This is a genomic window from Pseudomonas sp. GM80 (genome assembly GCF_000282515.1).
In the GTDB taxonomy this organism is placed as follows: Bacteria; Pseudomonadota; Gammaproteobacteria; order Pseudomonadales; family Pseudomonadaceae; genus Aquipseudomonas.
Window position 1 is genome coordinate 1 of record NZ_AKJD01000064.1, and the last position, 56,602, is coordinate 56,602.

Consider the following 56,602-nt stretch of genomic DNA (forward strand, 5'->3'; position numbering starts at 1 on the left):
CTGCCGAAGGCTGCGATCTCTTGATGTTGTTTTTAAGATCAACAGATCGCAGCCTTCGGCAGCTCCTACAGGGGTATTTGATACTGAGGGTATTTGGGTGATTTTCATTGGTTGTGCGGGCTGGAGCCTGGGGCGTGAATATTGGCCGGAATTTCCGGCTGACGGCACGCACCTGCAACGCTACGCCGCGCGGTTCAACAGCGTGGAAATCAACAGCTCGTTCTATCGTCCGCATCGCCGCTCCACTTATGAGCGCTGGGCAGACTCGGTGCCGGAAGGGTTTCGCTTTTCGGTAAAAATCCCCAAACAGATCAGCCATGAGCGTCGTTTGCTGGACTGCGAAGATGCGCTCGATGAGTTTCTGTCGCAGTGCAGTGGTTTGGGTGATCGGTTGGGTTGTCTATTGCTGCAACTGCCGCCGTCACTGGCGTTTGATGCGGCCAGTACCGAGGCATTCTTCAAGACGTTGCGTCAGCGCTTCGACGGCGCCGTTGTCCTGGAACCGCGTCACGAGTCGTGGGTGAGTGCCAAACCATTGCTGATGGCTTATCGGATCGCTCAGGCAGCGGTCGATCCTTCGCGCCTCAGCAGTGATGCTTCACCGTCCGGCTGTCAGGGCATCCGCTATTGGCGGCTGCACGGTTCACCGCGCCTTTATCACAGTGCCTACGAGGTCGCTTATCTGCAAAGGCTCGCCCAAGCCTTGCAGGCCGCCGATACGCATGGCGCCGCGACCTGGTGCATATTTGACAACACCGCCAGTGGTGCAGCGACAGGCAACGCGTTAGCACTGGCGGCGTTGCTGCACGGTTAGTCTCAGACCGACAGGTGCTCATACAAAATCGTCGCACCGACGATCATCAACACGACGCCGCCGACGATTTCGGCACGCTTGCCGACAACCGCGCCCAACACCCGGCCGAGCATCACGCCGAGGGTCACCATGGTCATGGTCGCCAGGCCAATGGCTGCTGCCGCCACCCAGATATTCACGTCGACAAACGCCAGGCCTACGCCCACGGCGAGGGCGTCGATGCTGGTGGCAAATGCGGTGACCGCGAGGATCAGGAAGGAGTGCGAGCCGGGTTTCTCTTCTTGCTCTTCTTCGTGCTTCAGGCCGTTGTAGATCATGTGCAGGCCGAGGATGACCAGCAGGGTGAAGGCGATCCAGTGATCCCATTCGGCTACCCAACGGGTCGCGGCTTGACCGATCAGCCAGCCGATGATGGGTGTGATGGCTTCGATCACGCCGAAGATCAAGCCGGTGCGCAGGGCTTCGCTCAAGCGCGGTTTGTGCAGGCTTGAGCCTTTGCCGATGGCGGCGGCGAACGCATCCGTGGACATGGCCAGGGCGAGGAATATGAGGGAAACAGGATTCACGGGGGTTACTTCCAGTCGGGCTATGAGTCAACGACACAACCACACGCCCGACTTCAGGCATGGATGTGTCGTCGGTCTCACCAACCAAAAGGTGTTCGCACCACGGCATGTTGCCGAGAATGTTGATACGAACGCATCCGCATGGCGCGGAAACAGGCTACTCCCCAACGAGGTGCGCGATTTTAGGCGGGCACACATGAAAATTTCGTCAAAAACCCTCAATCCCTCCTGAACACGCAAACCCCTGTGGTGAGGCATCCACCAGTATTTGGTGGGGAGCAGGTGGGTGGTCTAGAGCATTTGCAATGCTGACTGCTGCCGCCCCGTCATCATCAAGGCGACACCACAGACAAGTGAACACAAACCCTGTGGTGAGGGGATTCATCCCCGACGGGGTGCGAAGCGCCCCCAAAAACAGCGCTTCTGCGCAGTTCATCGGGGATAAATCCCCTCACCACAGGTTAGGCATCCACCAGAAATTGGCGGTGAGCAGGTGGGTGGTCTAGAGCATTTGCAATGCTGACTGCTGCCGCCCCGTCATCATCAAGGCGACACCATAGACAAGTGAACACAAACCCTGTGGTGAGGGGATTCATCCCCGACGGGGGTGCGAAGCGCCCCCAAAAACAGAGCTGCTGCGCAGCTCATCGGGGATAAATCCTTCACCACAGACAACAGGGTTAATTACCGTCCGCCACTTTGCGTTCAATCTCATCGATCTTGCGCTGCAACGTTTCGGCGTCCTGCTCTTTGACGCGGGTTGAGGTCGGCGTGATGACTTCGTCCACAGCCTTGGTGTCGTCATCGCGGTCCTCAAGATCACGCTCGACCACATTCACCGGTTTGCCGGAAGTATCGGTAGGCGGGGCATTCGGGGTTTTATCGTCATTGCTGTTCATGTCGTTGGCCTCCAGGGTGTAACCATTGGAGGAGCGAATTCACCGGACGTTCGATATTTCTGTCACCCCACAACCCCCCTGTAGGAGCTGCCGCAGGCTGCGATCTTTTGATCTTGTTTTTAAAGATCCAGATCAAAAGATCACAGCCTGCGGCAGCTCCTACAGGGGATGGGTCAGTCTTTGAGGATGTCGCGGTCTTTGGTTTCCGGCAGGAAGAACGTGCCGAGTATCGCGGTCATCACGGCGATCACGATCGGGTACCACAAGCCGTAATAGATGTCCCCGGTGGCCGCGACCATGGCGAACGCCACCGTCGGCAGGAAGCCGCCAAACCAGCCGTTGCCGATGTGATACGGCAGCGACATCGAGGTGTAGCGGATGCGGGTCGGGAACAGTTCGACCAGCCATGCGGCAATCGGGCCGTACACCATGGTCACGTAGATCACCAGCACCGTCAGCAGGAGCAGCACCATCGGATAGTTGGTTTTCGCCGGATCGGCTTTCTCGGGATAACCGGCGTCCTTGAGCGCGCTGCCGAGGGTCGCGGTGAAGGCGTCGTTGCGGGTTTTGAAGTCCGCTGCCGGCAAAGCGCTGCCCTCGAAACTTTCGACGACTTTGTCACCAATGCGCACCTGGGCAACGGTGCCCGGCTCGGCGATCACGTTCTCATAAGGTATCGCCCGTTTCGCCAGCAGGGTCTTCGCCAGGTCACAGGAGCTGGTGAATTTGGCCTTGCCCACCGGGTCGAACTGGAATGAGCACTGATCCGGGTTGGCGATGACTTTGACCGGATTTTTTTCCTGAGCGATGAACACATCGGGGTTGCCATACTGAGTCAGCGCATGAAAGATCGGGAAGTACGTCAGCGCCGCCAGTATGCAGCCGACCATGATGATCGGCTTGCGCCCGATGCGGTCGGAGAGGCTGCCGAAAATCACGAAAAACGGCGTACCGATCAGCAACGAACCGGCGATCAGCAAATTGGCGGTTTGCGGGTCGATTTTCAGCGTCTGCAACAGAAAGAACAACGCATAGAACTGCCCGGTGTACCAGACCACCGCTTGCCCGGCAGTGCCGCCAAGCAACGACATGATCACCACTTTGAGGTTGTCCCAACGGGCAAAGGACTCAGTCAGCGGCGCCTTGGATGCCTTGCCTTCGGCCTTCATTTTCTGGAACACCGGCGACTCGCTCAGTTGCAGGCGGATGTACACCGAGACGATCAGCAGCAGGATCGACAGCAGGAACGGAATGCGCCAGCCCCACGCTTCAAACGCTTCCGTGCCGAGCGCCGTGCGGCAGGCAAGAATCACCAGCAGCGAGAGGAACAGGCCCAGGGTCGCAGTGGTTTGAATCCATGAGGTGAAAAAGCCGCGTCGATTGCGTGGCGCGTGTTCGGCGACGTAGGTTGCCGCGCCGCCGTACTCACCGCCTAACGCCAGGCCTTGCAGCAGGCGCAGGGTGATCAGGATGACTGGCGCGGCGACGCCAATGGTCGCGTAGCCCGGCAACAGGCCGACTATCGCGGTCGAGACACCCATGATGACGATGGTGATCAGGAAGGTGTGCTTGCGCCCGATCATGTCGCCCAGCCGGCCGAACACAATCGCGCCGAACGGCCGCACCGCAAACCCGGCGGCGAAGGCGAGCAGGGCAAAGATAAACGCCGTGGTTTCGTTGACGCCGGCAAAGAAGTGCTTGGCGATGATCGCCGCCAGTGAGCCATACAGGTAAAAGTCGTACCACTCGAAAACCGTACCGAGGGACGAGGCGAAGATGACCTTGCGCTCCTCCTTGGTGATGCCGCCGCTGCGCGGTGGACTGCCGGTGGACGCTGTGTCGATTGTAGCCATGGGTGTTCTCCGTCATGCTTATTGTTGAAGGCCGGAGTCCCCCGATACTGCTTATCGCACTCTGGCCTTGGGGCTAATGCCGCAATTGCTCTCGCGTGAAACTTGCACAGTCTGGCGGCCTCGCATTGCTGCAAGGTTTCCTGAAGCATAATCAGCTTCTGGCAGATATCCACTCGTGTACTTGCCCGTAGTGGCAATTAAAGATCACCGGCTTGCGGTCGATAACTGCCGACCCGCCTAAATCAGAATTCACCTTTCAGGGAAGATGCCCATGAATGCTTCATTGCAGAGCGCTGCCGCGCAAATCCGTCAGGCCGTCCGAGTCGCCACCGAAGGTCTGGTGGGGCGCGAACAGTTGGCCGAACTGATTGTTCTGGCCGCTGTGGCGCAGGAGCATATTCTGGTCATCGGCCCGCCAGGCACGGCCAAAAGTGCGGTCGTGCGGCGCGTTGCGCAGTCCATGGGCGGGCGCTATTTCGAATACCTGCTGGGGCGTTTTACCGAACCGTCGGAACTGTTCGGTGCGGTCGACCTGAAAAAGCTTCGCGAAGGCACGGTGGAAACCGACGTCAGCGGCATGCTGCCAGAAGCCGACATCGTCTTCCTCGATGAAGTGTTCCTCGGCTCGACGGCGATTCTCAATACCTTGCTCGGCGTGCTCAACGAACGGCGCTTCCGTCGTGGGCACACGCAGATTCAGTGTCCGCTGCGCGTGTGCGTCGGCGCCTCCAATGGCTTGCCGGACGACGAAGCGCTGGCGGCGTTTGGTGATCGCTTCCTGCTGCACCTGTTTGTTGAATCGGTGCCGGACAATCAGCTCGAAGCGATGCTCGCCGGCGGCTGGCAATCGGAGCAGCGTCCGGTTCAGCAGTTGCTTGGCCTGAGCCAACTGGACACCCTGGGCCAGGCCCTGAAAAGCGTCGATCTGAGCGTGGTTCGCCCAGCGCTGGCCCAGGCCATCCGCCGGTTGCGCGAAGCTGGCATTCAGTTGTCCGACCGACGCATCGTCAAGTCCCAGCGCCTGATCGCCGCCGCCGCGTTGCTCGGTGGCCGTCTCGCCGCCAGCGCCGCCGATCTGTGGCCGCTGCTGTATGTGCTGCCGACCAAGGAAGCCCAGCAGCATGGCCGCGAAGTGCTGCGCGAGATGTTCACGCAGTCGAGCAACCGGCATTTGTTCAGTGCGGTGGAGGAGGCGACCCTGCAACCGATGTCGCGGGTCAGCCGCCTGGTGGAAACCGCCGAGGATTATCTGGCGCGCAGCGAACCACCGGCCAGCGCCTTGCTCGAAGGCCTGCTGCGTGAGATTGACGCCAACTTCGACGACCTGACCATTCCGGCAACGTTGCAGGACGTGCGCGGCCAGCTCGCACGTTTGCTGACGACGGCTGCATGAGCGTCAACGCCAATCAATGGCGCCCGCGCCCGGTGCCGGTCGAACCGCAGGCTGCCGTGGCCTGGGGTGAAGTCGCGCGGCGCCTGCATGCGCGATTGCTGTCGATGCCCGCTGAACAGGCGTCGCGCCTGAACGCCACGGCCAACCGCGATGTGTTGCTGGTGAGCGGTGCGGCGGCGGATCTGCCGTGGGTCGATGGCGTCGCCTATGCGGCGATGGACGAACGTGCGCCGGGGCTATGGTTGCCGACCCATTGGCAACCCGAAGTGCCGACAGACCTGCTGGCGCTGGCGTTGTCGAAGAAATTCTCGCGGGCGCCGCTGTTGCTGTGGCGTGACCCTCCCGCCGTGGTGCCCCTCGACCGGCAATTGCCGGTGACGGCCGAGCACTTGCAACGCATTGACGATTTTTGGGCGGGACGCTGATGCAGTTACCTGAATCCCTGCAACCGTGGCGCGAATGGCTGCAATGGTTTGCCCCGGAGCAACTGCCGCTGTTCGCCGATCTGCTCGGGCGGCTCAATCCGGTGCTGGGGCCGTTGCGCGGTCTGCAACAGGGCGGCGTACCTGAGCCGGATGGCCTGGGCGATTTGCAGCGGCGCGGGCCGTATGAGCGGCTGCTGGGCAGTGAATGGCTGTTGGCCGATGAAGTCCCCGAAGAATTTCTGCGCCGCGCAGTGGTCGGCGAACATCTGTTTCTTGCGCCGCAATACCGCGCGCAGCAAGCCAGTCGCCAGATGGTCGTGCTGTTCGACGCCGGGCCGCTGCAACTGGGCGCGCCACGCCTGGTGCATCTGGCGCTGCTGATCCTGCTGGCCCGTCGCGCCAAAGAGGCGGGCGCCGAACTGCGCTGGGGCATTTTGCAGCAGGCGCCGCAGTTGCATGGCGTCGATTCGGCGGCGCAGCTCAAACACCTGCTCAACGCACGCACGTTTCACACGGCCGGCGACGAGCACTGGCAAGCCTGGCGCGACTGGCTGCGCAGTGCGGCCATGCCGGTCGGCGAGTGCTGGCTGGTCGGGCAACGCTTGCCGGCCACCGATCGCCAGACGTGCAGCCATCGCGTGCAGATCGCGCGCAGCCTGGATGGTCAGAGTCTGTCGGTGCATTTGACGTCGACGCACACCCGTCGAGTCGTGCTGCCGATGCCCGATGAACGCCCGGCAGTGCAACTGCTTAAAGGCCAGTTCGCAGGCGAAGTCGTCAACGCCGCGCCGGCCGCCAAGGGCAGTGTGCCGCGGGTTTCGCTGACGTTGCAGCCGGTGATTTCGAGTGCCGGCAGCCATGTCGCGTTGAAGATGCTTGATGAGCCTGGTCTGGTCGTCATCAAGTTGCCGGCGAAGCACCAGAAAAAAACCTTGGAAGTGCGCTGCAAACTCTGGCGTGTCGGGACTACACCGCTGACGGCGCTGTTCTTCGGGCGCGCAATCGGCGCGGTGTTGAGCGATCAGTTTCAGCTGACGTTCTGGAGTATGCCCGGTCTGAAACCGGTCGATAAACCGAGCCTGGAACAGTTGAAGCTGCCGCCGGGCACGGCCAACTTTCTCCCGGCCATTGGTCTGCAAGGACATGGCTGCAGCCGTTTGTATCTGCTCGATACCCAAGGGCATCTGGCGTTTTGGGTGGTGAAAAACGCGAAAGACACGGCCACGCCGGGCACCGGGCAGACGCATCGTCTGGCGGAGGGGGTGATCGGCATGGCCAGGGTGGGTCGCGATGCGATGGGTTACGTGCGCCGTGAAGATAATCGGCTGTATGCCCATTCGGTCAATTCGCAGGGGCAGGTTTCGTCTGCTCATCTGGCGGGAATTGCCGATGGCATCAGCCAAGTGTTGTTTGCCGCCAGTTACCACTGGCACCACGGTTGCGGCGGCTGTGCGTTGCTCACGCTGAAAAACCAATGTGAGAGCTGGCGCGTGATGTTTTTCAACGAATCACCGCGAGAGGTACAACGTATTGAACTGGCCCCGGGCTGGAAAGGCATCGGTTTGTTGTATGAGGGCGACGAGCGCTTTGCGCTGCTGATGCTCAGCCCCAATCAACAGGCCATCGTCCTGCACCGCGGTGGCGATCAGGAAACCCTGTTCACCACCAGCGATGTGATTGCCAAGGTCAGCTTCTGCCCGTTGAGCGGTGTGGTCGCGGCGCTGACCAGCAGCCGCGAGTTACTGGTGTACGCAGTGCCCCAGCGCCTGCTGCGGTTGCAGGTATTTTGTAATGAACAAGCGGGAAACAGGGACGGCAGCGATGCTTGAACAAGCAGCAGGATTGATCCGTCGCCCGGCCTTGACCGGTCACCAGCACATTGAAGGGCTGTGGTTTTCTGCTGAACGCTTTGCGCCGGACGAGCGCGCACAGTTGATCCTCGAACACTGGCAGACCGGCGCCAGTGCCTATCGTTTTGCAGACGGAGACCTATTGCGTCTACGTCAGCCCATGGCGGTGCACTGCGAAGCCTTGCGCGGCTGGCCGTTGATTCGTCAGGGGCACACGCTGAGTTCAGCGTTGTTCGACCCGCGGGAAATACGCGACCTGCCGAGCGCCGATCTGTGGCTGGTACGCGGCAGCCAGGTCAGTGCCTTGCATCTGCGCGATGCCGTGGCGTTGGCGCCAGAGGAGTGGCTGGATGTCAGTCACCTCACGTTGCTCGACACCTATGACTGTCGCCAGGCGCTGCCGCCACCGGTGCTCGAACCGATGGAGGTCACCACCGATGTGCGCGAGATACTCGGCAAAAACCTGAAACCGGTCAGCCCCGAGCAGCAAAAGACGTTGCAGGCACTGCTGGCGCGTCAGCAGCAGGCGTCGACGGCCTCGCCCGATGCTGGGATGTCACCCGCGAGCGCTGGCTGGACGCCGCCGGATACCAGGCCCTTGCCGTGGTTGAAGCTCAGTGTGATGTTGGTGTTGCTGGTGGCCGTGTTCTGGATGGTTACGCAGGGCCAGCACAGCGCTGTGAATGCTTTGACACCTGCGCGAGAGACGCCGCTGTCCGTGCAAATCAGTGGCGTGGTGCTTGGCACGCTGATCGGCGGGGTGGCGTTGACCCTGTTGCTGATGGGCCTGCGGCATCTGTTGCGGCGCGTGGCGTCACTCCCGCTGCAAAGCGTGCCGAGCCGATCGCCCGCAGGCGTCGAGACGCGTGCTCGAGCGCCCGCAGGCATCGCAGCGCGTGCTCAACCGGGGAAACACACACCAGCGTTGTGGCGGCGCTGGGTGACGCGCATGACTCAACATTCACGTCTGTCTGCGCTTTACGGCAGACGCCAGGCCGCGTACATGCAGCGCATGTTCGAGATGTTCGAGAACGGTGATCTGGAAGAAGCGCTGCGCCATGCGATTCCGTTGCGTGGTGGGCCGCACAGCGGTGAGCAGTCGTTCGGCACGCCACAGCGACGCCAGGATCTGTCGATCAGCCAACACCAGGGCCTGGCGCGCTCAATGGTCTTCGAACAGGACATCGAGGCGCACCTGCGGCAGATCTACCGGCAGACCTTCGAACGGCTGGAACGTGCAGGCCGCATCGAAGAGGCGGTGTTTGTCCTCGCCGAATTGCTCAAGGCGCAGCAGGAAGCGCTCGACTGCCTGGAAAAACACGGGCGCCAGCAACAGGCCGCTGACCTCGCTCTGGCCTGGGACATGCCCGCCGCGACCATCGTGCGGTTGCTGTGCCTGGCCGGGAACTGGCAGCGCGCCTTGCTGGTAGCGCGGCGCGACGACGCGTTTGCCGACACCGTGACGATGCTCCAGGATAAATGGCCGCAGCACGCCGCGCGTCTGCGCCTGGAGTGGGCCGAATCATTGGCGCGCAAGGGCCTCTGGCTGCAAGCCGTCGAGGCCGTCTGGCCGCTGACGGCCGAGCGCGGGCAGGCGACACAATGGCTGTTGAATGCTGAAAAAGCCGGCGGCAGCCTCGCCGTTGGAGCGCTGGTCAAGCGCGCGATTCTGCTACCCGACACCTTGCTGGCGTATGCCGATCAGATCGAACAATTGCGCGATGACCCGCAACGCTTCGCCGAGCGTGCGACGCTGGCCGACAGTCTGTTGCAGCACAAGGCGCACGCCAGCGAGCTGGCCTGGTTGGCGAGCGCTACTGTCCACGCGATCATCGCCGATCAGGTGGGCGGTCAGGGGCGTTTGTCTCTGCAGCAGTTGCAGGCACTGGTCAGTATGAGCAAGGACAAACTCTTGCAGGCCGACCTGCCGCAGCAACTGCCCGCGCGACCTGCGCCCTACACACAGGTCACCGGCAGCGAACCCCTGCAATGGACTGCGCCGGCCATGGGCAGCCGGATGATCCGGGATGCTGTGCCGCTCGATGATCAGCGCTACTTGCTGGCATTGGGCGAGGCCGGCGCAGTGGTGGTCGACGCGCATGGCAACACGCTCTACCAATTCGCGATGCCTGCGCAATACATCGTTCTGGCCCATGGGCGGCAGGTGGCATTGCTGGTCGCCCGGCGCAATGAAGTGTGGCGTATCAGCAAAGTGGACCTGGTCACGCGCATCGCAACGGATCTCGGCGTGCAGATGTTCAATGTGTTCAGCCGCACATTCAACGGTTCGAACTGGACCATCGGCCGTGGGCGACAACTGCGTGTGGTGGATGTCGATCGTGGATTCGAAACCCTGTGGCACGTGAGCGATTTGCCCGGCGAGGTCATTGGCATGAAGGATGACACGTACAACGAATCTTTATGGCTGAGTGATGCGCAAGCGGGCCTGGAGTTATGGCATTACCGCTTGCCTGAGCGGCGACTGATGAAGCGAATGCCGGTGCCTGCGGTGGGGTTTGACCAGCAGTACCTGCTCAGCGCTGATGGGCGATTGGAGTTCATGCGTGTGGATCGTGAAAACGACGAGGTTTCGATTCTGCTGTTCGGTGGTGGGACTGATTGCAACAACTACAGCCTGCCCGATTGTGACTTCGAGCAAGACCATGAGGAGTTGGTGGAAGTGCATTTGCAGGAGCACTGCCGGCTGATCGGTTATCTGGTCAACGACCACGACATGCGCTGGCACTTTATCGCCAGGACCAGCAACCGCCTCGTTGCGACACTGCAATGGCCTCGACACGGTGTGCGGGTACGTTGTGTCGGTAGCGATTTTCTGCTGTTTGATGATCAGGGGCGCTTGAGCCATTTCAATATGGACAATGTCACGCAACACAACCTTTCGCTGAACTGAGTGGGTGAGCCGGCCTAAGCCTTGACCCAGCGCTGGCGGCTCCACGCACTCAACCAGTCCACCACGAACACCAGCACCAGCATGGCCAGAATCACCGTGCTGGCTTGCGCCTCCTGAAACAGGCTCAGGCTCACGTAGAGCATTTGTCCCAGTCCACCGGCGCCGACAAAACCGAGCACGCTGGCCATGCGGATGTTGTTTTCCCAGCGGTACAAAATGTAGGCGAGCAATTGCGGCGCGAGATTCGGCAGGGTGCCGTAGCAGAAAGCCAGAATCGGATTGCCGCCCTGCAAGCGAATGGCTTCAGCCGGTTGCGGCGGGGTGTTTTCCAGTGCTTCGGCGAACAACCGGCCAAGTACCCCGGTGGTGTGCAGGGCGAGGGCGAGGGTGCCAGCGTTGGGGCCGAGGCCGGCCGCGAGCACCATCAGCGCCGCCCAGACCAGTTCCGGAATCGCCCGCAGGCCATTGAGCAACAGACGCGAAGCGCTTTGCAGCGGCCAGCCAAAACGCCCGGCGGCCGGAAGCGCAAGGACGATGCCGAACACCGCCGCGAGCAGTGTGCCGAGGGCGGACATGGCCAGGGTTTCCATCGAACCGTGCAGGATCGCTTTGAGGTAATCCGCGCTCAAGTCCGGGCTGAGAAAGCGCTGCACATACGCGCCCATCTGCTTGAGGCTGGTGGCGCTGCCGAGCTCACCGAGGTCCAGCCCCAGATAGGTGAACGAAGCGATGACCGCCGCACCGATCGCGGCGATCAGCAGCAAGTTGATCAGACGATTCATGTCAGCCTCCAGCGCAACAAACGGCTGAGCTGATCAGCGCCTAATACCAGAATCAGGAACGACAGCAGGATACTGGCGACTTCACCGCCGGCGAACATGCGGATCGACAGGTCGATCTGCTGCCCCAATCCCCCTGCGCCGACAAAGCCCATCACCACCGAAGCGCGGATCGCACATTCCCAGCGATAAACCGTGTACGACAGCAATTCCGCCGCGACATTGGGCAACGTGCCGTAAGCAAACGCCGCCAGCCGACCGCTGCCAGCCTGCAACAACGCGTGGGCCGGACGTTGGTCGGTGGATTCGAAAATCTCCGCGTAGACCTTGCCGAGCATGCCGCTGTAAGTGATGGCAATGGCCAGCACACCGGCCGCCGGTCCCAGCCCTACGGCGCGCACAAACAACAGCGCCCAGACGATTTCCGGCACGCTGCGCAAAAAGATCAGCAAGCCGCGAACCGGCCAGCGCAACAAGCGCCCCAACCGACTGGGCACGCCACCTCTTGACGCGGCGGACAGCGACAGCGCGCGACTGGCAAGCAGACCCGCCGGTATCGCCAGCAACAGCGCCAATGCCATGCCAGCGGTGGCGATGGCCAGGGTTTGCAAAGTGGCTTTGAGCAGTATCTGCAGAAACGCTTCGTCGTGCGCCGGTGGCCAGAATTGCGCAACAAAACGGCCCATTTCATTTTGGCTGTCCGGCAGCAGGACGCCGAGGTTCAACTCGCTGAGCTGAATGCCCGGCCACAGCAAGGCAATCGCCAGCAACGTGAGGATCAGTCTTGGCCACGCGGCCGGGTCCCGTGAATCGGCTTTCAGCATCGGGGAATCTGCACAGTCAAAGGCGTAGGTGCTGCGGTCGGCGATTGCAGTTTTTCGTTGGCGTACAGCGCATCGAGCATCTCATGGCTGACTTGCGCGGAATGGCTGTCGAAGAGGATCTGCCCATCGCGCAGGCCGATGATGCGCGGGAAGTGCGACAACGCCAGGTCCACCGCGTGCAAGCTCGCCACCAGTGTGACGTTGTGCTCACGGGCGTGGCGCGAAAGGATCGACAGCGTGTGCCCGGCCATCACCGGGTCCATCGCCGACACCGGCTCGTCCGCCAGCAGAACTTCCGGCGCCTGATACAACACCCGCGCAATGCCCACGCGTTGCAGCTGGCCGCCCGACAGTTGCTGGCAATGGGCGAACAATTTGTCGCCCAGATCCAGTCGCGCCAACGCCGCGCGCGCACCTGCCACATCCAATGGATGCAACAGGTTCAACAGGCTTTTACCCAGACTCCACTGACCGAGCTTGCCGGCCAGCACCGCCGTGACCACGCGCTGACGTGGCGGCAGCGGCGGCGCCTGATGCACCAGACCGATGCGCGCACGCAGGCGTTGGCGTAGGCGGGCGGACAAGTACCAGGCGCGTTCGCCGAGCACTTCGATTTCGCCGCTGCTGGGCCGCAATGCGGTGGCCAGCAGGTTGAGCAGACTCGATTTGCCAGCCCCGGACGGGCCGATGATGGCGACCTGTTCGCCGGCGCCAATCTGTACGTCGACACCGCGCAGGGCATCGACGCCATTGGCGTGGCGCAGGCTGCCCTGTTTGAGGCTCAGGGTCATTTCAGCAGTTCGGCGGCGCGGGCGGCTTCCTCGATGCCCTTGTAGTTTTCAGGCTTGGTGTCGATGAAACGGCTGGCGGCCTGCAAGTCCAGAATCTTCTTCTGCTCAGGGTTGGCCGGGTCCAGGTCAAGGAAGGCTTTTTTGATCTTCGCTGCGAGCGCCGGATCAAGGGTGCCACGCACGGTCCAGTTGTAATCGAAGTAGGTCGGCGTGGTGGCGAAGACTTTCACCTTGTTGGTGTCGACCTTGCCGGCATCCACCAGTTTCTGCCAGACGCTGGCGTTGAGTACGCCGGCGTCGACCTTGCCGGCCTGCACCCAGGCCACGGTCGCATCGTGCGCGCCGGAGTAGGCGACGCGGCTGAAATACGCTTCCGGCTTGATGCCGTCGTTTTTCAGCATGAAATAACGCGGCATCAGGCTGCCCGAGGTCGACGACACCGAACCGAAGGCGAAGGTCTTGCCTTTCAGGTCAGCGAGGCTTTTCACGTTCGGGTCGGCGGTGATGAATTTACTGGTGAACTGCGCATCCTGTTCACGCTGCACCAGTGGGATCACCGGGGTGGTGGCATCAGTCTTCAGACGCGCCTGAACAAAGGTGAAACCGCCCAGCCAGGCCATGTCCAGACGGTCGGTGGCCAGCGCTTCAACCACGGCCGGGTAATCGGCCACGGGCACGAACTGCACCTTCATGCCCAATTGCTGTTCCAGGTAGGCACCCAGCGGCTCGAACTTGCGCAGCAATTCGGTCGGGGCTTCATCGGGAATCGCGCTGACGCGCAGAACGTCGGCGGCGTGAGTCACCAGCGCAGAAAAGGACAGGGCCAGGCCGGCGGTCAGTGCCAGGGTTCGTTTGAACATGGAAATCTCCGTTTCATAGGCATCAAAAGGGGTGAACAGCTGAAAAAGGGCGCTACGTGAGGGTAGACGAATCGGCGAGGTTATACGTACTCACACGCGCAAAGGCCAGCGCCATGGGGCTGGCGCCGTCAAAAACGTTCATCGAGGATCGCCGGCAGGGTGAGTTCTTTGACGTAACTGGCCGACGACAAGCTGAGGATCATGCGCACTGCCTCGACGACATCGTGCACGGGAACCAGATGTCCCTCGCCACGCTGCTGTGCCAGGTCTCGCGGGGTGCTGAGCGCGTCTTCGGTGTTCAGATACCCAAGATTGAGGCAAGTCACCGCCAGACGCTGTTGCCGGTAGCCTTCGCGCAATGAATCAGCGATGCCGCGCAGGGCGAATTTCGAGGCGCCGAAGGCGACTTCCGGGCGACCGCTTTGCGGCAACCCAGAGGTTGAGCCTGTGAGGATGATTCTAGGTTGAGGGCTTTTCAGCAGAAGCGGGAGCAGGCGTTTGATCAACAGGAGCGTTGAAGTGATGTTGCAACCGATGATGGCTTGCAGTTCGTCGTCTGCGGTTTCGAGAAACTCATACGCCGGACCGAAGGCAAACTCCTCCCAGATCCCCAGGTTGTAAATCAGCGTATCCAGCCCGTCGTCGGCAACAGACTGCGCGATATCGTGCGCGGCTTTGACCGGGTCCATCAGGTTGGCTTCCACCCAGCGCAGCTGACGCCCGGCATCGCTGAGCAAACCCTCGGGGCGGGTGCGGGAAACACCGATCAACGTGTCTCCCGCGTTGCCCAAGCCTTCAATCAAAGCCCTGCCCAATCCTTTACTGGCACCCACCACCAAAATGTTCATCGATCCTCTCCCTGATCTGCTGACTGATGTGGGTGAGCATGCAAACAGACGACCTCTGAAATGGCAAACGAATGGGTGTGTCCGAATATTTACGGCAGCCTGGCAATCACCTTGATCTCGAAATCAAAACCATACAGCCAGGTCACGCCAACCGCGGTCACGGTCGGATGCGGCGCATCGCCCCAGAACTCCGTCAGCACGACATTCCAGATCGTCTCGAACTTTGACTGCGGATCAACGATGAACACGGTGACATCGACCACGTCGTCGAAGCTGCAACCGGCCTCATCAAGGATTGCATTGAGGTTGTGGAAAGCCTGCCGCACCTGATCCTGCAGGTCGGGCTCTGGTGTGCCGTCCTCGGTGCTGCCGACCTGGCCCGAGACAAACAGAAAACCGTTGGAGCGAATCGCTGGCGAGTAGCGATTGCGCTCATAAAGCGTGCGCCGGGCGGGCGGGAAAACCACATCGCGCTGAGTCATGGGGAGTGTCTCCATCAGTGAGTTGATGAAGCCACTTTAGGTATTTGCAGGCGGGCGATAAACGCGCAAGCTTGGCGTTCACTGTTTGTAAATCCCGAACAATCGAGGCGCGCACCTTGGATCGATTTGACGCAATGCAGGCGTTTGCCCGGGTAGTCGAGGCGGGGAGTTTCACCAAGGCTGCCGAAACCCTGCACATGAGCAAGACCACCGTCACTCAACTGGTGCAGCAACTGGAGGCGCGGTTGCGGGTGAAGTTGCTCAACCGCACCACGCGCAAGGTCAATGTCACCGCCGATGGCGCCGCTTATTACGAGCGGGTGATCAAGCTGCTGGCCGACCTTGATGATGCCGAAACCAGCCTGCCCGGCGCGGCGGCATTGCCCAGAGGCCGATTGCGCGTGGACGTGCCGAGCCCGTTGGCGCGTTTGATCCTGATCCCCGCGCTGCCCGAGTTTCACGCGCGCTACCCGGATATCCAGATCGACATGGGCGTCAGTGACCGCATCGTCGACATCATCGATGAAAACGTCGATTGCGTGGTGCGTGGCGGCGAATTACTCGATCAGTCGTTGAGGGCGCGCAAGGTCGCCGATCTGCCGTTGGGCGTGTTCGCCGCACCGGCTTATCTGGCTCGATCAGGCACGCCAGAGCATCCGCGCGAACTGGAAGATTCCCATCATCGCGTGGTCGGTTTCCTCTGGGCGCGCACCGGCAAACCGCTACCGTACGCCTTGCACAAGGCCAGCGAAAACCTGCACATCAAGGGCCGCCACGTGTTGGCGGTCGACGACGGCAATGCCTATCTCGCGGCGGGGCTGGCCGGCATGGGCGTGCTGTGGTTGCCCAAGTACATGTCCGGCGAGCACGAGGCGCGGGGCGAATTGCTGCCGCTGTTCGCCGACTGGCAGCTGGAGCCGATGCCGCTGTACGTCGCGTATCCGCCGAACCGCCATGTCAGCCTCAAGCTGCGCGTGTTCATCGACTGGGTGGTCGAGGTGATGGCGCTGCATGCGCCGGTTATTGATCGCTGAGGTTATTGATCAGCCACTCGCTGAAGCTGCGCGCCATCGGCTCCTGTTCACTGTCGCGATGGGTCAGCAACGCCCAGTTCGGCCCGCGAATGGTGCCTTCGACCAAGGGCTGCAACAGACCATCAGCGCGTGCCTGACGGCTGAGCAGCTGGCTCACCAAGGCAATGCCGAGCCCCGAACACGCGGCGTCGAGCAGCAACCCCGGATCGGAGAAATTCAGCCCCTGATCCTGCTGGCCGACATCGATTCCGGCCTCGACCGCCCAGTGACTCCAGTCCATTTCCCGCTCGCCATGCAACGTTGTGCGCTGTGCCGCCGGTAGCGCGATAACACGCGGATGACAGGCCGGGTAGAGGCGATCGGCGAGCAACACTTTGAAGCTGCATTCGGCCTGTGAACTGATGTCGTCGCGCACCGCCAGATCGATGGTCTGCGTGGCCATGTCCGGCACTTCATCGGTGCTGTAGATCCACAGATCAACCTTGGGGTGTTGCTGGCGAAAGTCCGCCAGTCGCGGCAGCAACCAATGCCGGGCAAACGCTGGTGTGGTGTTGAGCACCAGTTGATTGGGCTTCTGATACTGGCCCAAACGACGAATGCCCACGGCCAGTTGCTGCAGCATCGCTTGCGTGGTGCTGAGCAAATCGTGGCCGGCATCGGTCAGCGCCACGCTGCGTCCGCTGCGAAAAAACAGCGGCTGCTCCAGGTACGCCTCAAGGCTGCGGATCTGCTGACTGATCGCCGATTGCGTGAGGCTCAACTCTTCAGCGGCCTTGTGAAAACTGCCCAGTCGAGCGGCCGCTTCAAAGCCGCGCAGGGAGCTGAGCGGCGGCCAGTGTTTAAGCATATCGATAAGCTCCGCTAATCAGTTGTCTGCTAAATCCATCGTTTGTTTGCCGATTTTACGGCCCGTAGCATAAGCGCATTGAACACAGTGGCTTAACTAGCGAGGCTTATCATGCAGCACAACGACAATAAAAACAGCGCCTGGATGATGCCGGCAGAGTGGGTGACCCATGCCGCGACGTGGATGGTCTGGCCGCACAACCAGACGTTGTGGGAATCGGGTTGGCGCGTGACATTGGCGCAAGTGCAGGACGATTTCGCTCGCGTCGCCAATGCCATTGCCCTGTTTGAGCCGGTGAAACTGGTGGTCGATCCATCGGCCATTGCCAGCGCCAAAGCGTTGTGCGGGCCGAACATCGAGCTGATCCCGTTGGCAGTAAATGACAGTTGGTGCCGTGACTCCGGCCCGACGTTTGTCTGCCATCCGCAGCAAGGACTGGCCGGCGTGAGTTGGCGCTTCAACGCCTGGGGTGGCAAGTCGGCGCACGATCTGGACGAAAGCCTGGCGCGCCGCGCGCTCAATCACCTCGGCCTGGAATGCTTCGGTACGCCGCTAAGCAACGAGGGCGGGGCGATTCATGTCGATGGCCAAGGCACGTTGATCACCACGGAATCCGTGCTGCTCAATCCCAACCGCAACCCGGGCATGAGCAAAGCCGAGATGGAAGAGACCTTCAGCCGCCTGCTCGGCGTGAAGAAAACCATCTGGCTGCCGGGCGATCCGGATTACGTCACCGGCGACATGACCGATGGCCACGTTGATGGCGTCTGCGCCTTTGCCCGCCCCGGCGTGTTGCTGGTGGATGCAACGCACGATCAATCGTCGGTATACGCCGAGGTGGCGCGGGAAAATCGTCGTGCGCTGGAGCTGGCCACCGATGCGCAAGGACGCCGCTTCGAGCTGATCGAACTGTTCGAAGCCACCGACGCGGTCGACAGCGAAGCCGAAGTGTTCTGCGCCTCGTACACCAATTTCTACATCGCCAACGGCGCGATCATCATGCCGGCTTACGGTATCGAAGCGGATCACGTTGCGGCGAACGTGCTGGAAAAAGCCTTCCCCGGCCGCGAAGTGGTGCCGGTGCAAATCAATCATCTGGCCCATGGCGGCGGCGGAGTGCATTGCATCACCCAACAGCAGCCGGCCTGGCCGGTGAAGGGTTGAAATCATGACAATCCTGACCATTGCCACCACCCAGATGCCGTGCACCTGGGATTTACCCGGCAACCTTGATCGCGCCGAGCAACTTGTCCGCGATGCGGCGCAGCAGGGCGCGCAAGTGATCCTGTTGCAAGAGCTTTTCGCCACGCCATATTTCTGCATCGAGCAAAGCCACAAACACATGGCGTTGGCCGAGGAGTATCGCGACAGCCGCGTGCTCGCGCGCTTCGCCGCACTGGCCCGTGAGTTGGGCGTGGTGTTGCCGCTGAGCTGGTTCGAGAAGGCCGGCAACGCCTACTTCAATTCATTGAGCGTGGCCGATGCCGACGGGCGTTTGTTGGGCGTGTATCGCAAGACGCACATTCCCAACGCCATCGGCTATCAGGAGAAGGAGTATTTCAGCCCCGGTGATACCGGTTTCAAAGTCTGGGACACCGCGTTTGGTCGTCTCGGCGTGGGCATCTGCTGGGATCAATGGTTTCCGGAAACCGCGCGTTGTCTGGCGTTGATGGGGGCTGAGGTGCTGCTGTATCCGACTGCCATTGGTTCGGAACCGGGCTGCGCGGCGCTGGATTCGCGCGACCATTGGCAGATGACCATGCGCGGCCACGCCGCTGCCAATCTGCTGCCGGTGGTGGCGTCGAACCGCGTTGGTCGCGAAACGGCGACCACTGATTCGGGCCTGCAAATGAGCTTCTACGGCTCATCGTTCATCAGCGATCACAAAGGCCAGTTACTCGCCGCTGCCGACCGCGACAGCACTGGCTTTTTACTGCAAAGCGTCGATCTGACGGCCATGCGCGAAGAGCGTTTGAGCTGGGGCATCTACCGCGACCGTCGTCCGGAAATGTATGGGCCGCTGCTGAGTCAGGACGGTCGCCACCTTCATGCACGCTGGAACACTCAAGGGGTTTGATATGGCTACCAATCACAAGTGTTTGCTCGGCGCGATGGGCCTGGCATTGATCTGCGTGATGCCGTCGCTGCACGCCGAAGACAAAACCCTGCGGCTGTACAACTGGGCCGATTATTTTGCCGAAGACACGTTGAGCCGCTTTACCGCCGAAACCGGGATCAAGGTGATTTACGACGTCATGGACGGTAGCGAAACGCTGGAAGCGAAGATGCTTTCCGGCGGCAGCGGGTATGACCTGATCTTCCCCGGCGACACCGTGGCCGAACGCTTGATGCGCGCCGGCAGCCTGATGCCGCTGGATCAATCGAAGCTGACGGAACTGGCCGACATCGAACCCGGTTTGCAGAAACTGCGCGGCCATTACGCGCACTCCAGCAAAGCCACGGTGCCTTACACTTGGGGCACCATTGGCCTGACCTACAACGAAGAACAGATCAAAAAGCGCATGCCTGATGCGCCGGTGAACAGCCTCGACATGTTGTTCAAGCCTGATCTGGCGGCGAAGTTTGCCGACTGCGGGATCTCAATGATCGACTCGCCGGACGAAGCACTGGCGGTGGTGCTCAATTACCTCGGTCGCGATCCGCGCAGCGGCAAAGCCGAGGATCTGGCAGCGGCCAGTGAGTTGCTGATGAAATTGCGTCCGTACATCCGCAAATTCCAGTCGCAACCGGTGACCGATCTGGTCAATGGCAACCTGTGTCTGTCACTGGGTTACAGCGGCGACATGACCCAGGCCCAGCGCACCTCGGACAGCGCCGGGAAACACACGAAGTTTCAGTACCGTGTACCTCGCGAAGGCACCACGGTGTGGATGGACACCATGGCCATTCCGGTCGACGCCAGACATCCGGAATACGCCTACGCGTTCATCAACTTCGTCATGCGTCCGCAGAACATGGCCGCGATCAGTAACTTCACCGGCTATCCGACTTCCAATGCCAAGGCGCGGGCGAGTGTCGATGGAAGCATGCGCGACAACCCGGACATCTACCTCGACGAAGCGACCTATGCTCGTTTGATTCCGGGCAAGGACATCCCCCAGGCCGACATGCGCGCACGCATGCGCACCTGGACCAAATTCAAGACTGCCACTGGCCAATGATCCACGGCCGGCGCGTTCGCCGGCCCTGGTTTTTACAGGAATACACTGCATGTCGACTCGTCGTGAGTTCATCAAACAAGTAACGGTTGCCGCCGGTGTGAGCGCCGCTTTTATGGGCCTCGGCCTGTCGCCGGGCAAGGTGCTCGCGGCCGCACAGGGTCGCTGGTTCATGCCTGACGAAGGCGACAAACACGAACGCGCTTATATCGCCTTCGGTGCGCAGGACGCGATCTGGGAAGACTTCACCGAAGACGTTCAGCAAGCCCTCGGCCGTGTTGCTCGCGCCATCGCCCGATATGAACCGGTCACGGTGTTCTGCCGCAAGAACGAGCGCAGCATTGCTGAAGAATTTTGTGGGACGAGCAATATCACCTATGTCACCGCTGCACTCGACGACATCTGGATGCGCGACATCGGCGCCAATTTCGTCATCGATGACAAGGGCGGTTTGGGCGCGGTTGATTTCAACTTCAACGGTTGGGGCAACAAGCAGCAGCACAGCAAGGACGCGAAGATTGCGCGATTGGTCGCCAACGACGCGCAAGCCACTTACATCCGCACTGATCTGGTGGGCGAGGGCGGGGGCATCGAAGTCGACGGCCACGGCACCGCAATCATGACCGAGAGCAGCTGGATCAACCGCAACCGCAATCCCGACTGGAGCAAGGCCGATGTTGAAGCGGAACTGAAAGAACGCCTGGGCCTGCGCAAAATCATCTGGCTGCCGGGGATCAAGGGCAAGGACATCACCGACGCCCACGTCGACTTCTACGCACGCTTCATCAAGCCTGGCGTGGTGATCGCCAACCTCGACACCGACCCTCAATCCTATGATCACAAGGTCACGCTGGCGCACCTGGACATCCTCAAGAACGCCACCGATGCCGACGGGCGCAAATTGCAGATCCACACGATTTCGCCGCCACTCAATCCGCGCAAAAGCAAGTTCAACAAAAACAACCCGGACTTCGCCGCCGGTTACATCAACTACTTCGTGATCAACGGCGCGGTCATCGCCCCGGAATTCGGCGATAAAGCCGCGGACAAGAAGGCGTTCGACCTGTTGTCCGAACTGTACCCGGACCGCGACATCGTCCAATTGAACATCGATGCCATCGCGGCCGGTGGCGGCGGGATTCACTGCGTCACCAGCCATCAACCACAGGCGTGATTGACTCTTGAACGGATCAAGCCAACTATCGGCGCATAACAACATGACCGATGGACCCGAACTTGATCGAACGACGCCAATTCAGCGGAGGCATGAAGGGGAAAAACCTCCGCTATCTGAATGAGCAAAGCCCGGATAGCCCACGCCTGACCCGCACCGGTTTTCTGCTGCTTGAACACTTTTCGCTGCCGGCCTTCACTCAGGCGCTGGACACTGTAGTCACCACCAATCTGCTGCGGCCGGGGTTGTTTGCCTCGCGCACGTTCGGGCTCGGCGACGGCGAAGTCGTCAGTGACCTGGGGCTGGTGATTCGGCCCGATGCGCGGCTTGATTTATCGGCGCTTGAGGAACTGGATCTGCTGGTGGTGTGCGGTGGTTATCGCACCGAGTTGCGCGCGAATGATGAGTTTATCGGCTTGCTGAAAGCGGCGGCGGAGCGGGGCGTGAGTCTCGCTGGGTTGTGGAACGGTTCGTGGTTCCTCGGGCGCGCCGGATTGCTCGACGGCTATCGCTGCGCCATTCACCCGGAACATCGCCCGGCACTGACTGAAATCGCCAAGAGCACCCACGTCAGCAGCGAACCCTACGTGATTGATCGTGACCGCCTCACGGCATCAAGTCCGTCCGGGGCGTTTCACATGGCGCTGGACTGGATCAAAAGCCTGCACGGCAAGGCGTTGGTCGAGGGCATCGAAGACATTCTGGCGTTTGAAGAATCGCGTTACCGACGGATCAAACCCGATGAAAACATCTGCGTCAGCGCGCCGCTGCGGGAAGTGGTGAAGCTGATGGATGCCAATCTGGAAGAGCCGTTGGAGCTGGAGCAACTGGCGGTGTACGCCGGGCGCTCGCGTCGGCAACTGGAGCGATTGTTCAAGGAACAACTGGGCACCACGCCGCAGCGTTATTACCTCGAACTGCGGATTACCGAGGCGCGGCGTTTATTGCAGCACACCGAGCTGTCGCAGGTTGAGGTGCTGGTGGCTTGCGGTTTTGTCTCGCCCAGCCATTTCAGCAAGTGCTACAGCGCGTTCTTTGGTTATCGCCCTTCAAAGGAAAAGCGTCTGGTCAAATAACACCGGTCGTTGCCTGCGCGTACGCCAGAATCCGCCGGCTTACGCGCCTTGAGGGGAGCTGTAGTGTTTCCCTGTCACTGCAAAACGGTGATTGGGTTTGGTCGCCCGTTTCTTGACTGGAGTACGCTATCGCCTCTAGCAGTCGGCGGGCTTAAGGGTGTCTGAACTGGCGCCATCGCGAGCAGGCTCACTCCTACAAGGGTACGTATTTCAAATGTAGGAGTGAGCCTGCTCGCGATGACGCCAGTCCGGGCAAAAAATCTGCAAGACTCTTACACCGCCTCTGACCATCACGCGAGCCCCAATCTCACCCTCAAATAGTCAAGCAGTCAGCCTTTTGCGGTGTTTCTACAGGTGGTGAGTGTTGATCACAGCCTTGGCGAACGCCTGCGGCAGGTTGTGTTGAAGTGTGGATTGATGAATCGCTTGGCGCCCGTATCCAAGGTGAAACATGGTGGTGAAACGCACTGATCATCGTCTGATTCAGTGAAAAATAATAAGTCGCTGTTTTAAAACAAAAAATATTTCACTTCGTGCTTCCCAAACTGAATAAACCTTGGTAAATTGCGCCCCGTTCTCACAGCGAACCTAACGAAGTAGCTGGAAAGAGCAGTAGGGGCGTCGCCAAGCGGTAAGGCAGCAGGTTTTGATCCTGCCATGCGTTGGTTCGAATCCAGCCGCCCCTGCCATATTCGAAAAAACGCCAACTTCGCAAGAAGTTGGCGTTTTTTTTATGCCTGCGATTTGGCCAGGCTTGGAAAAGTGGACATACGCGGTGCCGAAGCACCGCGCACGCCAACCACTCAGTGCGGTGCGCGCGGAATGGTTTTCATCAGGTCTTCAGGGCTGATGTGGCCGACCACGCTGCCCGGTTGCGGCAGGTTGAGGATGTGGCCTTTCATCTTGCCGATGATGTGCATTTCGCACGGCTTGCAATCGAACTTCAGCGTCAGCACTTCATCGCCGTGGATCAACTGCATCGGCGCGACTTTGGTGCGCACGCCGGTCACGCCTTTGGCCTGTTTCGGGCACAGGTTGAAGGAGAAGCGCAGGCAGTGCTTGGTGATCATCACTGGCACTTCGCCCGCTTCTTCGTGCGCTTCGTACGCCGCGTCGATCAGCTTCACGCCGTGACGGTGGTAGAAGTCGCGCGCCTTCTGGTTGTAGACGTTGGCGAGGAAGGTCAGGTGCGAGTCCGGGTACACCGGCGGCGGGCTGGTTTCGGCTTTACGGCCGCCACGCGGATGAGCGGCGACACGCGCTGCAGTCAGGTTCTCGATCACTTCACGGCGCAGGGCTTTAAGCTGCGAGTTGGGGATGAAGAACGCTTGTGGCGCATCCAGCTTGATGTCGGTGGCGTGATACTGCGTGGTGCCGAGTTGGCCGAGCAGATCGCGCAACTGTTCCAGCGCTTGCTCAGGCTTGTTGGCGACGCCGAACGGGCCGTTGAGGGTGACGCTGGCGCTGATGCCTTCTTCGCTGGTGGCGGTGACTTCCAGCTGTTCTTCACGCAGGCGCGCAACCCAGCTCAGGGCTACGCGACGCTCGGACGAGGTCTTCTGCAGCGCCTGTTGCCAGTTGTGGTCGAGGTTGCGATTGAGCGGGTGATTCGGGCGCAGCTTGAACAGGCCTTCGGGCATTTCGTTCGGCTCGACGCGATAGCGGTAGCGCTTCTCGCCGTCTTCTTCGAACTCGCCTTTGGCTTCAGCGATGTTGGCGCGGAAACCGACCACTTCGCGCTTGACCAGCACGTTCAAGCCGTCGCCGTTGGACAGCGGTTCGTGGGTCACGACCTGCATGTCACGCTTGCCGACTTTCTCGACCGTGCCCACCGGCAGGCCGGTGAAGGTCGGCGAGTCGAACGCGCCGATGTCGATCTTGCGATCGGTAACAAAGTAATCGGTGCTGCCGCGGTGGAAGGTTTTTTCCGGGTCGGGCAGAAAGAAGTGTGCGGTGCGGCCGCTGGAAGCGCGGGCCAGGTCCGGGCGATCTTCGAGGACGTCGTCGAGGCGCTGGCGGTAGTAGGCGGTGATGTTCTTCACATAGCCCATGTCCTTGTAGCGACCTTCGATCTTGAACGAACGCACGCCGGCTTCGACCAGCGCGCGGATGTTGGCGCTCTGGTTGTTGTCCTTCATCGACAGCAGGTGTTTTTCGTAGGCGATCACGCCACCCTTTTCATCTTTGAGGGTGTACGGCAAGCGGCAGGCTTGCGAGCAGTCGCCACGGTTGGCACTGCGGCCGGTCTGCGCATGGGAGATGTTGCACTGGCCGGAGAAGGCCACGCACAAGGCGCCATGGATGAAGAATTCGATGGCAGCGTCGGTTTCGTCGGCGATTGCGCGGATTTCTTGCAGGTTCAGCTCACGGGCCAATACCAGTTGCGAGAAGCCGGCCTGATCGAGGAACTTCGCCCGCTCAAGGGTGCGGATATCGGTCTGGGTCGAGGCGTGCAGCTCGATCGGCGGAATGTCCAGCTCCATCACGCCCAGATCCTGAACGATCAGCGCGTCGACACCGGCATCGTACAACTGATGGATCAGCTTGCGCGCCGGCTCCAGTTCGTTGTCGTGCAGGATGGTGTTGATGGTGGTGAAAATGCGTGCGTGGTAACGGCGGGCGAATTCGACCAGCTCGGCGATTTCACCGACTTCGTTGCAGGCGTTGTGGCGCGCGCCGAAGCTCGGGCCGCCGATGTACACGGCGTCGGCGCCGTGCAGGATCGCCTCACGGGCGATGGCGACATCGCGGGCAGGGCTGAGCAATTCCAGATGATGCTTGGGCAAGGACATAGTTTTTTTAGTCAGGCTGTCACGGTTAGGCGCGCATTCTAGCGCCGAATCGCGTGCTCGGCACGCCCGTGCTGCCCGATGGCACCGAGCATCTGTAGGAGCTGCGGCACGCTGCGATCTTTTGACCTTTTCAGATCAAGATCAAAAGATCGCAGCCTCGTTTCACTCGGCAGCTCCTACAGGGGCTGGAGTGGTGGGTCAGGCCTTGGCGGCCATGGCGGTGACTTCTACGCGCATGCCTTCAACGGCCAGGGAGGCTACGCCAACGGCGGCGCGTACCGGCCATGGTTTGGCGAAGAAGCGCTTGTACACTTCGTTGAACGCAGCGCGGTCGGCCATGTTGGTCAGGTAGATGGTCAGGTGCATCACGCGGTCCATCGAGCTGCCGGCGCGCTCCAGGGCAACCTTCAGCGCTTGCAGCGTGCATTCGCTTTGCAGGGTGATATCGCCCAGTTCCAGGCTGCCATCGGCATGGGTCGGAATCTGTGTGGACATCATGATCCCGTTGAACGTGGTGACGTCCGAAGAGATGGAGTCCGCGTCCGGATCGGGAGTGAACGTGATGTCTTGGTTGGCCATGGGTGATCCCTTGTGTGAGCGACTAAGAATCGCGCCAGTTTACAGATTCATCACCGACATGGCCCGTTTCGGCAATCGGCACCATACTTTTGCGCGGTATTGGCAAACGATCTTCTCTTTCCAGACAGGAGCAGGGCCATGAGCAACAAACCGACGATTGTGCTGGTTCACGGATTCTGGGGCGGCGCCGCGCATTGGGGCAAAGTCATCCTCGAGTTGGCGGGCAAGGGTTACACCGACCTTCACGCTGTGGAAATGCCGCTGACGTCCCTCGCCGACGACGCCGAACGCACGCGCAAAATGATCGCGCAACAAAGCGGCCCGGTGCTGCTGGTCGGGCACTCCTACGGTGGCGCCGTGATCACCGAGGCTGGTAACCAGCCGAATGTGATTGGGCTGGTGTACATCGCCGCGTTTGCCCCGGACGCAGGCGAAAGCCCTGGCGGTCTCACCCAGCAGCATCTGCCGGCCGCAGCGCCCAATCTTGAACCGGACAGCGACGGCTTTCTGTGGCTGAAGGCCGATAAATTCCACGAAAGTTTTTGCCAGGATCTGACGGCGGAAGAGGCGCTGGTCATGGCCGTCACCCAGAAGGCGCCGGTGGCCAGCACCTTTGGCGATCCAATCAGCAATCCCGCCTGGAAGAGCAAGCCGTCGTGGTATCAGATCTCCACGCAAGACCAAATGATCCACCCGGACAACCAGCGGCAGATGTCGGCGCGTCTGGGCGCGAAAAAAATCATCACGCTGGACGCCAGTCACGCTTCGCTGGCGTCCCGTGCCGCTGAAGTGGCCGCGTTCATCGATGAGGCCGCCACGGCTGCACAGAAGGTCTAGCGCTTGATCAGACTGGCTGCGTCGCCGCTTCTGCCGACATGGCCGCAAGGACGCTGGGCCGGGCGGCGATGCGCTGCATGTAGGCAGCAAGCGCAGGCCAGTGTTCGATGTCGATGTTGAACGTCGGCAGCCACGTCAGCACGGTAAACAGATAGGCGTCAGCCACCCCGAAGGTGCCCATCAGGTAATCCTGATCAGCGAGCGTGCGGTTGAGGTAGTCCAGGCGCTTGAACAGCTTGTCCTGGAAAATCGTTTTGACCGTGGGTGGAATCTGCGCATTGAACAGCGGTGCGCTGGCGCCATGAATTTCCGTGCTGATGAAATTCAGATGTTCCTGCAAGCGTGCGCGCTCCCAGGTGCCGTTTGCCGGAGCCAGCGTGTTGCCGGGGACTTGATCGACGAGGAACTGCACAATCGCCGGGCCCTCCGTCAATACTTCGCCATTGTCCAACTGCAAGGCTGCGACGTAACCCTTGGGGTTGATCTCGCGGAAGTCGCGACCATCGGCGGTGCGTTTGCTTTGGTTATTGACGCGAACCAGCTCGAAGGGCAGACCCAGTTCCCGCAGCACAATGTGCGGCGACAACGAGCAGGTCATCGGGGCGAAATACAGTTTCATGGCGCTTCCTTGTTGAGGGCAGGCCGTCAGAATCTATTGCCGCCGCAGGATTCGCAAAGGTCATTTATGCTGCTAGCGTATGACAAAATCTCATGAGTGCGGATTTCTCCATGGTCGCCGGACTGCCTTCTTTGAATGGTTTGCGAGCTTTTGAATGCGCCGCCCGCCATATGAGTTTTACCAAAGCCGCTGAAGAGTTGAACGTCACGCAAACCGCCATCAGTCATCAGATTAGTCGACTCGAAGACGAGTTGGGCGTGCAACTGTTTCTGCGGCTCAAGGAGGGGCTGACGCTCAGTGAGCACGGGCAGGCTTATTTGCCCGGCGTTCGCGCCGCGTTTCATGAACTGCGCTATTCGACGGAGCAATTGTTGGCGTCGTCTAACAACAGCGTGCTGACCATCAATACGTTGGTGTCGGTGGCATCGAAGTGGTTGCTGCCGCGACTGCCGTCGTTCCAGCAGGCGTTTGCCGATATCGATGTGCGTGTCAGCGCCTCCACTGACCTGGTGGATTTTCGCAAGGGCGGCATTGATGCGGCAATTCGTTATGGGCGGGGCGACTGGAAGGGCTTGCGCGCCGATTTTCTGATGTCTGACGAGATTTTTCCGGTGTGCAGCCCGGCATTGCTCAACGGCGCAAAAGCCTTGAGCGTGCCGGCGGATCTGGCCCATCACACCCTGCTGCAAGTCAGTGGCGTGACCGCTGATGACTGGGGCACTTGGCTCAGTGCAGCTGGTCAGCCCGCACAATTGGCCGCTGGACCTCGGTTGACTTTCGACCTGGCGATGATGGCGGTGCAGGCTGCGATTGACGGGCAGGGCGTGTGTATCGGGCGTTCGACCTATGTGGATGATGACCTGCGCGCAGGTCGTCTGGTGGCGCCGTTTGATCTGCGCTTGCAAGACGATCTGGGCTTCTATCTGGTAACACCCCGTGAAACCGCAGAGACGAAAAAGATCGTGGCTTTCAGGACTTGGCTGTTGGCGCAGCGGTAAAACAGCGGGGCTTCTGTATAAGCGGGTGAACAAGCAGTTCCAAACCTTCAGTGCGGTAGGTTGATTGCACGGGTGACTCGCAGATGGCACCAGCGTCTATGCAACTCTGTGGTTCAGAAGTAATAAGGACATTACGTGTTTCGAACAGCCATTCTGCTGGCCCTGATCAATTTGAGCGGTTGCGCCGCGACCGCCACGCGCATGGATTACATCCATCGATGCCCCTACATCGGCGTTCGCTTTGATTGGTGGCTAGTTGAAATTTCCAACGGCACAGTGATTCCCTTTGTTCTAATCGACGCGCCGTTTTCCTTGGTAGTCGATACGCTGTTTTATCCGTTCGAGTATCAGTACAGTTGCAATCTCTGAACGCATCGCACGGGCTTAATGCAGCGTGACAACCCTGCGACTCTCGCCAATGCGGATTCTGTCGAGCGCCCGGTTCAATGCATCAAGGGCGTCGAGCAGTGATTTGGCTTCGGCTTCACGACCGTCGCCCCAAAGACGTTCGGCCATTTTGTTCAAGGCCTGGATGGAGCGCTCTATGTCAGCCGCCGTGGCGGCCTCTTTACTGACGGGCTGTTTCTTCGTCATTCGTGAATCCTTCTTACATCAACACTAGTCGCCGAGGAGGCATCATTGCACGACTCTAAATATCTGGACGATCTTTGCAGCCGGTTCAATGCGGGAGAACCCCTGGAGTTTGTTTTTTTCTGGGGCCACCAACGCAGTAAAAAAGGCGTCAGCGCTTCGTGTTTCAGCCAATGGTACGAAGCCGAATTCACCGTCGACGGGCAACGCTACCTGACCGCCGAGCATTTCATGATGGCTGAGAAAGCCGCGCTGTTTGGTGACGAGGACATTCGCGCGCAAGTACTGCAGGCGCCGACGCCCAATGCCGCCAAAGCTCTGGGTCGCAAAGTGCGCGGGTTCAACGAGCAAGATTGGCTGCAACAGCGTTATGCGATTGTCGTGCGGGCCAACCGTGCGAAGTTTGCGCAAAACCCTGAGTTGAATGCGTTTCTCAAGGACACGGGTTCACGGATTATTGTCGAGGCCAGCCCGGTTGACAGCATTTGGGGCATCGGCCTGACCAAGGACGATGAACAGGCCAATGATCCTAATCGGTGGAAGGGGCTGAACTTGCTCGGGTTTGCACTTATGCAAGTGCGTGACGAGAACTGATCGGTCAGGTGACTTGCCGCTTGCAGTAGCGTCTACAGCCAACACACTGGAAGTAATAAGGAAGTTACGTGCTAAGGAAGTTCTTGTTGATTGTGGCCATCTCGCAATTGAGTGGCTGCGCATGGATAGCTGCCAATGCCCTCAGTCCCATTACCTGCTTCAACGGCACGAAAGCCGAGTTCGAAGACATGATGCCCTTGGTAGGGCCGCTGATTATTATCGACTTGCCCTTTACCCTGGTGGCCGACACGCTTTCGGTGCCGGCGTGTTTGATGTAGGCCTGCTCTGGCGGGTTACGCGTCCGGTGGCACATCGTCCACGGTGATCGGGTCACCTTTATGTAACGCAGAACATTGGGCGGAATTGTAGATGCCAACGAGCACCACGTCCTGATCGTGTCTGGACATTGATTTCAGATTCCACTTGGCCTTGATTTCGTCGTGCATCTGCTTTGTTTCGGCCACTGATGGCTTGTAACCGCTCTTGGCCGATGCCCAATTGGCGTGGTCAGCGATCACGTCAATCATCTGCGGCTTTCCCACCAACTTGGCGGTCATTGAGCACTCGAGGATATTTTTTATTTCCTGTTTGCCGGCATCATCCGAACACGCAGTGAGTAAACCTGCCGAGGCCAGGACGATAAGTAGTCTTTTCATGCGGGTCTTCCTTGAGAGGTGGACAGGATGGCGTTACCGTCCTGCTGGCTTAGTCGCGTTGGGTATCGGCGTGTTGTCGTCGAACTTGATTTTGCGGGTTGAAAAATCATCCCCATTGCCTTCAGCTCATTGCCGAACGACGCGAAGATTCATTTCTTTGTAGGAGCTGTCGAGTAAAACGAGGCTGCGATCTTTTGATCTGGTCTTTAAAGATCAACGTCAAAAGATCGCAGCGTGCCGCAGCTCCTACAGGTGGGCGAGTACGTCATTCCAGGCCTTGACGACGGAAACCGTCCGGTGCGGTGAAAAGGCGTTTTACGTTAAGCTGCGGACTTTATCAGCAAAGGGAGTTGAGTCATGTTCGCGCGAATCATTGTCGGTGTTTTGATCGGCCTGGCAGCCGGTCTGTTTCTGAGTGGAAAGTTTACCTTCGAGGAAAAGACGCATCAGATCATCAAGGTTTTTATCGCCATTGTTGCCATCGCCTTTATCGCTTCTTCTTTCATGTTCGGCGCAATGTTCGGGGTGCTGGCGGTAATCGAGATTGCCGGTGGTTACTTTGCGTACACCAAGTTGGCGCAAGGGCGCATAGAGAAGTCGTGAAGTCTCTTGGGCCGCAAGCTGGCGAACATCAGCGATGCTACAGTTCTACCTCCAATAGCGAAGGAATCGCACAATGGCAGTGAAAACGTTTGTCTTCCGCCTGAAAACCAAGAGCGGCAACGGCATGAGTAATGTGCTGCAGAACGGCACCGATCAGAGAGACGCTGAGCGCAAAATCCTCGAGAAATATCCCGGCGCAACCATTCGCGAAGTCCGCCAGCAGTGATGATAAAGCCCAGCCACTGGCTGGGCTTTATCGTTTGTACTAGGTCGATGCGACATTCCCCGCTGTCTGTTGCGTAGCGGTACACATCAATAAAAAACAAAGCAGCACCGCACTGCGTCTCGCCTCATCGTGACGTATCCACTCAGTGCAAAGGGTCACGGCGCTACAATCGTTTCCTTTTTTCCATGGATTGGCAGATGAAAAGCCTGGAAGACTTGATAGACAACCACGACAGCGCCTTACCGCTCGTGAAAGACATGTTGGCCGAAGCCACCCGCGATCATCAGTTGCTGCCGCCGTCCGCCGATAACGCAAGAGTATTGTTCGCGCTGCAGGTCACGACGAGATCAACGTTGGGCGCCATTGCTTACGAGACGGGCGGTTTATTGATCGACCATGGATGGTTGCGCGTACTGGGTTCCGGGCATCGGCAATTATCGCGCAATCTCGCAGACTGGAACGATGGCCGTGGGCAAGGGTATTTGCTGGTCGCCGATGATGCCGTTGGCGGGTTCTTTGCCATCAATGGTGGCGGGCTGGGTGATGACGTGGGCGCGATGTATTACTGGGCTCCCGACACCTTGCAGTGGGAACCGTTGGAGATCGGTTACAGCGACTTTCTTGGCTGGGCCTTGAGCGAGCGCATTGCCGACTTCTACGACGGTTTGCGTTGGACGGGCTGGCAGGATGACTTGCAGGCACTGAGCGCCGATCAATGTTTTTCCTTTTTCCCGTTTCTTTGGACGCAGGAAGGCTCTATCGAAAAGAGCCGTCGTACGAGGGTCGATGTCATTGAGCAGTTTGAAATGAATGTCGCAGCGAAAGAGGGTTGAAATCAGCCTGGTGCAAAGACCTTTCCTGAAACGGCATGGTTGGTGTTCTTTCCGACTATCAGCCTGATCGTATCGACAGTTTCGTCGAGTTCCGAACGCCTGATTCTCTATCGGCCCATGAAGCTTTTTGTCATGGGCCGTTTTTGTTGGGCGGCTCGCAAGCCCACTGTCTACTCCCGCCCCTGTCTGCCAATCCCCCCTTCAAAAAACACCTCATAAAAAAAACCGATACCTGCTTAAGGATTTCCCAGAGGCGGGGCAGGCACGTGCGGCCTTAGAGTCACGCCAACGCTCGACAGGCGTTGCCTGTCTACTGACTGCCTCAATGCCTCAGTCTGTCGGGCACTTCACAACAATAAGAAGGTGCAAGCATGCGTAACGAAACGGTCGACATCAAGGCGTGGATCGACAACCGGCCGGTTGGCCGCTATCAGTGGCTGATCATGGGGCTGTGTTTTTTCATTGTGCTTTTCGATGGCTTCGACGTGGCAGTGATGGGCTTTATCGCACCTTCGCTGATCCAGGAATGGGGCCTGTCGAAAGCGGCGTTCGGCCCGGTGATGAGCGCCGGTATGGTTGGACTGGCGATCGGCGCCCTGACCGCCGGCCCTTACGCCGATCGGCTCGGCCGTAAAAAGGTACTGCTGACGGCAGTGACTGGCTTCAGCGTGTTGAGCCTGCTCTGCGCTTTCGCTCGCAATCCTTACGAACTGGCAGCCCTGCGCTTGCTTACCGGCGTGGCATTGGGGGCGGCATTGCCCAACACCACCACGTTGCTTGCCGAATATTTGCCGCAGCGTAATCGGTCGTTGTTCATCACGATCATGTTCACCGGTTTCAACATGGGCTCGGGATTAGGCGGGTTTCTCGCGGCGTGGCTGATTCCCCATCACGGCTGGCAGTCGGTGTTGCTCGCTGGCGGGATGCTGCCGATGTTGCTGCTGCCGCTGATGTGGTTGCTGTTGCCGGAGTCGGCGCGTTTTCTGGCTGCGCGCAATGCCCCCGCCAGCCAGATCGCCAAGGTATTGAACAAGCTGGGCGGTACGTTCAGCGCGGCGACGACATTCGTTATCGCCGAACCGCAGGCACAACAGAAAGCCCCGCTGCGGTTGTTGTTCACCGAGCAATATCGCTTTGGCACGCTCGCGCTGTGGGCGACGTACTTCATGGGTTTGCTGGTGATCTACCTGACCATGGGCTGGATGCCGACCCTGCTGCGCGAAGGCGGTCTGTCCATTGAACGCGCCGCGACCATCACCGGCCTGTTCCAGATTGGCGGCACCGTCGGTGCCATTGTGGTTGGCTGGGCGATGGATCGACGCAATCCGAATGCGGTGATTGCTACGTCTTATGCGTTGGGCGGCGCTTTCATCCTGCTGCTGGGTGCGTTCAGCCTCGAATCCAGCCTGCTGGCGTTCGGTGTGGTAGCCGCAGGTTTCTGCATGAGCGGAGCGCAAACCGGCCTCAATGCATTCGCGCCGGGCTACTACCCGACGGACTGTCGTGCCACCGGCGTCAGCTGGATGCTGGGTATCGGTCGCTTCGGGGCTATCTTTGGTTCACTCATCGGTGGTGCGGTGCTCAGCCTCGGGCTGGGTTTGCCGCTGCTGTTCGCGCTGTTGAGTGTGCCGGCCTTTATCGCCGCACTGGCGATCCTGGCCAACGGTCATGCACGGCGCCGAGTCAATCGGGCCTTGCTGGCGCATTAATCTTTTTCGACAAAGGAACTCGTTATGGCACGCATCATTGGTGGCCTCGCTGTATCCCATACCCCGACCATCGGCTTCGCGGTCGATCACGACAAACAGCATGAGGCCGCCTGGGCACCGATTTTTCGCGGCTTCGAGCCGATCAAAGTGTGGCTGAAGGAGCAGCAGCCGGATGTACTGTTTTACATCTTCAATGACCACGTCACGTCGTTTTTCTTTGATCACTACGGTGCGTTTTCTCTCGGGGTCGATGAGCGTTACGAAGTGGCAGACGAGGGCGGCAATCCGCGTGAACTGCCGGGCATTGGCGGCCACGCAGCGCTGTCACGACACATCGGCGAAAGCCTGGTGGCGGATGAATTCGACATGAGTTTCTTCCGTGACAAACCGCTCGACCATGGCTTTTTCTCGCCGATGTCGGCGCTGTTGCCGTGCGAGCCGGACTGGCCGGTGGAAATCGTGCCGCTGCAGGTCGGCGTTTTGCAATTCCCGGTGCCGAGTGCGCGGCGTTGCTACAAGTTGGGCCAGGCATTGCGTCGGGCGATCGAAAGCTATCCCGAGGATCTGAAGGTGGCTATCGTCGCGACTGGCGGCGTGTCCCATCAAGTCCACGGCGAGCGCTGCGGTTTCAATAATCCGGAGTGGGACGAGCAGTTCATTGATCTGCTGGTCAATGATCCGCAACGCCTCACTGAGATGACCCACGCTGAATACGCCACGTTGGGAGGCATGGAAGGCTCGGAGGTGATCACCTGGCTGATCATGCGTGGCGCGCTGTCGGCCACGGTGAAAAACCTGCATCAGGATTACTACCTGCCGTCGATGACCGGCATTGCCACGCTGTTGCTGGAAAACCAGGATCGCCCGGTACCCGCCGACGTGACCGCGCGGCACCTGCAGCACATGCATCACCAGTTGGCCGGGATCGAAAAGCTTGAAGGCACGTACCCGTTCACGCTGGAACGCAGCGCCAAAGGCTATCGGTTGAACAAGTTCCTCCACCGCATGATCGAGCCAGACTGGCGTCAGCGTTTCCTTGATCAGCCGCAAGCCTTGTTCGATGAGGCCGGACTCAGCGATGAAGAGCAGGAGTTGCTGCGCCGTCGTGACTGGCGCGGCTTGATCCACTACGGGGCGATTTTCTTTGTGCTGGAAAAACTCGCCGCCGTGCTCGGCGTGCCCAATCTGCAGATCTACGCGGCGATGCGTGGACAAAGCCTGGAGGAGTTCATGAAAACCCGTAACCAACAGGTGCTTTATTCGGTCGCCGGTAAAACGCCGCGCTAACACTTCAGCTTCACCAGCGGCTCGTTCCGGGCCGCTTTCGCAACACCCCTGAATGACTTCACTGCGCCTGTTTCCTGCGGGCGCAGCGGACTGTTTCAGCCAAAAAAAACGGATAACAATAACAATGAAAATCACCGCCAATACCCGCGTAGTCTTCACGCTGTCCGCTGTTTGTGCGCTGCCTGTCGAGGCAAGTGCCGCAGGCTTTATGGATGACGCCAGTGCCAATCTCAATCTGCGTAACTTCTACATCAATCGCAATTTCACCAACCCCGCCTATGCACAGGGCAAAGCCGAAGAGTGGACGCAAAACTTCATTCTCGACGCCCGATCCGGCTTTACCCAGGGTACGGTGGGATTTGGAGTGGATGTGCTGGGTCTGTATTCGCTCAAACTCGATGGCGGCCAAGGCACTGGGGGCACCCAGTTGCTGCCACTGGACAGCGATGGACGACCAGCCAATGAGTTCGGCCGCCTGGCCGTTGCGGGAAAAATGAAAGTCGGCAAAACCGAAATCAAGGTTGGCGAATGGATGCCGGTGCTGCCGATCCTGCGTTCTGACGACGGACGCTCATTGCCTCAATCCTTTCGTGGCGGCCAGCTGACGTCGCAAGACATCGATGGTCTGACGCTGTATGGCGGGCAGTTCCGGCAGAACAGCCCGCGCAACGATTCGAGCATGGAAGACATGTTCATGCAGGGCAAAACCGCGTTCACCTCTGATCGCTTCAATTTTGTCGGTGGCGAATACGCGTTCAACGACAAACGCACGATGATTGGTGCGTGGAATGCTCAGCTCAAGGACATCTACCAGCAGCAATATTTGCAATTGGTGCACAGTCAGCCACTTGGCGACTGGACGCTGGGCGCCAACCTCGGCTACTTCTGGGGGCGTGAAGATGGCAGTGCTCGTGCCGGGGATCTGGACAACCGTACCTTTTCGGCGCTGCTGTCGGCGCGCTACGGTGGCAACATCTTTTACCTCGGTCTGCAGAAACTCAGCGGGGACGATGCGTGGATGAGGGTCAATGGCACCAGTGGCGGCACACTGGCCAACGACAGTTACAACAACAGCTACGACAACGCCCGGGAGAAATCCTGGCAACTGCGTCACGACTATAATTTCGTCGTCCTCGGCGTGCCCGGGTTGACGATGATGAACCGCTACATCAGCGGCGACAACGTGCACAGCGGTGCGATCACAGATGGCAAGGAGTGGGGACGAGAATCCGAGTTGGGCTATACGCTGCAAAGCGGCACATTCAAGAATCTCAACGTGCGCTGGCGCAACTCAAGCATTCGCCGCGATTACAGCAGCAACGAGTTCGACGAGAATCGCTTGATCATCAGCTACCCATTGAGCCTGCTGTAATCGCGTCATCGGCTTGCGCCCGGATCACCCGGCGGATCATGTCCATCAGTGCCTGAGCCACCGGTGAGTGCAGGCAGCCGTTGCGATAGGTCAGGCCGATGGCCCGGGCGGTCTGCTTCAATTCCAGCGGCAGGATGCACAGCTCGCCCGAAGCGATTTCCTGCTCCAATTGATGCGCCGAGACGGCCGCGAGCATGTCCGAGCGCAACAGCAGCCCGCGAATGATCGCCATGTCGGCGCTTTCCACCACCGGTCGAGGCGCCGCCATCCCGAATCCGCCAAAGCAATCCTCGAGCATCTGTCGCGCCGGCGAGCCCGCGCGTGGCAAAACCCAGCGCGCTTGGCCGAGATGCGCCTGCAAGTCACTTGTGGCGCAGAGCGGATGATCACGTCGCGCGAGCACCACCATTTCTTCGCTCAGCAGTGCCTCACCCACCAGGTCACTGGCGTAGGCCGATGAGCGCAACGCACCAAAAATGAAATCGACATCACCGGCGCGCAAGTCGCTCGCCAACAGGTCGAACGGACTCTCGTTGGTGATCACTTGAATGCCCGGATGTGCTTCGACCAGTTGCACGATGGCTTCCGGCAGGATTCGCGTGCGGCCAAGGGGCAGGGCGCCGACGTGGACCACGCCGTGCAGGGCGCCGCGAATGGCGGTGATGTCGGTTTCGATATGGCGTAATTCGTTCAGCGCACGGCGGATCGCAAAAAGAATCTCATGACTCGCACGCGTCGGTTGCAAGCCGCGCGGGGTGCGCTCGAACAGTGAATGACCGCAGCCGTTTTCCAGCACTTTCAGGGTTGAACTGACGGCCGGCTGACTCAACCCCAGCAGGCTGGCCACGGTCTGCATGTGTTGGGTTTCGCAGAGTTTGACGAACACTTGCAGGCGTCGCGCCTGGAACAGATAAAGCGGCTCGACCGCTGCCTTGTCGCCATGGCCGAGCAACTTCGGCACCGCCTCAAGCTCGGCCAGAACCCGTCGCGCGCGGGGCAACAGGCGCACGCCGAAATCGGTCAAACGCATACCATTGGCATGACGTTCGAACAGCGTCACCGCAAGGTGTTGTTCGAGTTCGGAGATGGACCGGGTGACTACCGATTGCGCCCGGTACAACGCCACCGAAGCCTTGGAAACGCTGCCGTGATCCGCCACCCGGACGAAGGCGCGTACGTGCATCAGACTGGGCAGTTCAGGGGTTTCCATGGGGCAAGGACTCTGCAGGCTGGCGGATCAGGCGACTATGCAACTGCGCTGTTCGAGTGGCAATAAAAAAAACGCATACCTCAAACACTCGAACGCATTACTCCACCGGCAGGCCGCGATGCGATGCTTTTGGCAACCGCAGGAGGAGAATCCGCAATGACCCCATCATCCAAAAACGCGCTGGTTGTCAGCGCCCACTCTGCCGATTTCGTCTGGCGTGCCGGTGGTGCCATCGCCTTGCACGCGCAGCAAGGTTACAACGTCCACATCGTCTGCCTGTCGTTCGGCGAACGCGGTGAGTCCGCCAAGCTGTGGCGCAAAGGTGAGATGAGCGAAGACACAGTCAAAACCGCGCGCCGCGAAGAGGCTCAGGCTGCCGCCGATATTCTCGGCGCCAGTGTCGAGTTCTTCGATATCGGCGATTACCCGATGCGCGCCGACAAGGAAACCCTGTTCCGCCTGGCCGATGTGTTTCGCCGGGTGCAACCGGAATTCGTCCTCAGTCATTCCCTCAAGGATCCCTACAACTACGACCATCCGCTGGCGATGAACCTGACGCAGGAGGCGCGCATCATCGCTCAGGCTGAAGGCTATAAACCCGGTGAAAAAATCATTGGTGCGCCGCCGGTGTACAGCTTCGAACCGCATCAGCCCGAACAGTGCGAATGGCGTCCCGATGTGCTGCTCGACATCACCGAGGTCTGGGACAAGAAGTACGCGGCCATCCAGTGCATGGCCGGTCAGGAACACTTGTGGGAGTACTACACCCGCGTCGCCCTGCAGCGCGGTGTGCAGGCCAAACGAAATGTCGGAATCACCTCGACCCGCAACATTGTTTATGGCGAGGGCTACCAGAGCATCTTCCCGCGCGTCACGGAGAATCTGGCATGAGCGAACATATCGGCAAGACCGGCATCGTCGTGCGCCATATCCCGCGAGCCGAAGCGGCGCTGGTCGATGAACTGAGAAGTTTTGGGGTGGCGACCATTCATGAAGCGCAGGGGCGCAAGGGGCTGTTCGCTGCTTCGATCAGGCCGATTCAGCAGGGCACGGCGATCAGTGGTTCAGTGGTGACCGTGCTGGTCGCGCCGGGCGACAACTGGATGTTTCATGTGGCCGTGGAGCAATGCCGCCCCGGCGACATTCTGGTGGTCGCACCGAGTTCACCGTGCACCGACGGCTACTTCGGCGACCTGCTGGCGACCTCGTTGAAGGCACACGGTGTGCGTGCGTTGGTGATCGACGCCGGGGTTCGCGATACCCACACCTTGCGTGAAATGGGCTTCCCGGTCTGGTCCCGCGCGATCAGTGCCCAAGGCACGATCAAAGAAACCCTTGGCTCGGTCAACTTGCCACTGGTGTGCGGCGGTCAACTGGTGCATCCGGGCGATGTGGTCGTCGCCGATGATGACGGTGTGGTCGTGGTGCGTCGCAGCGAAGTGCCGCATGTCGTCGAAGCCAGTCGTGCGCGGGCCGATCTGGAAGAGCAGAAGGCTGTGCGTCTGGCCAATGGTGAGTTGGGGCTCGACATCTACAACATGCGCGCACGTCTGGCTGAAAAGGGTTTGCGGTATGTCGACAGCCTTGAAGAATTGGGGGACTGAGCATGGCGCAGACTCGCATTCCCTGCCTGCTGATGCGCGGCGGCACGTCGAAAGGCGCCTATTTTCTTGCCAGTGATCTACCGCAAGAGCCAGCGCTACGCGACCGCGTGTTGCTGGCGGTGATGGGCTCGCCGGATGCGCGGCAGATCGACGGCATCGGTGGCGGCGATTCGCTGACCAGCAAGGTGGCGATTATCGGAGCGTCGAGCCGTGAGGGCGCGGATGTCGACTACCTGTTTGCTCAAGTGCTGGTGGAGGAGGCGCGCGTCGATTATGGACAGAACTGCGGGAATATCCTCGCGGGTGTCGGCCCGTTTGCCATTGAACGCGGATTGGTAGCAGTCACGACGGACGTCACGCCGGTGCGAATCTACATGGCAAACACCGGACAGATCGCCATCGCCCATGTGCCGACGCCCGATGGCGAGGTTCGCTATCACGGTGACGCCAGAATCGACGGGGTTCCGGGCCAGGCGGCAGCGTTGATCGTCGAATTCGAAGAGGTCGCCGGCTCCAGTTGCGGCGCCTTACTGCCGACCGGCAACGCGCGAGACGTCATCGACGGCGTTGAAGTGACCTGCATCGATAACGGCATGCCGGTGGTGCTGATCCGCGCGCAAGACGTAGGCCGAAGCGGTGATGAACGCCCCGCGCAACTCGACGCCGATGCCCCCTTGAAGCAGCGTCTGGAGTCGATCCGCCTGCAAGCGGGGGCGCGCATGAACCTGGGGGATGTGCGCCTGCGCAACGTACCGAAAATGTGCCTGATTGCACCGCCGCAGGCCGGTGGCGCCATCAACACACGCAGCTTCATTCCTCATCGCTGCCACACCAGTATTGGTGTGTTCGGCGCCGTCAGCGTGGCAGCAGCTTGCCTGCTCGAAGACAGTGTGGCGGCGGCCATGGCGGTTACCGGGGAGGGCGATGCGAGACGGCTGTCGATCGAACACCCGACGGGTGAGTTCACAGTGGCGTTGCACTTGAAGGAGGGGAACCTTGCCGGTTGCGGACTGATGCGCACGGCGCGGTTATTGTTCGACGGCGTGGTCTGCATTCCTTCGGCTGTCTGGTGTGCTGCAAGCGTTCGTTGAACTGGGCTTCGAATGCGGCGTAGCAGGCAACCCTCAGAAATGACAAAGCCCCGAATCAAGCGGGGCTTTGTTGTACATCCTGTTGAGCAATTCTCACGCCACAGCTTTGGCCTGCGCCTTGATAGCTGTTTTGCGATACGTCAGCAACACGATGCCGGTGACCACAATCACCCCGCCCAGAATCTGCCCCGCACTGAGCATTTGATCCAGCACCATCCAGCCCATCAACAACGTCGCCAGTGGCTCGATGTTCATCACCGGTGCATTGCGTGGCATGTCCAACCGCGGCACGGAAATGAACAGTACGATAAATCCCGTGCCGTACAGCACCACCAAAGTGGCGAGGGCCAGCCATCCGGTTGCGGTCGCGGGCAGGTTCAGTCCGCCTGGCAAGGCGCCGGTCAATCCCGCCAGATTGACGCTGCTGAAGACGATGAAAATGGTCAAGAGACTGCGCGCCGAGCCCCGTACCTGAGACAACTTGTGATCGGTGATCCACAGCGCGCACGCGAACACGCTGGCGGCGCAAAACGCGAGCGCAATGCCCAACCACCAGTGCGCCCCGACCTGGGTTGCGTTCGACAGACGCCCCGGGACATCCAGCACAAACACCAGGCCCAGCAGAATCAAAGCCATCAGTGCAGCGGTGCGTGCGGTGGGTCTTGGGCCGCCCGTGGCCCAGGTCAGCAACGCCAGCAGGATCGGGAACACGTTGGCCACCAGCAACGCCACCGCCACCGGGACGCGCGCGACGGCAGAGTACAGGCACAGGCTCTGTGCGGTGATCAGCAGACCCAAGAGCAATTGCCAGCGCCAGGCACCTGCCGGCAACCGCAGGCTTTGTCTCTGCCACAGCACCAGGATGGCGAGCACCAGCAAGGTCCCGCCAGAACGCAGCAAAATCGCCAGCAACACGCCCGCGCCATCATCAAAAGCGACCCGCGCCGCCACATGATTACCGGCGAACGCACAGCCCATGCACAACAGAATGATCACGGCGAGATGGCGGGGGAAGGGCGGCGGTAGGGTTGGCGCAGAGACAGGGCGGGACATGGCAGCTCTCAAACGGTGCCAAGCCACTGGGTTTGGCGGGTGGGTTTTTATTATGTTGTCGTACAACCTCGTCGATTTTTACCGCATTTGTTTAGGAGCGGCAAGCGGGTTTCTGAAGTGGTTCGCGTAATTTAGGGGTTTAGGTTGTTTTGCGGGTGCAGATGAAAGTGGTAGAGATCGTATGACTTGAGGTTTTCAGGACTTCGTCTGTCAAAGACAGATCTGCGATCAGGAGACCGCAGACTCAGCGGAGTGTTTGGCCTGGGCAACGCTAAGCTCACTCGGCAAGCTCGCCCCATTCTTCGCTGCCAGAATTTCGGCCATCACACTGACGGCGATTTCCGCCGGTGTCTTGCTGCCAATGTAAATGCCGATCGGTCCGTGCAGTCGTGCGAGTGAGGCCTGGGTCTGGCCAAAGTGCTCGATCAGGCGTTCGCGGCGCAGTTGGCTGTTGCGCCGCGAGCCGATGGCGCCGATGTAAAACGCCGGCCCATGGAGGGCTTCGAGCAGTGCCAGATCGTCGAGTTTGGGGTCATGACTCAAGGCGACGATGCAGGTTCTGAGATCGACCGCGAAGTCGCGGACCACGTCATCGGGCATGCCGACGATGCGCTCGACGCCGTCCACCGCCCACGTCTCGATGTATTCCGGACGGGGATCGCACACCGCGACCTTGAAACCGTTGAACAACGCCATGGTGGCCAGGTACTCGGCCAGCGCGCCGGCACCGATCATCAGCATCCTGTAACCCGGTCCCAGCGTGTTGAGCATCCGCTGACCGTCGAAACTGAACTGCTCCGGCGTCACCGTGGGTTGCAGGGTGATTTGACCGGACGCCACGGCGAGGCTGCGCCGCACCAGTTGTCCGGCATCCAGATGGGCCAACAATTGATCCAGCGATTGCCAGCAGGGGTTGAACTCGAGGACCAGTTCAAGCGTACCGCCACAGGGCAAGCCGAAGCGATGCGCCTCATCAGCACTGACGCCGTAACGCACCACATCCGGTGCGCTGTCGCTCAAGCCGTTGCCCCCATGAGCGGTGGTGTAGCGATGGATCAGATCGTCCTCGATGCAGCCGCCGGATACGCTGCCGACCACGCGACCGTCGTTACGCAAGGCCATCATCGACCCTGTCGGACGCGGTGAAGAACCCCAAGTGCGCGCCACGGTGGCGAGCAGTACACGCTCGCCAGCGGCGAGCCAGTCCCGCGTCGTGCGCAGGACCAGCAAGTCGATGCTTTCCATCACACTCTCCTCTAACGCATGTGCAGGATGATCGGGCTGCTGCTGGCCGGATCGGTGTGTTCACGCAGCTTGGCAACCGTCTGCGCATCCACATCACCGCCCTGATTGCCCCAGGTGCTGCGCATGAAGGTCAGCACTTCGGCAATCTGCTGATCCGACAACTGCTCACGGAAGGCCGGCATGCGATAGGCGTCCGGCACCCCGGCAGCGACAACACGCTGCGAACCATTGAGGGTGATGTTGATCGCCGAGGCGCTTTCCTTGGCCAGTGCAGAAGTCGCGCCGGCCAGCGGCGGCATCCATTGCGCTTGACCCTTGCCGTCCAGACCATGACAGGAGGCACAGCGCGTCACGTAGGTATGAGCACCGGACGCGTCCAGACGTTCCGCTGCCGAAACCGCCTGATACTGCCAAGGTGCGCCATCCCGCTCGCGATCCCCGGGCAGCGACTTCAGATAACGGGCAATGGCCGTCAGATCGTCATCGCTCATGAACTGCGTGGAGTTGTTGAACGCTTCGGTCATCGAACCGTAGACCACCGCATGTTTATTGCGACCGGTCTTGAGGAACTGCACGATCTGCGCCTCGCTCCAGCGGCCCAGGCCGGTGTTGTGATCATCACGCAGGCTCGGCGCGTACCAGCCATCGAGCAAGGCGCCGGCGAGGAACGGCGCAGCGGATTCATCCAGTGCCTTCTCGTTGAACGCCAGGCCGCGCGGGGTATGGCAACTGCCGCAATGCCCGGCGCCCTGAACGAGGTAAGCGCCGCGGTTCCACGTTTCATCCTGCGACGGTTTGGCGGCATACGGTTGGGCATCGACAAACACGCCGTTCCACAGTGCGATCGGCCAGCGCAGGTTCAGCGGAAAGGGAATGGCACTCGGGATGTTCGCCTGTTTCACCGGCGCCACGCCTTTCATGAAGAACGCATACAGCGCCCGCACATCGTCATCGCTCAGCTTGGCATAGGACGGGTAGGGCATCGCCGGGTACAGACGGCGACTGTCGGGTGCCACGCCATGGCGCACGGCGCGGTCGAAGTCCGCGAGGCTGTAGTGACCGATACCGGTTTGCGTGTCCGGGGTGATATTGGTCGCATGGATCGCGCCCAGCGGCGTGGCCATTTCCAGGCCACCGGCAAATGGCGCACCGCCCGGCACACTGTGGCAGGCCACACAGTCACTCAGCCTGGCGACGTATTCGCCCCGTGCGACCAGTGCCGGGTCGATGTCGGCCACGGCCGTCTGATGGTTTTCGAGAGGCGAGGCGGGCTCGCGAGTGACATACCAGGCCAGCAGGCCTGCCGCGACCAGGCACGGCACTGCCAGCCAGCCAGCGGTTCTTGCGAATCGGCTGTTATTCATGAACGCTCCGGCGCTGATCAGGTGAAAGTGTGTCGGCTCATGGGCAGGCTGCGCACCCGCTGACCGGTTAGCCTTGCCACCGCGTTAGCGACGGCGGGCGCGACCGCAGGCAACGGTGGTTCGCCGATGCCGCCCATTTTTTCTCCACTCTCGACCACACGCACGTGTACCCGCGCCATCCGCGCAGGCGGCAGGATCGGATACAGGTCGTAGTTGCGCGCCCGGGGTTTGCCATCAATCCACACGGCTTCTTCCACCAGCGTCTGCGACAGTCCCAGCGCCACGGCGCCGTTCACCTGAGCCTCGACAATCGCCGGGTTAACGATGCTGCCGGGATCAATTGACTGCCAGATGTCGTGTACCTTGACCTGGCCGTTCTCGATGGACACCTCGGCGATCACCGCCGTCTCTGTACCAAACGGCGAAGCCATGGCCACGCCGCGCGCCCGTCGGCTGCCATCCTCAGCGGTAAACGGTCCGCGCTTCCAGCCGCCCGACAGTTCATCCACCGCTTGCAGCAGCGTGGTCAGGCGTTTGTTGTCGCGCAGCAAATGCAGACGCAAGTCGAACGGGTCTTTGCCGCCCTTGTCAGCGAGTTCATCAAGGAACGATTCATAGAAGAAGTCGTTCAGCGAGTTGCCCACCGAACGCCAGTAACCGAGCATCGCCGGGCCTTTGACGTAGATCTGCGCGATGCGTTTGTTGGGGATCGCGTAGGACTTGCCCGACAAGCCTTCAAGCGCCGTAGGGTCGAGTTTCTCCCCTTGCTTGCCGGCGAGGGCCTCGGTCGGCCCTTCGGTGGCACTGACCGCTTCGATTGCCAGCGGCCAGCCGTCGTTGTCCAGCGCAGCGCGAAAATTCACCGCGGCAACCGGACGGAGCACGTCACGCAGGAACTCTTCCTCGCGACTCCAGATCAGTTTGACCGGTCGGCCGACCGCTTTGGCCAGCGCGATCGCCTGAGGGTAGGGACTGGCGGAGTCGTAGAGAAAATGCCGACCGAAGAACCCGCCCAGCAGCGGCGAATGCAAGGTGATGCGTGAAAGATCGAGGCCCGTGCGTTTGGCGATGTCCGCGCGGAACATGTCCGGCGCCTGATTCGGCAACCAGACTTCCAGCGAACCGTCCGGGTTGAATCGAGCCAGTGCCGAAGGTGGCTCCAACTGTCCGTGGTTCAGGTATTGGTTGTGGTAAGTGGCGTCGATGCGGGTCTTGGTTTCCTTGAGGATCGACGCCACGTCGCCTTGGTTTTCATCATCTTTGGCCGGGCCTTTATCTTCAGCGAGGCGCTTGAACCAGGCATCGCTGGAAAAGTCGGCGGGCATCGGCCGCACGTTGCTGTCGGCCGTTGGCTCTTGCCAATCGACCTGAATCGCCTCGACTGCACGCTTGGCGTGCCACCAGCGCTCGGCGACCACCGCCACGGCGCCCGGCAGACGATGCACGGAATGCACGCCTTTCATTGCCTTGACCTGGTCTTCGTTGCGCAGCTTGCCCACCGTCATCCCCAGGCGCGGGGCGTGTTGCACGGCGGCATGGAGCATGTCGTCGACTTTCAGATCAATGCTGTAGAGCGCCTTGCCCGTGGATTTATCGTAGGCATCGACGCGCTTCACCGGTTTGCCGATCCAGCGGAACGTGCTCGGATCCCGCAGCGTCACGGAGGCCGGATCGGGAACCGGCAGATCCATCGCGCGCTCGGCCAGCTCACCGTAAGCCAGCGAGCGGCCCGACTTGGCGTGCACGACTTTGCCGGGCTCGGTGCTCAACTCACTCACCGGCACCCCGAGCTGCTGCGCGCCCGCCTGCAACAACATGGCGCGGGCGAGGGCGCCGAGGCGGCGCATGACCGGGTAACTCATGCGCACCGACATGCTGCCGCCGGTGATGCGCATGCCGTTGTCCATCACCACATAAGCCTCGCCGGGTGGGGCGGCTTCGACGAGGAAGGTCGCCGGGTCGGCATCCAGCTCTTCACCGACGATCTGCGCCATCGCGGTGAACGTGCCTTGTCCGCCTTCCATGAACGGGCAGAGCAGGCGCACGCGATTGTCCGGGCGGATTTCCAGAAACGCCGGGACCTGCGTGCCGCGCTCGGCACTGGCCACTGCAGCCGCTGCTTGCACGCGTGTCGAGCCGAGCGGCAGGCCAAAGCCGAGGACCAGTGCGCCGACGGCGGTGCCGGTCAGGAAACGTCTGCGCGATACATTGATCGGTTCGTGCAGATCAAGCGCCGAGGCTTGCTGTGAAGGGTCGATACGAACGTTCATCACGCTTCTCCCTTGCCGGCAAGCTCATGCACCGCAGCATGGATGGCGTTGTACGTGCCACACCGGCACAGATTGACCATCGCCGCCTCGATCTGCGCATCACTCGGCGCGGGGTTTTGTTTGAGCAGCGCGGTGGCGGCCATCACCTGCCCGGACTGGCAGTAACCGCATTGGGCGACCTGCAGATCGACCCAGGTCGAGACCACCCGTTTGCCCACTTCATCGGCTTCGATGGCTTCAATGGTGGTGACTTCCCGGCCGACCACACCGGCCACCGGGGTGACGCACGAGCGCACCACATTGCCGTCCACCAGCACCGAGCAGGCGCCGCATTGCGCCAGACCGCAGCCGTACTTGGTGCCGGTCATGCCCAGATCATCGCGGATCACCCACAGCAGGGGCGTATCGGCGTCGGCATCGACCTGATAGGTCTTCTGGTTGATTCGTAGTTCCATGGTTCACCCGCTTGATCATCGGTTGAGGTGCTTTGTTATTAGCGGTGACACGCGGCGAGGCGCATCACCGGTGAAGCTGGTTGTTCGTTCAAATCGTTGCGGTGCCGAGCGCTTCTGCCTCAAGGGGTTGCCCACGCAGCAGCGCCATGTCACGACTTGGCGCGGTGCCGAACAGACGGCCGTATTCGCGGCTGAATTGCGAAGGACTTTCATACCCGACGGCAAATGCCGCCCGCGAAACGTCCAGGCGCTCCATCAGCATCAGCCGACGGGCCTCGTTCAGACGCATCCACTTCTGGTACTGCAGCGGACTCATGCCAGTCAGTTGGCGAAAGTGCAGGTGAAAAGTAGGCGCGCTCATCTGCACCCGCGCGGCCAGATCGTCGATACGCAGGGCAGCGGTGTAGTTGACCTTCAGCCAGTCGATGGCTTTGGCGATGCGGTACCCCTGACCGTCGACGGCAGTGATCTGCCGCAACCGCGCGCCTTGATCGGTGTTGAGCAGTCGATAGTGAATTTCGCGCAGAATCAGCGGCGCCAGCACCGGGATCGCCTCCGGCTCATCGAGCAATGCCAGCAGGCGATCGAGCGCGCCTTCCAGGGCGGACGACAGGCTGCCGATCCCGGCGCCCGTCCCCGTTGATTGCTGGCGCTTGGCGGGCAAGCCACTTTTGGTGATGACCTCGGCGAGCATGCTGACATCCAGTTTCAGCACGAGGCCGACACAGGGCTGTGTGGGGCTGGCGAGCATCACTTCGGAGTTGGCGGGCAGATCCAGCGAGGTGACCAGAAACCGCGAAGGGTCATAGCTATAACCCTCACCACCGACCCACAGGCGTTTTTCGCCACGGCCCACCAGAATCAGGCTCGGTTCGATCATGCACACGGCGGGGGGCGCCGGCTGGTCGCGGCGAAACAGCGACAGGCCGGGTATGGCGGTGGCGAAGTCACCCGGTGCGTTCACGCGCGGGTCGATGTTCAACGCCAGCGTTGATTCATGGCGCGGGGAGATATGAATCATGGTCGGTCGCTCCTGTTGAGCGAACTCTAATCCGCCGGGCAGACGTTTCCTATCCATCCCCCTCCATCCTCAGAGGATCAGGCAAGCATTCAAGAGGAATGCGCTAGAGCAGCAGCGGATCGACCGGGAGAATGTGTCGAACTGTTACAGGGGCATGCCCTTGCAGGCATCCAATCGTTCCAACCCCTGCGCATCACTCCTCTACGCTTTTCGTGCAACACAGGTAGTTCTCATGACAATTGCTTCTACAGACAAACGCGGCTGGAGCGCCGTGCTGGCCATGTCGTTGGCCGCATTCGCTTTGGTCGCTTCAGAATTCATGCCCGTCAGTCTGCTGACGCCCATTGCGGCCGATCTGCACATCACCGAAGGCCAGGCCGGGCAGGGGATTTCGGTGTCCGGTGGCTTTGCCTTGATCACCAGCCTGTTGATTGCCTCGGTCGCCGCGCGCGTCGAGCGCAAGAGGTTATTGCTGTCTCTGACCTTGCTGATGATCGTTTCAGGCACGGTCGTCGCGCTCGCGCCGGGTTACCCTTCCTTCATGATTGGACGAGCCTTGATCGGGATAGCCATCGGCGGGTTCTGGTCATTGTCGGCGGCGACTGCCATGCGTCTGGTACCGCCGGAGCAAGTGTCCCGAGCGCTGGCGATCGTCAATAGTGGTAACGCTCTGGCGACGGTCATCGCAGCCCCGGCGGGCAGCTTTCTTGGCTCGTTGATCGGCTGGCGCGGTGCATTTTTCTGTGTGGTTCCGGTCGCGGCGCTGGCGGCCGTGTGGCTGATGATCAGTCTTCCGTCTTTCAAGGCCGAGAAACCTCGGGCGGGCAGCGGCAACGTGCTGCGCCTGATGAAACGGCTGCCGGTTGCGCTGGGGATGGTCGCCGTCAGCGTATTTTTCATGGGGCAGTTCATGTTGTTCACGTACCTGCGGCCATTTCTGGAGGGCGTGACAGGGGTCAGTGTCTCAACACTGTCGTTCATGCTGCTGGGGCTGGGACTTGCAGGTTTTATCGGCACCTTTCTGATCGAAAGATTCATCGGCAATGGCCTCTACCGCACGCTGACCATTATCCCTCTGATCATGGCGGTCATCGCACTGGCCCTGGTGAACTTCGGTGCCTCACCGCTGTTGACCGCGTTGCTGCTCGGTCTGTGGGGGCTGGTCGCCACTGCGGCTCCCGTAGGCTGGTGGACATGGCTGGCCCAGACCCTTCCTGATGATGCCGAAGCCGGTGGCGGCTTGCTGGTGGCCATCGTGCAACTGGCGATCGCCGCAGGGGCCATCGTCGGCGGCCTGGCGTTTGATCTGAGCGGGTACAAAGCCACATTCGAGCTCAGTGCGGTCGTGTTGGTGGCAGCGTCCGTGCTTGCGTGGCTGGCGGGTCGTAGTGCCGATGAAGTTCATCTTGCCGGGTCGAACGCGGCAGCCTGACGAGTCCGTGTGCCGGCTTATTCTGGCGATTTTAATCCGTGCATCGGCGAGTCCTGTGGCCATGGCTAATGCTCATCGCTGAACGCAAGCCCTGTTCGAATGGCGCCATACAAAATGGCGCCTGCGATGCAAAGCCGTTGCTGAAAAAGCAATAGTCATTTGCGATTCCGCCGGATTGTTGCCGCCATCCCCCGAAGTTAGCATCGGTTCATCGTTGCAACTCACCAGGCCTTTGGCGCGAGTTCGAGACAGTCCGCATCGTCAACCTGTCGCTCCGCTGATCGTCATTACTCTCGATCTACTTCGGATACTCCAATGTCGACACTCTTCAATGAATTGCGCCTGGGCGACACCACGCTCAAAAACCGTATCGTCATGGCGCCGCTGACCCGTTCGCGTGCACCGCATGACGCCGCCGATGAACGCGTGGCGTTGTATTACGCACAACGTGCCACTGCAGGCTTGATCGTCAGTGAGGGCACGCCGATTTCCCGTGAGGGTCAGGGTTATCTGTTCAACCCAGGTATCTTCACTGCCGAGCAGATCGCTGGCTGGCGCCTCACTACCGACTCGGTGCATGCGGTGGGTGGCAAGATGTTTGCGCAGATCTGGCACGTCGGTCGCGTCTCGCATCCGTCGATTCAGGACGGTGGAAAACTGCCGGTGAGCGCCACGTCGAAGCGAGCAGTCGGCGCGACAGCGTTCGGTTATGACGCTGACGGCAAGCCGGCGCTGGTAGAGCCGCCGGCGCCACGCCAACTGGAAACGGCCGAGGTTTCGCGGATCGTCGGCGAGTTTGCGCAGGCTGCGGAAAACGCGATCGAGGCGGGTTTCGATGGCGTGGAAATTCACGGCGCCAATGGTTATTTGTTCGAGCAGTTCATGAACCCGCTGGTCAATGACCGAACCGATCAGTACTCGGCGGATCAGCTGGAGAATCGTCTGCGCTTTACGCTGGAAGTGATCGATGCCGTGGTTGCGCGGATTGGCGCAGGCCGAGTCGGTATTCGTATTTCGCCGTATGGCCAGTTGTTCGATATGCCGCTGTATGAGCAGATCGATGAAACCTATACCGCACTGGCAACAGAGATTGGCGCGCGGCAGTTGGCTTACGTGCATGTGATGGATCAGTCCGGGTTTCCTGCGCCGGGTACCGAGGGCGGTGGCGGCGGGCCGAAGGCAACATTCCTTGATTTGCTGTCGACCATCCAATCGAAACTGCCGGACACGGCGCTGATTCTGGCGGGCGGCATGTCGCGCCAGCGTGCGGAGGATCTGATCAAGGACGGCATCATCGACCTCGCCGCGTTCGGCACCGCTTACATCAGCAACCCTGATCTGGTGGCGCGGCTGCAAAACAACTGGCCGCTGACCGAAGCCAGGCGTGAAACCTTCTACGGCGGCGGGGCCGAGGGTTATGTAGATTACCCGCCTTACAAAGGCTAAGTAGCCGCTGAAGTATTGGCAGCCGCCACCGTTATTCGGGGCGGCTGCTTTTTCATGTCTGCTGCAAACAGCCCTGAAAAAATCTCGCGGCGGGACAAGCAGACGAAGTTCTGCTGTAGTTCAAATCAACTCGATGATCGGAATTCCTTATGCACCTCAAAGCGCACCGGTACTTCGCCATGGTCGCCGTGACTGGAAGCTTTTCGGCGACAGCTCGGCACTTCCGCGTGCCGGCGTCCTCCGTTTCGCGATTCATCGCGGCGCTGGAGCGCGAGGTCGGTCAGCAGCTGCTGTATCGAAATACTCGTGCGGTCAAACTGACGGACGCGGGGGAGCGCTATTACCTGCAGATCCGTGAAGTGCTCGAACTGCTCGATGCCGCCGATGAGGAAATCACCGGCAAAGGGGGCGAGGTTCGTGGACTGGTGCGGATTAACGCGCCGGTTGCGTTCGGCAGCCTGCACATCGTCAAACTGTTGAACGGACTGTATGAGCAGTATCCCGAGCTGACGGTCGAGCTGACGGTCACCGATGCTTTTATCGACCCGATTCAGGAGGGCGCCGACATTATTTTTCGGGTCGGACGATTGGGCGACTCTGGATTGATCGGCCGCAAAATCTGCGATCAGCAATACGTCTTGTGTGCCAGTGCAGACTATATAGCGAAGTATGGCCAACCCGCGTCGCCGCAGGAGCTGCGCAATCATGCCTGCCTGGTCTACAAGGGGACCGGCGGGGCGCAACGCTGGTACTTCAGAAAGCCTGGCAGCGACGCGGCCGAGCTCATCGACGTCCACGGCCCGCTTCGAAGCAACAATGGTCAGGTCTTGGTGGAAGCCGCGCTGGCGGGCAGGGGGATCGTGTTTTTTCCGTCCTGGCTGTTCGGTCGCGAGAGTTTCGTCAGCCGGCAGCTCATTCGGCTTTTACCGGATTGGGAAGGATCGGTGGAGCAAACGCCCAGTCAGATCCATCTGCTTTCGCCGGAGAATCGTCTGCGTTCGCAGAAGGTACGCGCGGTATGGGACTACTTCATTAAAGCGATCGGCACTCCGCCTTATTGGGATGATTTGGCGGATTCTCGGGGCGAGGGTGATGTTTAGGCGTTTCAAAATTCTGACCGATTGCGGCATGCCATCCTCGCACTGACCAACACCATTTGGCCGCCGGAATGAAAGCACTTTGAAATTCAAAAGTGCTCGATGGCTAGCGTTCAAATCTTCCAAACGCCGGATGCATTCTTTCACTCCAAAGCCCACGCAATGACGCCATTCGCCCGAATGCGAACGCTGGGCTCCACGTATTTGCCTAAGGCCTATCGCGTGAGTAGAATGCGATTAATTATCAATTATGTACTTTCCGGGATTCCGATGGGCAGCGACGAAACGCTAGGTACTGCAGATCTGGGGCTGCTTTATCGCACCCACCATTCGTGGTTACACGGCTGGCTGATCCGACGCATTGGATGTCGCGATAACGCTGCAGATCTGGCGCAGGACACCTTTGTACGTCTGCTCAAATCGCGTCAGTCCAGCCCCTTGCGCGAGCCACGCGCCTATTTGAGCAGCATCGCCCGCGGGCTGATGATCGATCAGTATCGTCGTCGCGAACTCGAACGTGCCTACCTGGAAAGCGTCACGCTGCTGCCTCAACACGAGGTTCCCTCGGAAGAAAGCCGGCTGCTGATTCTGGATGCGCTCGAGCGCATAGACCGCATGCTCGGTTTGCTCAAACCGAGAGTTCGCCAAGCGTTTTTATTCGCCCGACTCGACGGTCTGACGTGCGCGCAAATCGCCGAAAAGCTGGGTGTTTCCCGCGCGACGGTGGAACGCGACCTGGCCACGGCCCTGCAACATTGCTATCGCTTGCGTTATGTCGAGTCGTGAGTCGCAGGCGCTGGATCCGGTCATTGTCGAGCAGGCGATCCAATGGCTGGTGCGCCTTCGCTTCAATCAGGCCGATGAACCCACACAGCGCGCTTTTGAGCACTGGCTGCAGCAGCGCCCGGAGCATGTGTTGGCGTGGCAGCGTGTGGAGACGCTTGGGGATGAATTCGCAGGCGTGCCGGTTCAACTGGCCCGACAAACCCTCAATGGCAGCAATCAAGGCATGCGCCGGCGGGAAAGCCTGAAGCTGCTTGGCCTATTAGCGACTGTTGGCACTGCAGCCTGGCTCGGCCGCGACTACACACCCGTCCCCGCCATGCTTGCGCAACAACGCAGTAGCACCGGCGAGCAGCGACGCGTCCAGCTCGATGACGGCAGCCTTATCCAGCTCAATAGCGACAGCGCTGTCGACAGTGATTTCGATGCTCAGCGACGGCTGATCATCCTGCGACGTGGTGAAATCATCGTGAATGTCGGCGCGGATGAGCACTCGGCGCACACGCGTCCCTTCTGGGTACAAACACGTGACGGGATCATGCGCGCTCAGAGTTCGCGCTTTCTGGCTCGCGAACGTGACGATGGCACGCTGGTCGCGGCTCAGGAAGGGTCAGTCACGGTTTTCCCCGGCTCCAGCCAAACGCCTGCGGGCCGCAGCGTCCAGGCAGGCAATCAGCTGCTGTTCACATCAAGTGGCGCCCGCATGGTCCGGGACAACGGCCTTGATCCATGGAGCTGGGGCGACGGGGTAATCAGTGCGCGCAATATGCGCCTCAATGATTTCATTGTGGAGTTGTCGCGTTATCGTCCCGGCGTATTGCGCTGCGCCGACGAGGTCGCTGATCTCCGCGTTTCCGGCACCTTTCAGCTCGCCGACAACGATCAAGTCCTGGCATTGATCGCGCAATCACTGCATTTGCACATTGATTATCGGACCCGTTATTGGGTGACCGTGACCGCTGCCACCTGAGTCCATCACAACTTTTTTGCGCCGCCTGAAAATTAATGAGGTGGTTTCGCATTCTCGTTCGACTTCTAAGGAAGGCCGGAATACAGGCCAGTCTGCCGATGTCCTTTCTTGGAGCGAGAAAATGAGTTCGTCCCCGGTTTCACAGCGCCATCCCTTAAATCGTGCCTTGCAGGGCGCGATGTTGGGTTTGATTGTCAGCAGCTACGCATTGCCATCGCTGGCGCAAACGTCGAGCGCTGACCACAGCAATCCAGTCAAGCAATGGAACATCGCGGCCGGCCCACTGGCGCCGGCGCTTGATCGCTTTGCGCGTGAGGCCGGCATCAGTCTTTCCTTCGACGCGTCGAGTGTGGCGAACCGCACCACTGCTGGCGTGAATGGCACGCTTGAAACGTCGGCCGCGCTGTCATCGTTGCTGCAGGGCAGCGAATTACAGATTGAACAGCAAGGCCCGAATGCCTACCTGTTGGTCCCTCAAGTAAAGACCGCCGGCCCGCTGGAACTCGACGCAACGGACGTCGAAGACTATCGCCTTGCGCCCCTCATCATCAATGCCAAGGTCAGGGTCAGTGCCGACGACGACGCCAACTCGGTGGTCGCCAAGGAGCTCTGGGTTGGCGGCAAGGTAGCAACCAGCATTCTCAATACCCCGGCATCGGTGTCGGTTGTTACCAACAAGGAAATGGAACAGCGCAGCGTCAGCACCACGGAAGAGGCGCTGCAATACACGCCCGGCGTGATCACTGACTTCTATGGTACGGATGACCGCAACGACTATTTCCAGATCCGCGGCTTTCAGGCCACCACCTACCGTGACGGCTTGACCCTGAGTTCGATGCGCGGCGTACGCGAAGACCCGTTCGCTTACGAGCGCATCGAGATTCTGCGTGGCGCCAACTCCACGCTGTTTGGCCCCGCGGACCCGGGCGGTTCGGTGAATTTCGTGACCAAACAGCCGCGCTTCGAGCAGTTTGGCCAAGGCTATGTGACCTACGGTTCGTTTGACCATGTCGAGACAGGCATTGATGTCGGGGATGCGCTGAACGACGAGAAAACCCTCGCTGGCCGCTTCACTGCCAAAGGCCAGAACAGCGACCGCGAATACGATCACTCGCAGGACGACAACCAGTTGTTTATGGGTGGCCTCACTTGGGCACCGACGGATTACACGTCGGCGACGATGATTCTGGACTACCTGAAAACCGAAAGTTCGCCCAACAGCGGTGGCTATCCGCTGGACAAGGAATACGACCGCAAGAAGTTTTATGGCGAGCCCAGCTACAACTTTCACGATGTCGAGCGCACCAGCCTCAGCGGCAACGTCACCCATGACTTCGACAACGGCTTCGTATTGCGCAGCAATCTGCGCTACAGCAAGTTGACCGATGATTTTGGCTACGTATATCTGAGCGACAGCGCCGCACGGGTCGGTACCACCGTTGACCGCTATCAGTTTGGAACGGACACCGAAGCCGACCAGTTCAACGGCAATCTGATGCTGCAATACGATGCCCGCTTCGAGAACATCGACAGCAGCAGCCTGGTGGGCGTGGAGTACCTCGATTCGACCACCAGGGAAAGCTCGGTCTACGCCCCGACGACCTCGATTGACATTGCAAACCCAGTGTTTACCGGGGTTTCACGCTCAATCGCGCCGTATGCCGTCAACAAGCGAGACGCGACCACCAAGGCCGTATTCCTGCAGCAGAACCTGTCGTTCTACGAGCGTTTCATCGTCACCGGCGGTGTGCGCAATGACTCGATGGACCTGACCAGCAAAGGCCTGGAATCCACTGAGAAAGACACCTTCTCCGAAACCTCCTACCGAGGTGCGCTGACCTATATCGTCAACGATGAAGTGTCTACCTATGTGAGCATGGTCGAATCCGTTTCGCCGCCGCAGGTTGGCGTCACGCCGCAGACGGGCAGGCAGTACGAGATAGGCGTGAAATATGCGCCGATGGGGATGGACGCCCTGTTCTCCGCAGCCGTTTATGACCTGACCCAGGAAAACGTCACCATCGCCGTGGTGCTGCCGAGCGGCATCATTGAGCAACAGACAGTAGGCGAATCGCGTGCGCGTGGCCTCGACCTGGAGGCCAAGGCGCAAGTGACGCAGAACCTCAGCCTGATCGGTGGTTACTCCTATATGGAGTCCGAGGTACAGCGCGGTTCGTTGTACGACGGTAGTTCCCTGAAGGGTAATGAATTCGCCACGGCACCCAAGCATTCCGCTTCGCTCTGGAGTTATTACGACGTGCCCGCCACGGATGTCAGCGTTGGCCTGGGTGCGCGCTACGTCGGCTCTTACTACTTCGATGCCGCCAACTCCGGCAAAAGCGATGGCACCACGCTGTTCGACGCCGCGTTCAACTACAAGATCGCCAAGGGCACCGACCTAGCGGTCAACCTCAGCAACCTGCTGGATGAGCAGCACGTGGTCGGTTCCGGCACCGCAAACTTCTACAACCCGGGTCGCGAGATTACCGCCAAAGTGAGTTACAAGTGGTAAGCAGACGTGTAGGCCTTTTTCCCCTGTAGGAAGCGGTGCCCGCTTAACTGCGGGCACCGTCAACCTGGCCAAAACCCGCCGCTCATTGCTGGTAGCCGCTGGCCACTCAGATCAGGACTTAAGGTGCGGCTGAGCGGTTCTTCCCCTGCGTACACGGATTAAAACTCTCGCGAATACTTTGGCTGGTTCCTACATAGGCTTGGGTACCTGGAACCGCCACAGCCGAGTAATTCTTGCGATCGGTTTCCCTGATAAAACTTCCTTGCTCAGCCGTGAAGCTCTCAGTGCCTACTGGTACCAGTACGTTCAGAAACTGGGCCTTCTTGTCGAGGGCCAAGGCACCTCCTGGGGTAATCGGCGCAAGCATGGCGAACCACCGATCACTGAACAGGTAGAAAATATCGGCTGCGGCTCTGCCACTTCGCAGGTGGGCACACTGCACATCGCCGGCGTTGATGACTTCAGCCTGCTGGTACATGCCGCCCTTGTACAAGGCCAGTACTAGCTTGCTCTTGGTCAGCACACCCAGGCCTTGCTTGGGTTTGCACACTTGCAAATCACCATAGGCAGACAAGCACCAGTTGGTCTCGGTGATAGTGACGATTTCGTCTGCGTTGAGCTTCAGATCGCGCTCGATATTGGCGCGGGCTTCCGGGGTTTCATAGGGGATGGTGCATGCGCTTAATAGAGCTGCGAGGGTAAGGGCGAGTAGCGGGGTTCTCATCAAGCGTCCTTTGCTGCTGGAAGG

General features: G+C 60.1%; 54 protein-coding genes, 1 tRNA gene and 1 riboswitch (1 of these 56 cut by a window edge). Of the genes, 32 read left to right on the plus strand and 23 right to left on the minus strand.

Going from position 1 to position 56,602, the window contains the following annotated elements; genetic code table 11:
- The first annotated feature begins 97 nt into the window (after window positions 1–97).
- On the plus strand, window positions 98–814 hold the full coding sequence (locus tag PMI37_RS10915; protein ID WP_008080652.1) for a DUF72 domain-containing protein: 717 nt from the start codon (window positions 98–100) through the stop codon (window positions 812–814).
- A gap of 2 nt (window positions 815–816) precedes the next feature.
- On the opposite strand, the gene mntP is transcribed toward PMI37_RS10915, so the two are convergent.
- The 3 genes from mntP to PMI37_RS10930 all read right to left on the minus strand — a co-directional run bounded on the left by mntP (window position 817) and on the right by PMI37_RS10930 (window position 4,132).
- Window positions 817–1,380 (minus strand): manganese efflux pump MntP, encoded by a 564-nt coding sequence (mntP, locus tag PMI37_RS10920; protein WP_008080653.1) that lies wholly within the window; start codon window positions 1,378–1,380, stop codon window positions 817–819.
- 7 nt (window positions 1,381–1,387) lie between these two features.
- A riboswitch (yybP-ykoY riboswitch) is annotated at window positions 1,388–1,558 on the minus strand.
- Window positions 1,559–2,060: 502 nt separating this feature from the next.
- On the minus strand, window positions 2,061–2,279 hold the full coding sequence (locus tag PMI37_RS10925) for a hypothetical protein (protein ID WP_008080654.1): 219 nt from the start codon (window positions 2,277–2,279) through the stop codon (window positions 2,061–2,063).
- Between the two features lie 173 nt (window positions 2,280–2,452).
- Window positions 2,453–4,132 (minus strand): MFS transporter, encoded by a 1,680-nt coding sequence (locus PMI37_RS10930; RefSeq protein WP_008080655.1) that lies wholly within the window; start codon window positions 4,130–4,132, stop codon window positions 2,453–2,455.
- A gap of 271 nt (window positions 4,133–4,403) precedes the next feature.
- Here PMI37_RS10930 and PMI37_RS10935 point away from each other — a divergent pair, with 271 nt between their 5' ends.
- From PMI37_RS10935 to PMI37_RS10950, 4 genes are read left to right on the plus strand one after another with little or no spacing between them, the layout of a single operon-like run.
- On the plus strand, window positions 4,404–5,525 hold the full coding sequence (locus tag PMI37_RS10935; protein WP_008080656.1) for an AAA family ATPase: 1,122 nt from the start codon (window positions 4,404–4,406) through the stop codon (window positions 5,523–5,525).
- Window positions 5,522–5,950, plus strand: a complete 429-nt coding sequence (locus tag PMI37_RS10940) for a bpX5 domain-containing protein (protein ID WP_008080657.1) — start codon at window positions 5,522–5,524, stop codon at window positions 5,948–5,950. Before PMI37_RS10935 ends, PMI37_RS10940 begins: the two co-directional genes overlap by 4 nt.
- Entirely contained in the window at window positions 5,950–7,779 is a 1,830-nt protein-coding gene (locus PMI37_RS10945) for a hypothetical protein (RefSeq protein ID WP_008080658.1), read from the plus strand. The genes PMI37_RS10940 and PMI37_RS10945 overlap by 1 nt, the downstream gene beginning before the upstream one ends.
- The gene (locus PMI37_RS10950; protein ID WP_008080659.1) at window positions 7,772–10,711 is read left to right on the plus strand and encodes a bpX6 domain-containing protein; all 2,940 of its coding nucleotides are present in this window, start codon (window positions 7,772–7,774) and stop codon (window positions 10,709–10,711) included. Before PMI37_RS10945 ends, PMI37_RS10950 begins: the two co-directional genes overlap by 8 nt.
- A gap of 14 nt (window positions 10,712–10,725) precedes the next feature.
- Here PMI37_RS10950 and phnE read toward each other — a convergent pair whose 3' ends face one another.
- The 6 genes from phnE to PMI37_RS10980 all read right to left on the minus strand — a co-directional run bounded on the left by phnE (window position 10,726) and on the right by PMI37_RS10980 (window position 15,295).
- Complete coding sequence (gene phnE, locus PMI37_RS10955; protein WP_008080660.1) at window positions 10,726–11,493, minus strand: phosphonate ABC transporter, permease protein PhnE; 768 nt, start codon at window positions 11,491–11,493, stop codon at window positions 10,726–10,728.
- Entirely contained in the window at window positions 11,490–12,314 is an 825-nt protein-coding gene (locus PMI37_RS10960) for a PhnE/PtxC family ABC transporter permease (RefSeq protein WP_008080661.1), read from the minus strand. The genes phnE and PMI37_RS10960 overlap by 4 nt, the downstream gene beginning before the upstream one ends.
- A complete protein-coding gene (locus tag PMI37_RS10965; RefSeq protein ID WP_008080670.1) occupies window positions 12,308–13,105 on the minus strand; it encodes a phosphonate ABC transporter ATP-binding protein in 798 nt (265 codons plus the stop codon). Before PMI37_RS10965 ends, PMI37_RS10960 begins: the two co-directional genes overlap by 7 nt.
- A complete protein-coding gene (locus PMI37_RS10970; RefSeq protein ID WP_008080671.1) occupies window positions 13,102–13,965 on the minus strand; it encodes a putative selenate ABC transporter substrate-binding protein in 864 nt (287 codons plus the stop codon). Before PMI37_RS10970 ends, PMI37_RS10965 begins: the two co-directional genes overlap by 4 nt.
- 128 nt (window positions 13,966–14,093) lie before the next feature.
- Complete coding sequence (locus PMI37_RS10975) at window positions 14,094–14,813, minus strand: SDR family NAD(P)-dependent oxidoreductase (RefSeq protein ID WP_008080672.1); 720 nt, start codon at window positions 14,811–14,813, stop codon at window positions 14,094–14,096.
- An 89-nt stretch (window positions 14,814–14,902) separates the two neighbouring features.
- Window positions 14,903–15,295, minus strand: a complete 393-nt coding sequence (locus PMI37_RS10980) for a RidA family protein (protein WP_008080673.1) — start codon at window positions 15,293–15,295, stop codon at window positions 14,903–14,905.
- Between the two features lie 116 nt (window positions 15,296–15,411).
- Between PMI37_RS10980 and PMI37_RS10985 the strand changes: the two genes are divergently transcribed.
- Window positions 15,412–16,329, plus strand: a complete 918-nt coding sequence (locus tag PMI37_RS10985) for a LysR family transcriptional regulator (RefSeq protein WP_008080674.1) — start codon at window positions 15,412–15,414, stop codon at window positions 16,327–16,329.
- Here PMI37_RS10985 and PMI37_RS10990 read toward each other — a convergent pair.
- Window positions 16,316–17,176: a LysR substrate-binding domain-containing protein gene (locus tag PMI37_RS10990; RefSeq protein ID WP_008080675.1), complete on the minus strand. Its 861-nt coding sequence runs from the start codon at window positions 17,174–17,176 to the stop codon at window positions 16,316–16,318. The genes PMI37_RS10985 and PMI37_RS10990 overlap by 14 nt on opposite strands.
- Window positions 17,177–17,287: 111 nt before the next feature.
- Here PMI37_RS10990 and PMI37_RS10995 point away from each other — a divergent pair, with 111 nt between their 5' ends.
- From PMI37_RS10995 to PMI37_RS11020, 6 genes are all read left to right on the plus strand, one after another.
- A complete protein-coding gene (locus tag PMI37_RS10995) occupies window positions 17,288–18,340 on the plus strand; it encodes an agmatine deiminase family protein (RefSeq protein ID WP_008080676.1) in 1,053 nt (350 codons plus the stop codon).
- A gap of 4 nt (window positions 18,341–18,344) precedes the next feature.
- Window positions 18,345–19,253 carry an N-carbamoylputrescine amidase gene (gene aguB, locus PMI37_RS11000; protein WP_008080679.1) on the plus strand — a complete coding sequence of 303 codons (909 nt, stop codon included), beginning with the start codon at window positions 18,345–18,347 and terminating at the stop codon, window positions 19,251–19,253.
- A 1-nt stretch (window position 19,254) separates the two neighbouring features.
- Window positions 19,255–20,358, plus strand: coding sequence for an extracellular solute-binding protein (locus tag PMI37_RS11005; RefSeq protein WP_008080681.1), 1,104 nt, complete (start codon window positions 19,255–19,257; stop codon window positions 20,356–20,358).
- 49 nt (window positions 20,359–20,407) lie between these two features.
- Window positions 20,408–21,529: an agmatine deiminase family protein gene (locus tag PMI37_RS11010; RefSeq protein WP_008080682.1), complete on the plus strand. Its 1,122-nt coding sequence runs from the start codon at window positions 20,408–20,410 to the stop codon at window positions 21,527–21,529.
- A 50-nt stretch (window positions 21,530–21,579) separates the two neighbouring features.
- Window positions 21,580–22,605 carry a GlxA family transcriptional regulator gene (locus tag PMI37_RS11015; RefSeq protein WP_008080684.1) on the plus strand — a complete coding sequence of 342 codons (1,026 nt, stop codon included), beginning with the start codon at window positions 21,580–21,582 and terminating at the stop codon, window positions 22,603–22,605.
- 614 nt (window positions 22,606–23,219) lie between these two features.
- Window positions 23,220–23,294, plus strand: a tRNA-Gln gene (locus tag PMI37_RS11020).
- A 114-nt stretch (window positions 23,295–23,408) separates the two neighbouring features.
- Here PMI37_RS11020 and PMI37_RS11025 read toward each other — a convergent pair.
- The gene (locus PMI37_RS11025; protein WP_008080686.1) at window positions 23,409–25,397 is read right to left on the minus strand and encodes a peptidase U32 family protein; all 1,989 of its coding nucleotides are present in this window, start codon (window positions 25,395–25,397) and stop codon (window positions 23,409–23,411) included.
- Between the two features lie 198 nt (window positions 25,398–25,595).
- On the minus strand, window positions 25,596–25,976 hold the full coding sequence (locus PMI37_RS11030; protein ID WP_008080692.1) for a RidA family protein: 381 nt from the start codon (window positions 25,974–25,976) through the stop codon (window positions 25,596–25,598).
- 138 nt (window positions 25,977–26,114) lie between these two features.
- On the opposite strand from PMI37_RS11030, the gene PMI37_RS11035 reads away from it, so the two are divergent.
- Window positions 26,115–26,813, plus strand: coding sequence for an alpha/beta hydrolase (locus PMI37_RS11035; protein ID WP_008080694.1), 699 nt, complete (start codon window positions 26,115–26,117; stop codon window positions 26,811–26,813).
- A gap of 7 nt (window positions 26,814–26,820) precedes the next feature.
- Here the strand turns inward: PMI37_RS11035 and gstA are convergent, their stop codons facing one another.
- Window positions 26,821–27,432 carry a glutathione transferase GstA gene (gene gstA / locus PMI37_RS11040; RefSeq protein WP_008080697.1) on the minus strand — a complete coding sequence of 204 codons (612 nt, stop codon included), beginning with the start codon at window positions 27,430–27,432 and terminating at the stop codon, window positions 26,821–26,823.
- Between the two features lie 110 nt (window positions 27,433–27,542).
- Here gstA and PMI37_RS11045 point away from each other — a divergent pair, with 110 nt between their 5' ends.
- Complete coding sequence (locus PMI37_RS11045; RefSeq protein WP_008080700.1) at window positions 27,543–28,430, plus strand: transcriptional regulator GcvA; 888 nt, start codon at window positions 27,543–27,545, stop codon at window positions 28,428–28,430.
- Between the two features lie 135 nt (window positions 28,431–28,565).
- Window positions 28,566–28,799 (plus strand): YceK/YidQ family lipoprotein, encoded by a 234-nt coding sequence (locus PMI37_RS11050; protein WP_008080701.1) that lies wholly within the window; start codon window positions 28,566–28,568, stop codon window positions 28,797–28,799.
- Window positions 28,800–28,814: 15 nt separating this feature from the next.
- On the opposite strand, the gene PMI37_RS11055 is transcribed toward PMI37_RS11050, so the two are convergent.
- Window positions 28,815–29,024, minus strand: coding sequence for a hypothetical protein (locus PMI37_RS11055; protein WP_008080710.1), 210 nt, complete (start codon window positions 29,022–29,024; stop codon window positions 28,815–28,817).
- Between the two features lie 45 nt (window positions 29,025–29,069).
- Between PMI37_RS11055 and PMI37_RS11060 the strand changes: the two genes are divergently transcribed.
- Both PMI37_RS11060 and PMI37_RS11065 read left to right on the plus strand, forming a co-directional pair.
- Complete coding sequence (locus PMI37_RS11060; RefSeq protein ID WP_008080712.1) at window positions 29,070–29,615, plus strand: NADAR family protein; 546 nt, start codon at window positions 29,070–29,072, stop codon at window positions 29,613–29,615.
- Between the two features lie 92 nt (window positions 29,616–29,707).
- Window positions 29,708–29,893 carry a YceK/YidQ family lipoprotein gene (locus tag PMI37_RS11065; RefSeq protein WP_238552702.1) on the plus strand — a complete coding sequence of 62 codons (186 nt, stop codon included), beginning with the start codon at window positions 29,708–29,710 and terminating at the stop codon, window positions 29,891–29,893.
- Window positions 29,894–29,908: 15 nt separating this feature from the next.
- Here PMI37_RS11065 and PMI37_RS11070 read toward each other — a convergent pair whose 3' ends face one another.
- Window positions 29,909–30,271, minus strand: coding sequence for a hypothetical protein (locus tag PMI37_RS11070; protein WP_008080716.1), 363 nt, complete (start codon window positions 30,269–30,271; stop codon window positions 29,909–29,911).
- Window positions 30,272–30,628: 357 nt separating this feature from the next.
- On the opposite strand from PMI37_RS11070, the gene PMI37_RS11075 reads away from it, so the two are divergent.
- From PMI37_RS11075 to PMI37_RS11095, 6 genes are all read left to right on the plus strand, one after another.
- Window positions 30,629–30,874, plus strand: coding sequence for a hypothetical protein (locus PMI37_RS11075; RefSeq protein WP_008080718.1), 246 nt, complete (start codon window positions 30,629–30,631; stop codon window positions 30,872–30,874).
- 73 nt (window positions 30,875–30,947) lie between these two features.
- Window positions 30,948–31,100, plus strand: coding sequence for a hypothetical protein (locus tag PMI37_RS31845; protein WP_008080724.1), 153 nt, complete (start codon window positions 30,948–30,950; stop codon window positions 31,098–31,100).
- 197 nt (window positions 31,101–31,297) lie between these two features.
- Window positions 31,298–31,933, plus strand: coding sequence for a DUF2625 domain-containing protein (locus tag PMI37_RS11080; RefSeq protein WP_008080725.1), 636 nt, complete (start codon window positions 31,298–31,300; stop codon window positions 31,931–31,933).
- 371 nt (window positions 31,934–32,304) lie between these two features.
- A complete protein-coding gene (locus tag PMI37_RS11085; RefSeq protein WP_008080727.1) occupies window positions 32,305–33,642 on the plus strand; it encodes an MFS transporter in 1,338 nt (445 codons plus the stop codon).
- A 24-nt stretch (window positions 33,643–33,666) separates the two neighbouring features.
- Complete coding sequence (locus PMI37_RS11090) at window positions 33,667–34,929, plus strand: gallate dioxygenase (RefSeq protein WP_008080729.1); 1,263 nt, start codon at window positions 33,667–33,669, stop codon at window positions 34,927–34,929.
- 124 nt (window positions 34,930–35,053) lie between these two features.
- Window positions 35,054–36,301 (plus strand): OprD family porin, encoded by a 1,248-nt coding sequence (locus tag PMI37_RS11095; RefSeq protein ID WP_008080731.1) that lies wholly within the window; start codon window positions 35,054–35,056, stop codon window positions 36,299–36,301.
- Here the strand turns inward: PMI37_RS11095 and PMI37_RS11100 are convergent.
- On the minus strand, window positions 36,276–37,511 hold the full coding sequence (locus tag PMI37_RS11100; protein ID WP_008080732.1) for a LysR family transcriptional regulator: 1,236 nt from the start codon (window positions 37,509–37,511) through the stop codon (window positions 36,276–36,278). The two genes, PMI37_RS11095 and PMI37_RS11100, sit on opposite strands and share 26 nt — an antisense overlap.
- A 156-nt stretch (window positions 37,512–37,667) precedes the next feature.
- Here PMI37_RS11100 and galB point away from each other — a divergent pair, with 156 nt between their 5' ends.
- From galB to PMI37_RS11115, 3 genes are read left to right on the plus strand one after another with little or no spacing between them, the layout of a single operon-like run.
- Window positions 37,668–38,402 (plus strand): 4-oxalmesaconate hydratase, encoded by a 735-nt coding sequence (gene galB / locus PMI37_RS11105; RefSeq protein ID WP_008080733.1) that lies wholly within the window; start codon window positions 37,668–37,670, stop codon window positions 38,400–38,402.
- Window positions 38,399–39,115: a 4-carboxy-4-hydroxy-2-oxoadipate aldolase/oxaloacetate decarboxylase gene (locus PMI37_RS11110; RefSeq protein WP_008080734.1), complete on the plus strand. Its 717-nt coding sequence runs from the start codon at window positions 38,399–38,401 to the stop codon at window positions 39,113–39,115. The genes galB and PMI37_RS11110 overlap by 4 nt, the downstream gene beginning before the upstream one ends.
- Window positions 39,116–39,117: 2 nt before the next feature.
- Window positions 39,118–40,206, plus strand: coding sequence for a 4-oxalomesaconate tautomerase (locus tag PMI37_RS11115; protein ID WP_008080735.1), 1,089 nt, complete (start codon window positions 39,118–39,120; stop codon window positions 40,204–40,206).
- Window positions 40,207–40,299: 93 nt separating this feature from the next.
- Here PMI37_RS11115 and PMI37_RS11120 read toward each other — a convergent pair whose 3' ends face one another.
- The 6 genes from PMI37_RS11120 to PMI37_RS11145 all read right to left on the minus strand — a co-directional run bounded on the left by PMI37_RS11120 (window position 40,300) and on the right by PMI37_RS11145 (window position 47,614).
- On the minus strand, window positions 40,300–41,259 hold the full coding sequence (locus PMI37_RS11120; protein ID WP_008080737.1) for an EamA family transporter: 960 nt from the start codon (window positions 41,257–41,259) through the stop codon (window positions 40,300–40,302).
- A gap of 228 nt (window positions 41,260–41,487) precedes the next feature.
- Complete coding sequence (locus PMI37_RS11125; protein ID WP_008080738.1) at window positions 41,488–42,504, minus strand: XdhC family protein; 1,017 nt, start codon at window positions 42,502–42,504, stop codon at window positions 41,488–41,490.
- An 11-nt stretch (window positions 42,505–42,515) separates the two neighbouring features.
- Window positions 42,516–43,868, minus strand: coding sequence for a c-type cytochrome (locus PMI37_RS11130; protein WP_008080739.1), 1,353 nt, complete (start codon window positions 43,866–43,868; stop codon window positions 42,516–42,518).
- A gap of 17 nt (window positions 43,869–43,885) precedes the next feature.
- Window positions 43,886–46,138, minus strand: coding sequence for a xanthine dehydrogenase family protein molybdopterin-binding subunit (locus PMI37_RS11135; RefSeq protein ID WP_008080740.1), 2,253 nt, complete (start codon window positions 46,136–46,138; stop codon window positions 43,886–43,888).
- Window positions 46,138–46,593 (minus strand): (2Fe-2S)-binding protein, encoded by a 456-nt coding sequence (locus PMI37_RS11140; RefSeq protein ID WP_008080741.1) that lies wholly within the window; start codon window positions 46,591–46,593, stop codon window positions 46,138–46,140. Before PMI37_RS11140 ends, PMI37_RS11135 begins: the two co-directional genes overlap by 1 nt.
- Before the next feature lie 88 nt (window positions 46,594–46,681).
- Window positions 46,682–47,614 carry an AraC family transcriptional regulator gene (locus tag PMI37_RS11145; RefSeq protein ID WP_008080742.1) on the minus strand — a complete coding sequence of 311 codons (933 nt, stop codon included), beginning with the start codon at window positions 47,612–47,614 and terminating at the stop codon, window positions 46,682–46,684.
- Window positions 47,615–47,846: 232 nt separating this feature from the next.
- Between PMI37_RS11145 and PMI37_RS11150 the strand changes: the two genes are divergently transcribed.
- The 6 genes from PMI37_RS11150 (at window position 47,847) to PMI37_RS11175 (ending at window position 55,854) form a co-directional block, all read left to right on the plus strand.
- Complete coding sequence (locus PMI37_RS11150; RefSeq protein WP_008080743.1) at window positions 47,847–49,046, plus strand: MFS transporter; 1,200 nt, start codon at window positions 47,847–47,849, stop codon at window positions 49,044–49,046.
- 315 nt (window positions 49,047–49,361) lie between these two features.
- Window positions 49,362–50,492, plus strand: coding sequence for an alkene reductase (locus PMI37_RS11155; RefSeq protein WP_008080744.1), 1,131 nt, complete (start codon window positions 49,362–49,364; stop codon window positions 50,490–50,492).
- A gap of 149 nt (window positions 50,493–50,641) precedes the next feature.
- Entirely contained in the window at window positions 50,642–51,592 is a 951-nt protein-coding gene (locus PMI37_RS11160) for a LysR family transcriptional regulator (protein ID WP_008080745.1), read from the plus strand.
- 267 nt (window positions 51,593–51,859) lie between these two features.
- Window positions 51,860–52,375 carry a sigma-70 family RNA polymerase sigma factor gene (locus tag PMI37_RS11165; protein ID WP_008080759.1) on the plus strand — a complete coding sequence of 172 codons (516 nt, stop codon included), beginning with the start codon at window positions 51,860–51,862 and terminating at the stop codon, window positions 52,373–52,375.
- On the plus strand, window positions 52,362–53,342 hold the full coding sequence (locus PMI37_RS11170) for a FecR domain-containing protein (RefSeq protein WP_008080761.1): 981 nt from the start codon (window positions 52,362–52,364) through the stop codon (window positions 53,340–53,342). The genes PMI37_RS11165 and PMI37_RS11170 overlap by 14 nt, the downstream gene beginning before the upstream one ends.
- A gap of 121 nt (window positions 53,343–53,463) precedes the next feature.
- A complete protein-coding gene (locus PMI37_RS11175) occupies window positions 53,464–55,854 on the plus strand; it encodes a TonB-dependent siderophore receptor (protein ID WP_008080764.1) in 2,391 nt (796 codons plus the stop codon).
- 118 nt (window positions 55,855–55,972) lie between these two features.
- On the opposite strand, the gene PMI37_RS11180 is transcribed toward PMI37_RS11175, so the two are convergent.
- Window positions 55,973–56,602 carry the 3' portion of a hypothetical protein gene (locus PMI37_RS11180; protein WP_008080769.1) on the minus strand. 171 nt of this gene lie beyond the right edge of the window, so only the last 630 of its 801 coding nucleotides appear in the window; the start codon falls outside the window, past its right edge; it ends in the stop codon at window positions 55,973–55,975.

Coding starts and splice junctions, on each gene's coding strand:
- PMI37_RS10925 (WP_008080654.1), bottom strand. CDS start 2,279: ATGAACAGCAATGACGATAAAACCCCGAATGCCCCGCCTACCGATACT.
- PMI37_RS10930 (WP_008080655.1), bottom strand. CDS start 4,132: ATGGCTACAATCGACACAGCGTCCACCGGCAGTCCACCGCGCAGCGGC.
- PMI37_RS10935 (WP_008080656.1), top strand. CDS start 4,404: ATGAATGCTTCATTGCAGAGCGCTGCCGCGCAAATCCGTCAGGCCGTC.
- PMI37_RS10940 (WP_008080657.1), top strand. CDS start 5,522: ATGAGCGTCAACGCCAATCAATGGCGCCCGCGCCCGGTGCCGGTCGAA.
- PMI37_RS10945 (WP_008080658.1), top strand. CDS start 5,950: ATGCAGTTACCTGAATCCCTGCAACCGTGGCGCGAATGGCTGCAATGG.
- PMI37_RS10950 (WP_008080659.1), top strand. CDS start 7,772: ATGCTTGAACAAGCAGCAGGATTGATCCGTCGCCCGGCCTTGACCGGT.
- phnE (WP_008080660.1), bottom strand. CDS start 11,493: ATGAATCGTCTGATCAACTTGCTGCTGATCGCCGCGATCGGTGCGGCG.
- PMI37_RS10960 (WP_008080661.1), bottom strand. CDS start 12,314: ATGCTGAAAGCCGATTCACGGGACCCGGCCGCGTGGCCAAGACTGATC.
- PMI37_RS10965 (WP_008080670.1), bottom strand. CDS start 13,105: ATGACCCTGAGCCTCAAACAGGGCAGCCTGCGCCACGCCAATGGCGTC.
- PMI37_RS10970 (WP_008080671.1), bottom strand. CDS start 13,965: ATGTTCAAACGAACCCTGGCACTGACCGCCGGCCTGGCCCTGTCCTTT.
- PMI37_RS10975 (WP_008080672.1), bottom strand. CDS start 14,813: ATGAACATTTTGGTGGTGGGTGCCAGTAAAGGATTGGGCAGGGCTTTG.
- PMI37_RS10980 (WP_008080673.1), bottom strand. CDS start 15,295: ATGACTCAGCGCGATGTGGTTTTCCCGCCCGCCCGGCGCACGCTTTAT.
- PMI37_RS10990 (WP_008080675.1), bottom strand. CDS start 17,176: ATGCTTAAACACTGGCCGCCGCTCAGCTCCCTGCGCGGCTTTGAAGCG.
- PMI37_RS10995 (WP_008080676.1), top strand. CDS start 17,288: ATGCAGCACAACGACAATAAAAACAGCGCCTGGATGATGCCGGCAGAG.
- aguB (WP_008080679.1), top strand. CDS start 18,345: ATGACAATCCTGACCATTGCCACCACCCAGATGCCGTGCACCTGGGAT.
- PMI37_RS11005 (WP_008080681.1), top strand. CDS start 19,255: ATGGCTACCAATCACAAGTGTTTGCTCGGCGCGATGGGCCTGGCATTG.
- PMI37_RS11010 (WP_008080682.1), top strand. CDS start 20,408: ATGTCGACTCGTCGTGAGTTCATCAAACAAGTAACGGTTGCCGCCGGT.
- PMI37_RS11015 (WP_008080684.1), top strand. CDS start 21,580: ATGGACCCGAACTTGATCGAACGACGCCAATTCAGCGGAGGCATGAAG.
- PMI37_RS11025 (WP_008080686.1), bottom strand. CDS start 25,397: ATGTCCTTGCCCAAGCATCATCTGGAATTGCTCAGCCCTGCCCGCGAT.
- PMI37_RS11030 (WP_008080692.1), bottom strand. CDS start 25,976: ATGGCCAACCAAGACATCACGTTCACTCCCGATCCGGACGCGGACTCC.
- PMI37_RS11035 (WP_008080694.1), top strand. CDS start 26,115: ATGAGCAACAAACCGACGATTGTGCTGGTTCACGGATTCTGGGGCGGC.
- gstA (WP_008080697.1), bottom strand. CDS start 27,432: ATGAAACTGTATTTCGCCCCGATGACCTGCTCGTTGTCGCCGCACATT.
- PMI37_RS11045 (WP_008080700.1), top strand. CDS start 27,543: ATGGTCGCCGGACTGCCTTCTTTGAATGGTTTGCGAGCTTTTGAATGC.
- PMI37_RS11055 (WP_008080710.1), bottom strand. CDS start 29,024: ATGACGAAGAAACAGCCCGTCAGTAAAGAGGCCGCCACGGCGGCTGAC.
- PMI37_RS11070 (WP_008080716.1), bottom strand. CDS start 30,271: ATGAAAAGACTACTTATCGTCCTGGCCTCGGCAGGTTTACTCACTGCG.
- PMI37_RS11075 (WP_008080718.1), top strand. CDS start 30,629: ATGTTCGCGCGAATCATTGTCGGTGTTTTGATCGGCCTGGCAGCCGGT.
- PMI37_RS31845 (WP_008080724.1), top strand. CDS start 30,948: ATGGCAGTGAAAACGTTTGTCTTCCGCCTGAAAACCAAGAGCGGCAAC.
- PMI37_RS11080 (WP_008080725.1), top strand. CDS start 31,298: ATGAAAAGCCTGGAAGACTTGATAGACAACCACGACAGCGCCTTACCG.
- PMI37_RS11085 (WP_008080727.1), top strand. CDS start 32,305: ATGCGTAACGAAACGGTCGACATCAAGGCGTGGATCGACAACCGGCCG.
- PMI37_RS11090 (WP_008080729.1), top strand. CDS start 33,667: ATGGCACGCATCATTGGTGGCCTCGCTGTATCCCATACCCCGACCATC.
- PMI37_RS11095 (WP_008080731.1), top strand. CDS start 35,054: ATGAAAATCACCGCCAATACCCGCGTAGTCTTCACGCTGTCCGCTGTT.
- PMI37_RS11100 (WP_008080732.1), bottom strand. CDS start 37,511: ATGGAAACCCCTGAACTGCCCAGTCTGATGCACGTACGCGCCTTCGTC.
- galB (WP_008080733.1), top strand. CDS start 37,668: ATGACCCCATCATCCAAAAACGCGCTGGTTGTCAGCGCCCACTCTGCC.
- PMI37_RS11110 (WP_008080734.1), top strand. CDS start 38,399: ATGAGCGAACATATCGGCAAGACCGGCATCGTCGTGCGCCATATCCCG.
- PMI37_RS11115 (WP_008080735.1), top strand. CDS start 39,118: ATGGCGCAGACTCGCATTCCCTGCCTGCTGATGCGCGGCGGCACGTCG.
- PMI37_RS11120 (WP_008080737.1), bottom strand. CDS start 41,259: ATGTCCCGCCCTGTCTCTGCGCCAACCCTACCGCCGCCCTTCCCCCGC.
- PMI37_RS11125 (WP_008080738.1), bottom strand. CDS start 42,504: ATGGAAAGCATCGACTTGCTGGTCCTGCGCACGACGCGGGACTGGCTC.
- PMI37_RS11130 (WP_008080739.1), bottom strand. CDS start 43,868: ATGAATAACAGCCGATTCGCAAGAACCGCTGGCTGGCTGGCAGTGCCG.
- PMI37_RS11135 (WP_008080740.1), bottom strand. CDS start 46,138: ATGAACGTTCGTATCGACCCTTCACAGCAAGCCTCGGCGCTTGATCTG.
- PMI37_RS11140 (WP_008080741.1), bottom strand. CDS start 46,593: ATGGAACTACGAATCAACCAGAAGACCTATCAGGTCGATGCCGACGCC.
- PMI37_RS11145 (WP_008080742.1), bottom strand. CDS start 47,614: ATGATTCATATCTCCCCGCGCCATGAATCAACGCTGGCGTTGAACATC.
- PMI37_RS11150 (WP_008080743.1), top strand. CDS start 47,847: ATGACAATTGCTTCTACAGACAAACGCGGCTGGAGCGCCGTGCTGGCC.
- PMI37_RS11155 (WP_008080744.1), top strand. CDS start 49,362: ATGTCGACACTCTTCAATGAATTGCGCCTGGGCGACACCACGCTCAAA.
- PMI37_RS11160 (WP_008080745.1), top strand. CDS start 50,642: ATGCACCTCAAAGCGCACCGGTACTTCGCCATGGTCGCCGTGACTGGA.
- PMI37_RS11165 (WP_008080759.1), top strand. CDS start 51,860: ATGGGCAGCGACGAAACGCTAGGTACTGCAGATCTGGGGCTGCTTTAT.
- PMI37_RS11170 (WP_008080761.1), top strand. CDS start 52,362: ATGTCGAGTCGTGAGTCGCAGGCGCTGGATCCGGTCATTGTCGAGCAG.
- PMI37_RS11175 (WP_008080764.1), top strand. CDS start 53,464: ATGAGTTCGTCCCCGGTTTCACAGCGCCATCCCTTAAATCGTGCCTTG.